Annotated in this window: 43 protein-coding genes and 1 riboswitch; of the genes, 20 read left to right on the plus strand and 23 right to left on the minus strand. The window is 70.3% G+C overall.

The annotated features are described in order from the left end of the window. Positions 1-139: 139 nt before the first annotated feature. The 3 genes from ACFC0D_RS27695 to hisN form a co-directional block, all read right to left on the minus strand. A complete protein-coding gene (locus tag ACFC0D_RS27695; protein WP_376441350.1) occupies positions 140-559 on the minus strand; it encodes a Fur family transcriptional regulator in 420 nt (139 codons plus the stop codon). Between the two features lie 236 nt (positions 560-795). After that, positions 796-1,197: a cyclic nucleotide-binding/CBS domain-containing protein gene (locus ACFC0D_RS27700; RefSeq protein ID WP_376441353.1), complete on the minus strand. Its 402-nt coding sequence runs from the start codon at positions 1,195-1,197 to the stop codon at positions 796-798. A gap of 168 nt (positions 1,198-1,365) precedes the next feature. Further along, the gene (gene hisN, locus ACFC0D_RS27705; RefSeq protein ID WP_376441356.1) at positions 1,366-2,166 is read right to left on the minus strand and encodes a histidinol-phosphatase; all 801 of its coding nucleotides are present in this window, start codon (positions 2,164-2,166) and stop codon (positions 1,366-1,368) included. A gap of 106 nt (positions 2,167-2,272) precedes the next feature. On the opposite strand from hisN, the gene ACFC0D_RS27710 reads away from it, so the two are divergent. Further along, on the plus strand, positions 2,273-2,935 hold the full coding sequence (locus ACFC0D_RS27710) for a TetR/AcrR family transcriptional regulator (RefSeq protein WP_376441359.1): 663 nt from the start codon (positions 2,273-2,275) through the stop codon (positions 2,933-2,935). Here the strand turns inward: ACFC0D_RS27710 and ACFC0D_RS27715 are convergent. The 4 genes from ACFC0D_RS27715 to ACFC0D_RS27730 all read right to left on the minus strand — a co-directional run bounded on the left by ACFC0D_RS27715 (position 2,827) and on the right by ACFC0D_RS27730 (position 6,303). Next, positions 2,827-3,150: a DMT family transporter gene (locus ACFC0D_RS27715; protein ID WP_376441362.1), complete on the minus strand. Its 324-nt coding sequence runs from the start codon at positions 3,148-3,150 to the stop codon at positions 2,827-2,829. The two genes, ACFC0D_RS27710 and ACFC0D_RS27715, sit on opposite strands and share 109 nt — an antisense overlap. Positions 3,151-3,242: 92 nt before the next feature. After that, positions 3,243-4,256, minus strand: coding sequence for a ribosome small subunit-dependent GTPase A (rsgA, locus tag ACFC0D_RS27720; protein WP_376441366.1), 1,014 nt, complete (start codon positions 4,254-4,256; stop codon positions 3,243-3,245). 3 nt (positions 4,257-4,259) lie between these two features. Further along, on the minus strand, positions 4,260-5,588 hold the full coding sequence (gene aroA, locus ACFC0D_RS27725) for a 3-phosphoshikimate 1-carboxyvinyltransferase (RefSeq protein ID WP_376441369.1): 1,329 nt from the start codon (positions 5,586-5,588) through the stop codon (positions 4,260-4,262). 28 nt (positions 5,589-5,616) lie between these two features. Beyond that, positions 5,617-6,303 (minus strand): M50 family metallopeptidase, encoded by a 687-nt coding sequence (locus ACFC0D_RS27730; protein ID WP_376441372.1) that lies wholly within the window; start codon positions 6,301-6,303, stop codon positions 5,617-5,619. A 103-nt stretch (positions 6,304-6,406) separates the two neighbouring features. On the opposite strand from ACFC0D_RS27730, the gene ACFC0D_RS27735 reads away from it, so the two are divergent. From ACFC0D_RS27735 to def, 8 genes are all read left to right on the plus strand, one after another. Further along, complete coding sequence (locus ACFC0D_RS27735; RefSeq protein WP_376441375.1) at positions 6,407-7,222, plus strand: SOS response-associated peptidase; 816 nt, start codon at positions 6,407-6,409, stop codon at positions 7,220-7,222. A 38-nt stretch (positions 7,223-7,260) separates the two neighbouring features. After that, positions 7,261-7,899 (plus strand): alpha/beta family hydrolase, encoded by a 639-nt coding sequence (locus tag ACFC0D_RS27740; RefSeq protein ID WP_376441378.1) that lies wholly within the window; start codon positions 7,261-7,263, stop codon positions 7,897-7,899. Between the two features lie 225 nt (positions 7,900-8,124). After that, positions 8,125-8,781: a sigma-70 family RNA polymerase sigma factor gene (locus ACFC0D_RS27745; RefSeq protein WP_055641410.1), complete on the plus strand. Its 657-nt coding sequence runs from the start codon at positions 8,125-8,127 to the stop codon at positions 8,779-8,781. Further along, complete coding sequence (gene rsrA / locus ACFC0D_RS27750; RefSeq protein ID WP_376441382.1) at positions 8,778-9,083, plus strand: mycothiol system anti-sigma-R factor; 306 nt, start codon at positions 8,778-8,780, stop codon at positions 9,081-9,083. The genes ACFC0D_RS27745 and rsrA overlap by 4 nt, the downstream gene beginning before the upstream one ends. A gap of 144 nt (positions 9,084-9,227) precedes the next feature. Then, positions 9,228-10,805: an HD-GYP domain-containing protein gene (locus ACFC0D_RS27755; RefSeq protein WP_376441455.1), complete on the plus strand. Its 1,578-nt coding sequence runs from the start codon at positions 9,228-9,230 to the stop codon at positions 10,803-10,805. Next, entirely contained in the window at positions 10,802-12,100 is a 1,299-nt protein-coding gene (locus ACFC0D_RS27760; protein ID WP_376441385.1) for an HD-GYP domain-containing protein, read from the plus strand. The genes ACFC0D_RS27755 and ACFC0D_RS27760 overlap by 4 nt, the downstream gene beginning before the upstream one ends. Before the next feature lie 79 nt (positions 12,101-12,179). Then, positions 12,180-13,160, plus strand: coding sequence for a tetratricopeptide repeat protein (locus ACFC0D_RS27765; RefSeq protein ID WP_376441388.1), 981 nt, complete (start codon positions 12,180-12,182; stop codon positions 13,158-13,160). Between the two features lie 69 nt (positions 13,161-13,229). Further along, positions 13,230-13,859 carry a peptide deformylase gene (gene def, locus ACFC0D_RS27770; RefSeq protein WP_376441391.1) on the plus strand — a complete coding sequence of 210 codons (630 nt, stop codon included), beginning with the start codon at positions 13,230-13,232 and terminating at the stop codon, positions 13,857-13,859. Here the strand turns inward: def and ACFC0D_RS27775 are convergent. Further along, positions 13,835-14,218, minus strand: a complete 384-nt coding sequence (locus ACFC0D_RS27775; protein ID WP_376441458.1) for a DUF2809 domain-containing protein — start codon at positions 14,216-14,218, stop codon at positions 13,835-13,837. The genes def and ACFC0D_RS27775 overlap by 25 nt on opposite strands. A gap of 88 nt (positions 14,219-14,306) precedes the next feature. Here ACFC0D_RS27775 and ACFC0D_RS27780 point away from each other — a divergent pair, with 88 nt between their 5' ends. Continuing rightward, a complete protein-coding gene (locus ACFC0D_RS27780) occupies positions 14,307-15,473 on the plus strand; it encodes a pentapeptide repeat-containing protein (RefSeq protein WP_376441394.1) in 1,167 nt (388 codons plus the stop codon). Positions 15,474-15,614: 141 nt separating this feature from the next. Next, positions 15,615-16,544 (plus strand): recombinase family protein, encoded by a 930-nt coding sequence (locus ACFC0D_RS27785; RefSeq protein WP_376441396.1) that lies wholly within the window; start codon positions 15,615-15,617, stop codon positions 16,542-16,544. A 55-nt stretch (positions 16,545-16,599) separates the two neighbouring features. Here ACFC0D_RS27785 and ACFC0D_RS27790 read toward each other — a convergent pair whose 3' ends face one another. From ACFC0D_RS27790 to ACFC0D_RS27815, 6 genes are all read right to left on the minus strand, one after another. Further along, positions 16,600-17,616 (minus strand): ribonucleotide-diphosphate reductase subunit beta, encoded by a 1,017-nt coding sequence (locus ACFC0D_RS27790; RefSeq protein WP_376441399.1) that lies wholly within the window; start codon positions 17,614-17,616, stop codon positions 16,600-16,602. Continuing rightward, positions 17,616-19,979, minus strand: coding sequence for a ribonucleoside-diphosphate reductase subunit alpha (locus ACFC0D_RS27795; RefSeq protein WP_376441401.1), 2,364 nt, complete (start codon positions 19,977-19,979; stop codon positions 17,616-17,618). The genes ACFC0D_RS27790 and ACFC0D_RS27795 overlap by 1 nt, the downstream gene beginning before the upstream one ends. 149 nt (positions 19,980-20,128) lie before the next feature. Continuing rightward, a riboswitch (cobalamin riboswitch) is annotated at positions 20,129-20,207 on the minus strand. A 78-nt stretch (positions 20,208-20,285) separates the two neighbouring features. Further along, complete coding sequence (locus tag ACFC0D_RS27800; protein ID WP_376441404.1) at positions 20,286-20,789, minus strand: GNAT family N-acetyltransferase; 504 nt, start codon at positions 20,787-20,789, stop codon at positions 20,286-20,288. Positions 20,790-20,871: 82 nt separating this feature from the next. Continuing rightward, entirely contained in the window at positions 20,872-22,491 is a 1,620-nt protein-coding gene (mctP, locus tag ACFC0D_RS27805; protein WP_376441407.1) for a monocarboxylate uptake permease MctP, read from the minus strand. Continuing rightward, entirely contained in the window at positions 22,488-22,742 is a 255-nt protein-coding gene (locus ACFC0D_RS27810; RefSeq protein ID WP_361436479.1) for a DUF3311 domain-containing protein, read from the minus strand. Before ACFC0D_RS27810 ends, mctP begins: the two co-directional genes overlap by 4 nt. A gap of 211 nt (positions 22,743-22,953) precedes the next feature. Then, the gene (locus tag ACFC0D_RS27815; protein WP_362368576.1) at positions 22,954-23,718 is read right to left on the minus strand and encodes a GntR family transcriptional regulator; all 765 of its coding nucleotides are present in this window, start codon (positions 23,716-23,718) and stop codon (positions 22,954-22,956) included. Positions 23,719-24,001: 283 nt separating this feature from the next. Between ACFC0D_RS27815 and ACFC0D_RS27820 the strand changes: the two genes are divergently transcribed. The 4 genes from ACFC0D_RS27820 to ACFC0D_RS27835 all read left to right on the plus strand — a co-directional run bounded on the left by ACFC0D_RS27820 (position 24,002) and on the right by ACFC0D_RS27835 (position 28,729). Further along, positions 24,002-25,282, plus strand: a complete 1,281-nt coding sequence (locus tag ACFC0D_RS27820) for an extracellular solute-binding protein (RefSeq protein WP_376441411.1) — start codon at positions 24,002-24,004, stop codon at positions 25,280-25,282. Between the two features lie 79 nt (positions 25,283-25,361). After that, complete coding sequence (locus tag ACFC0D_RS27825; RefSeq protein WP_376441413.1) at positions 25,362-26,354, plus strand: carbohydrate ABC transporter permease; 993 nt, start codon at positions 25,362-25,364, stop codon at positions 26,352-26,354. Then, a complete protein-coding gene (locus ACFC0D_RS27830) occupies positions 26,351-27,205 on the plus strand; it encodes a carbohydrate ABC transporter permease (RefSeq protein ID WP_376441416.1) in 855 nt (284 codons plus the stop codon). Before ACFC0D_RS27825 ends, ACFC0D_RS27830 begins: the two co-directional genes overlap by 4 nt. Positions 27,206-27,214: 9 nt before the next feature. Continuing rightward, entirely contained in the window at positions 27,215-28,729 is a 1,515-nt protein-coding gene (locus ACFC0D_RS27835) for a glycoside hydrolase family 3 protein (RefSeq protein WP_376441419.1), read from the plus strand. Positions 28,730-28,855: 126 nt separating this feature from the next. Here the strand turns inward: ACFC0D_RS27835 and nagB are convergent, their stop codons facing one another. Both nagB and ACFC0D_RS27845 read right to left on the minus strand, forming a co-directional pair. Then, positions 28,856-29,641: a glucosamine-6-phosphate deaminase gene (gene nagB / locus ACFC0D_RS27840; RefSeq protein ID WP_376441422.1), complete on the minus strand. Its 786-nt coding sequence runs from the start codon at positions 29,639-29,641 to the stop codon at positions 28,856-28,858. Positions 29,642-29,811: 170 nt separating this feature from the next. Next, complete coding sequence (locus tag ACFC0D_RS27845) at positions 29,812-30,564, minus strand: SDR family oxidoreductase (protein WP_376441425.1); 753 nt, start codon at positions 30,562-30,564, stop codon at positions 29,812-29,814. 83 nt (positions 30,565-30,647) lie between these two features. Here ACFC0D_RS27845 and ACFC0D_RS27850 point away from each other — a divergent pair, with 83 nt between their 5' ends. Together ACFC0D_RS27850 and ACFC0D_RS27855 are read left to right on the plus strand one after the other, a co-directional pair. Then, complete coding sequence (locus ACFC0D_RS27850; RefSeq protein ID WP_376441428.1) at positions 30,648-31,253, plus strand: TetR/AcrR family transcriptional regulator; 606 nt, start codon at positions 30,648-30,650, stop codon at positions 31,251-31,253. 352 nt (positions 31,254-31,605) lie between these two features. Continuing rightward, positions 31,606-33,072, plus strand: a complete 1,467-nt coding sequence (locus tag ACFC0D_RS27855; protein ID WP_376441461.1) for a sensor histidine kinase — start codon at positions 31,606-31,608, stop codon at positions 33,070-33,072. Between the two features lie 161 nt (positions 33,073-33,233). Here the strand turns inward: ACFC0D_RS27855 and ACFC0D_RS27860 are convergent, their stop codons facing one another. Together ACFC0D_RS27860 and ACFC0D_RS27865 are read right to left on the minus strand one after the other, a co-directional pair. Then, entirely contained in the window at positions 33,234-33,491 is a 258-nt protein-coding gene (locus ACFC0D_RS27860) for a WhiB family transcriptional regulator (RefSeq protein ID WP_003953983.1), read from the minus strand. A gap of 318 nt (positions 33,492-33,809) precedes the next feature. Then, positions 33,810-34,778, minus strand: coding sequence for a diacylglycerol/lipid kinase family protein (locus ACFC0D_RS27865; RefSeq protein ID WP_376441430.1), 969 nt, complete (start codon positions 34,776-34,778; stop codon positions 33,810-33,812). 90 nt (positions 34,779-34,868) lie between these two features. Here ACFC0D_RS27865 and ACFC0D_RS27870 point away from each other — a divergent pair, with 90 nt between their 5' ends. Then, on the plus strand, positions 34,869-35,282 hold the full coding sequence (locus ACFC0D_RS27870; protein ID WP_376441433.1) for a hypothetical protein: 414 nt from the start codon (positions 34,869-34,871) through the stop codon (positions 35,280-35,282). A gap of 49 nt (positions 35,283-35,331) precedes the next feature. Here the strand turns inward: ACFC0D_RS27870 and ACFC0D_RS27875 are convergent, their stop codons facing one another. From ACFC0D_RS27875 to ACFC0D_RS27885, 3 genes are all read right to left on the minus strand, one after another. Further along, a complete protein-coding gene (locus ACFC0D_RS27875; protein WP_376441436.1) occupies positions 35,332-36,321 on the minus strand; it encodes an RNA polymerase sigma factor SigF in 990 nt (329 codons plus the stop codon). Beyond that, positions 36,318-36,731: an anti-sigma regulatory factor gene (locus ACFC0D_RS27880; protein ID WP_015036094.1), complete on the minus strand. Its 414-nt coding sequence runs from the start codon at positions 36,729-36,731 to the stop codon at positions 36,318-36,320. The genes ACFC0D_RS27875 and ACFC0D_RS27880 overlap by 4 nt, the downstream gene beginning before the upstream one ends. Positions 36,732-36,989: 258 nt before the next feature. Beyond that, positions 36,990-37,250: a UBP-type zinc finger domain-containing protein gene (locus tag ACFC0D_RS27885; RefSeq protein WP_376441440.1), complete on the minus strand. Its 261-nt coding sequence runs from the start codon at positions 37,248-37,250 to the stop codon at positions 36,990-36,992. A gap of 47 nt (positions 37,251-37,297) precedes the next feature. Between ACFC0D_RS27885 and ACFC0D_RS27890 the strand changes: the two genes are divergently transcribed. Beyond that, positions 37,298-38,893 (plus strand): Na+/H+ antiporter, encoded by a 1,596-nt coding sequence (locus ACFC0D_RS27890; protein ID WP_376441443.1) that lies wholly within the window; start codon positions 37,298-37,300, stop codon positions 38,891-38,893. Between the two features lie 2 nt (positions 38,894-38,895). On the opposite strand, the gene ACFC0D_RS27895 is transcribed toward ACFC0D_RS27890, so the two are convergent. Next, entirely contained in the window at positions 38,896-39,819 is a 924-nt protein-coding gene (locus ACFC0D_RS27895; protein WP_376441446.1) for a 1-aminocyclopropane-1-carboxylate deaminase/D-cysteine desulfhydrase, read from the minus strand. Between the two features lie 11 nt (positions 39,820-39,830). Next, complete coding sequence (locus ACFC0D_RS27900) at positions 39,831-40,421, minus strand: N-acetylmuramoyl-L-alanine amidase (RefSeq protein WP_376441448.1); 591 nt, start codon at positions 40,419-40,421, stop codon at positions 39,831-39,833. Between the two features lie 264 nt (positions 40,422-40,685). Between ACFC0D_RS27900 and ACFC0D_RS27905 the strand changes: the two genes are divergently transcribed. Next, positions 40,686-42,101: a family 2B encapsulin nanocompartment shell protein gene (locus ACFC0D_RS27905; RefSeq protein WP_376441451.1), complete on the plus strand. Its 1,416-nt coding sequence runs from the start codon at positions 40,686-40,688 to the stop codon at positions 42,099-42,101. The last annotated feature ends 72 nt before the right edge of the window (positions 42,102-42,173 follow it).

Consider the following 42,173-nt stretch of genomic DNA (forward strand, 5'->3'; position numbering starts at 1 on the left):
GACTCAGTAGCGAACGAAGGCCCGGATCCAGTCACTGGATCCGGGCCTTCGTCGTGCGTGCCCACGCGGAGGGGTACGGAAGAAGCCCCCACCGTCCGGTGGGGGCTTCGTCGTCCGAGGCCGTCGTCCGGCCGTCGTCTCAGGCCGTGGTGGCGCAGTTCGGGCAGAGGCCGCGGTACGTGACCTCGACGCCGGAGATCGTGAAGCCGAAGCGCTCCGTGTCCGGCAGGTCGGCCAGCGGGTTGCCGGAGGGGTGGACGTCGCGGATGGCACCGCAACGCCCGCAGACCAGGTGCTGGTGCGGGCGGTGGGCGTTCGGGTCGTACCGCTTGGCGCGGCCGTCCGTCGCCACTTCCATGACCTCACCGAGGGTGACCATCTCGCCCAGTGTGTTGTAGACGGTCGCCCGGGAGATCTCGGGCAGTCGCTCCACGGCACGGGCATGGACCTCGTCGGCGGTCAGATGCACATGATCCCCGTCGAGGACCTCGGCCACGACGCGCCGCTGCGCGGTCATTCGCCAGCCGCGGCCGCGCAGTCGTTCCAACAGGTCACTCATGAGAACCAGACTAACAGTGGCTGAATCGGGGTCCCGAACGGGTGTTACCTTGGATGTGTACTTGACTTGGACATTGTCCATCGTAGGATCGAAGACGGCATTGGCCAAGGCTGAAGGCCATCGGTGACTTCGGCAAGCGGCTCGACGCCGCCGTCCAGGCCCTGCGCGGCCGAGGGCGCTTGTCGTGGCGAAGGAGCGGGCCGGACTTCCGTACGGAGGTCCGGCCCGCTCCGGTGTCAGCTCGCCATGGGCGCCGCGTGCCGGTGTGCCGGGGTCCAGCAGCGGATGATGTCGCGTACCGAGACGATGCCCACGGGTCCGTGTCCGTCCAGGACGACGAGATGGCGGAATCCGCCGTGGGTCATGGCGGCGGCCGCCTCCTCCAGGGTCCAGGTGGGTGCGGCGAAGACGACGTCGGTGGTGGTGTGGGAGCTCGCGGTCTCGTGGTCGGGGTTCTGGTCGGCGCCGATCGAGTTGAGGATGTCGCGCTCGGTGAGGATTCCGAACCCGCCGGCGTCGCTGTCGTGGACGACGGCCGCGCCGACGCGGCGCGCCGACATCAGTCTTGCGGCCTGACGGAGGGTGTGGGCGGGGCCGATGGTGAGGACCACCGTGCTCATGGCGTCACGGACGAGCATGAAGGGAGCCACCTCCTTCGTGAACCGTTCCCGCCTTCAACGAGAACGGTTTCACAAGTTCACAAGTGGGGGGACTCTCAGCGTGGCATCGGTCGAGGGGGTCGACAAGAGGGCGCGACCAAGTACGCGGGGCGCGGGGGGCGTGCGAGACGCCCCCGCGCGCGGGGGTCAGCTCTTCTGGTTCAGATAGCTCAGCAGTTCGCCGTGGAGCAGGCCGTTCGACGCCGCCGCGTTGCCGCTGTGCGGGCCGTGCCGACCGTCGAGGCCGGTGAACGTGCCGCCCGCCTCCTGGACGACGATCGCCGTGGCCGCCATGTCCCAGAGGGACAGCTCGGGCTCGGCGCAGATGTCCACCGCGCCCTCGGCGACCATCATGTACGGCCAGAAGTCGCCGTACGCCCGCGTCCGCCAGCACGCGCGCGTGAGGTCGAGGAAGCCGTCCAGGCGGTCCCGCTCCTCCCAGCCGCTCAACGAGGAGTACGCGAAGGAGGCGTCACCGAGCTCCGAGACCTTCGAGACCTGGATCCGCGTCGCCGACGTCAGGCTGCGGCCCGTGTACGCGCCCGCCCCCTTCGCCGCCCACCAGCGGCGGCCGAGCGCCGGCGCCGAGACCACGCCCACCACCGGCTGGAAGCCGGTGTCACCGGCCTCCATCAGCGCGATCAGCGTCGCCCAGACCGGCACGCCGCGCACGTAGTTCTTGGTGCCGTCGATCGGGTCGATCACCCAGCGGCGCGGGCCCGTGCCCTCCACGCCGTACTCCTCGCCCAGGATCGCGTCGCGCGGCCGGGCGCGCTGGAGCTGACCACGGATCAGCTCCTCCGCGGCCTTGTCCGCCTCGCTGACCGGCGTCATGTCCGGCTTGGTCTCGACCTTCAGGTCGAGCGCCTTGAACCGGTCCATGGTGGCCGCGTCGGCGGCATCCGCGAGGACATGGGCGAGGCGGAGATCGTCGTGGTAATCGGCCATGGTCGAAACTCTATCCCTCGAAGGGACGTGGCCATACGGGAGCCCTTGACAGTGCGTGGCCACCCGTCAACTCTGTGCGCAGAACCGTTCTGGCCGGGAGGCGACGATGCCTACTGCCCGTGAGGCCCTGCTGAACGCCGCGCTGGCGGCGCTCGGGGGGCTGCCCTGGTCCGCGGTCCGGATGGTCGACGTGGCCTCCGCCGCGGGAGTCTCCCGGCAGACCCTCTACAACGAGTTCGGCAGCAAGGAGGGACTGGCGCGCGCGCTGGTACGGCGCGAGGCGGACGTCTACCTCCAGGGCGTGGACCAGGTCCTCGCCCGGCCCGTCCCGCCCGTGCGCAACCTCGCCGCCGTCGCCGAGTGGACCGTCGCCGCGGCCGGCGCGCGCCCGGTGCTGCGCGCGCTGCTCACCGGCTCCTGGGGGGAGCGGCTCCCGACGCCCCGCCCGGCAAGGGCCGGTGCCCGCGCCTCCGCCGTACCCGCCCAGCGGCGCGCCGACGCCGGGGTGCCCTCGCCCGCGGACCTGCTCGGACTCGCCCGGGACCGGGCCGCGACGGCGCTCGCCGGGAGCGGACGTGAGGACGTGCTGCGGTCGTGCGAGATCGCCCTGCGCCTCGCGCTGTCGTACGTCGTCGCCCCCGGGCCGTCCGCGGCGGACGGTCAGTGGGCCGAACCCGAGAGCTGGAGGCCGACGACGCCGACGATCACCAGTGTGATCGAGACGATCTTCAGGGTGGACACGACGTCACCCAGGAAGACCATGCCGTAGATCGCGGTCCCGGCCGCGCCGATGCCGGTCCACACCGCGTACGCGGGGCCCACGTCCAGTTTGCGCAGGGCGAGGGTCAGCAGTCCGAAGCTCCCGAGGGCGAAGCAGGCGAAGGCGACGGTCGGCCAGAACCGGGTGAACCCGTGCGAGAGCTTCAGGCAGACGGCGAAGCCCGTTTCCAGCAGCCCCGCGACCACCACCAGCAGCCACGCCATCGTCAGTGCCTCCCACGCCGTCGCTGACTGCTTCGTCTCACTTGGTGCGATTATGCACTTACCAACAGCAGCCGACCGCAAACGTGCACGACTCAGTCGCCTTCGCGTCTCTCCCTGGTCGAGAGCAGTCGCCGCAGTGAATACAGCCGTGCCGGATCGGCGTGCCCCTCGGCCACCCATGTGTCCAGCGCGCAGTCCGGCTCGTCGTGGCTGCAGGCCCGCGGACAGTTCTCCGTACCCGGTACGAGATCGGGGAAGGCGAGGATCACCCGGGACGGGTCGACGTGGTTCAGGCCGAAGGAGCGCACACCCGGGGTGTCGATGACCCAGCCGCCCTCCTTGTCGTTGAGCGGCAGGGCGAGCGCCGAGGTGGTGGTGTGCCTGCCGCGGCCCGTCACCGCGTTGACGACACCCGTGGTCCGCCGTCGGTCCGCCGGGACCAGCGCGTTGACCAGGGTCGTCTTGCCGACACCGGAGTGCCCGACGAACGCGGTGGTCCGCCCCTTGAGGTGCTCGTGCACCCGCTCGGCGGCGACCCCGTCCACGAACTCGTCGCGGGTGGTGACCACATGCGGCACACCGAGCGCGCCGTACATCTCCAGGAGCTCGTCCGGCTTGGCCAGGTCCGACTTCGTCAGGACCAGGAGCGGGGTCAGTCCACCGTCGTACGCGGCGACCAGACAGCGGTCGATGAGCCGCGGGCGGGGCTCGGGGTCGGCGAGCGCGGTGACGATCGCCAGCTGGTCGGCGTTGGCCACGACCACCCGCTCGAACGGATCGTCGTCGTCGGCCGTGCGGCGGAGCACGGAGCTGCGCTCACCGATCCGTACGATCCGGGCCAGCGTGTCCTTCTCGCCGGACAGATCACCCACGAGGGAGACCCGGTCGCCGACGACCGCGGCCTTGCGGCCCAGCTCGCGGGCCTTCATCGCCATGACGACCCGGTCGTCGACGAGACACGTGAGTCGGCCACGGTCCACGGTGAGGACCATGCCCTCGACCGCGTCCTCGTGCTTGGGACGGATGCTGGTACGGGGACGGTTGCCCTTGCGGTTGGGCCGCTGGCGGATGTCGTCCTCGTCGGTGTGCTTGCCGTAGCGCCGCATGGATCAGACTCCGAGCATTTCGGTCCACATCCTGGGGAAGTCGGGCAAGGTCTTGGCGGTCGTCGCCACGTTCTCGATCTCCACGCCCTCGACCGCGAGGCCGATGATCGCGCCCGCCGTCGCCATGCGGTGGTCGTGGTACGTGTGGAACACACCGCCGTGCAGCGGGCGCGGGCGGATGTGCAGACCGTCCTCGGTCTCCGTCACAGCGCCGCCCAGCTCGTTGATCTCCTTGGTCAGGGCCGCCAGACGGTCCGTCTCGTGGAGCCGCAGATGGGCGACGCCGCGCAGGGTGGAGGGGGAGTCGGCCAGCGCCGCGACCGCCGCGATGCCGGGTGTCAGCTCGCCGACCTCGCTCAGGTCGACGTCGATGCCGTGGATCCGGCCGGTGCCGGTGAAGGTGAGACCCGCCTCGGTCAGCTCGCAGGAGCCACCCATCTCGGTGAAGATCTCGCGCAGCGCGTCACCGGGCTGAGTGGTTCGCGCCGGCCAGTCCGGAACGGTGACCCGGCCACCGGTGACCAGGGCCGCGGCCAGGAACGGCTGGGCGTTGGACAGATCGGGCTCGACGGTCAGGTCCCGGCCGAGCAGCGCCGAGGGGGAGACCCGCCAGACGTTCTGCTCGCCACCGGTCTCCGGCTCGTCGACCTGGGCGCCGACCACGCGCAGCATGTCGACGGTCATCCGGATGTGCGGCATGGAGGGCAGGTTCGCGCCGACGTGGCGTACCTCCACGCCCTGGTTGAAGCGCGGCGCGGAGAGCAGCAGCGCGCTGACGAACTGCGAGGACGAGGAGGCGTCGATCTCCACCGGGCCACCGTCCAGCGCTCCGCCGCCGTGCACGGTCATCGGCAGCGCGCCGCGCCCGTCGTCGTCGATCCGCGCGCCGAGCACACGCAGCGCGTCGATCACGCCGTTGAGCGGCCGCTCGTGGGAACGGGCGTCGCCGTCGAAGTGCACCGGGCCGTCGGCGAGGGCCGCGACCGGCGGCAGGAAGCGCATGACCGTACCGGCGTTGCCGACGTCCACCGTCGCCGGGCCGCGCAGCGCGGCCGGGATGATCCGCCATGCCTCGCCCGTACCGTCCGGACCCACGCCCTCCTCGATCCGCACACCCAGCGTGCGCAGCGCCTCGGCCATCAGCAGCGTGTCGCGGGAGCGCAGCGGGCGGCGCAGCCAGCCCGGCTCGGCGGCGAGCGCGGCGAGGACCAGGCCGCGGTTGGTGACCGACTTCGATCCGGGCACGGTGACGGTCGCGTCGACAGCACCGCTCGCGTGCGGGGCGGGCCAGGGGTCTGTCTGCAGGTCGGTGTGCGAGGAGGTTTCGGTCATGCCCTCACTTTAGTGGGGCCCGCACCGACTACAGCCCCAGCAACCAGCGGCCTCCGCCGATCAGGGAACAGATCGAGACGGCGTGGAAGAAGAACAGCCAGAGCGCCGGGTGGACATGGGTGAGACGGGCGAGCTGGTCGGCGTCCGAGTCCGGCGCGCCGCCGTGGCGCCGCTTGCCCTGGAGCTCGAAGACCGGCCGGACGCCGCCGAGGAGCAGGAACCAGACGACGGAGTACGCGAACGCCGACTGGACGTCCGGGCCGGTCAGCCAGGAGACCAGGAGGAACGCGGCGCCCGTGAGGAGCACGGTGAAGATCCCGTACGCGTTGCGGACCATCACCAGCATGGCCAGCAGGAGCGCGGTGGCCAGCCAGAGCAGCAGCGTGACCCGGTGGTCGGCCAGCAGCCAGGCGCCGCCGAGGCCGAGCAGCGGGGCGGCGGTGTAACCGGCGGCGGCGGTGAGGATCATGCCGATGCCGGTCGGGCGGCCGCGGGAGACCGTGAGGCCGCTGGTGTCCGAGTGGAGCCGGATGGACTGCAGCCGACGGCCGGTGAGGAGGGCGATCAGACCGTGGCCGCCCTCGTGGGCGATGGTGATGGCGTTGCGGGACAGCCGCCATATCGCGCGGGGGACCGTGACGAGCAGCGCGGCCACGCCGGTGACGATCACCAGCCACTCTTCCGGGGCGGGCTGGGTGCCGAGGACTTCGGTCATTTTCGGATCGGCTCCTCGGGAGGGGTGGGAACGGTGCCGGTGCGCAGCGCCGTCGTTGAGGGGTGGTGGTCGGGCGACGGGAGGGAGTGGCAGTGTGGCACGTATGTGCGGACGGTATGCAGCGAGTCGTCGGCCCGAGGACCTGGTGGGTGTCTTCGAGGTCGAGAAGTGGGAGCCCGAGGAGACCCTGGCTCCCGACTGGAACGTGGCCCCGACCAAGGAGGTCTACGCGGTCCTGGAACGCCCCCTGAAAGACGCGGATTCACCACGCCCGGTTCGCCAGCTGCGGACATTGAAGTGGGGTCTGGTGCCGTCCTGGTCGAAGTCGCCGGAGGGCGCGGCCAGGATGATCAACGCACGGGCGGAGACGATCGCCGAGAAGCCGTCGTTCAAGCGGGCCTTCTCCGCGCGGCGGTGCATCCTCCCCGCCGACGGCTACTACGAGTGGGTGACCGGCTCGGGGGAGCGGGAGCTGGAGGTCGAGGGGAAGAAGAAGCGGCCGCGGAAACAGCCCTACTTCGTGACCCCGGCGGACGGCTCGGTCTTCGCGATGGCCGGACTCTACGAGTTCTGGCGCGACCGCACGCTGCCCGACGACCACCCGTCGGCGTGGTGGGTGACGTGCTCCGTGATCACGACGGAGGCGGAGAAGGGACCGCTGGGCGTCGCCCCGGAGGAGGGTCCCCACTCGCTCGCGGACATCCACCCCCGGATGCCGCTGATGCTGACCCCGGACCGCTGGGACGCCTGGCTGGACCCGCGGCACACGGACGTGGAGGACCTGCGCGGGATGCTCGCGGCCCCGCCGGAGGGGCTGATGCGGGCCTACCCGGTTGCCACGACGGTCAGCAACGTCCGCAACAACGGCCCGGAGCTCCTGACCGAGCTGGAGGGACCGGAGGTCGGCACGCTGTTCTGAGCGCCGCCCCGGACGGTCCCGCGCGGCAGGATGGGCGCGTGACCAAGAGCGAGAACGTGACGACCGACGCCGGGGACGCCCGGATTACCTGGCACCCCGGCAAGAAGCCGTGGACGGTCCTGGCCCTCAGCCATGGGGCCGGCGGCGGGATCGAGGCGCGGGACCTCCAGGCCCTCGCCGGGACGCTGCCGGCGCGGGGGGTGACGGTGGCGCTCGTCGAGCAGCCGTGGCGGGTCGCCGGGAAGAAGGTGGCGCCCGCGCCGAAGACCCTGGACGTCGGATGGCGCGGGATCTGGCCCGCGCTCACGAAGCCCGGCCTCCCGGTGATCGCCGGGGGCCGCAGCGCCGGCGCCCGGGTCGCCTGCCGGACCGGGAAGGAGCTCGGGGCCGCCGCCGTGCTCGCCCTGAGCTTCCCGCTGCACCCGCCGGGCCGGCCGGAGAGCTCCCGGGCCGACGAACTGCTCGGGACGGGCCTGCCCACTCTGGTCGTCCAGGGCGGCAACGACGCCTTCGGAAAGCCCGAGGAGTTCCCCGAAGGGCCGTACCGACTCGTCGAGGTGCCGTACGGCGATCACAGCTTCGCCGTCGCCAAACGCGCCCCTGTCACACCGGAGGGGACCCTCGAACTCATCGTCGAAGAAGTCACCTCGTGGGTCGCGTCACTCCGGGAATGTTGAGCGTGCGACCACGGTTGTCACGCATGTCGGTGTGAGAGCAAGGAAGAGGGAGTCCGTCGCATGGGTTCGACCATCTGCCCCGAGCGCGCGCAGGCCGCTGACCTCGACTGGACAGTGCTGCCCGCTCCCAAGGCCGCCCCTATTCGGGCGGCGGGCGGAGCGGTTCCTCGTCTATCCTCCGAATCGAGCGGGTCCGCATTCGGATTCGCCGCAGCGCTGGAGGAGGTGGGTCCGGTCACTGGGACCGACACAGGGACCGACGACGGCCCCGAGGAGACGACCGCGGAGCGCAACGCGCGCTTCGAGCGGGACGCCCTCGGATTCCTCGACCAGATGTACTCCGCCGCGCTGCGTATGACGCGCAATCCCGCGGACGCCGAGGACCTGGTGCAGGAGACGTATGCCAAGGCGTACGGCTCGTTCCACCAGTTCCGCGAGGGTACGAATCTGAAGGCGTGGCTGTACCGCATCCTGACCAACACCTTCATCAACTCGTACCGCAAGAAGCAGCGTGAGCCCCAGCGCAGCGCCGCCGAGGAGATCGAGGACTGGCAGCTCGCCCGCGCCGAGTCGCACATGTCGACCGGTCTGCGCTCCGCCGAGTCCCAGGCCCTCGACCACCTGCCGGACTCCGACGTGAAGGAAGCGCTCCAGGCGATCCCCGAGGAATTCCGCATCGCCGTCTATCTCGCGGATGTCGAGGGCTTTGCGTACAAGGAGATCGCGGACATCATGGGTACACCCATCGGTACGGTGATGTCCCGACTGCACCGGGGCCGCCGCCAGTTGCGCGGCATGCTCGAGGACTACGCCCGTGATCGCGGGCTCGTTCCCGCGGGCGCCGGAGAGTCGTCGAACGATCTGAAAGGCTCGGGCTCATGAGCTGCGGAGAGCCGCACGAGACGGATTGCTCAGAGGTCCTGGATCATCTCTACGAGTTCCTCGACCATGAGATGCCCGACAGTGACTGCACCAAGTTCGAGGTGCACTTCGAGGAGTGCTCCCCGTGCCTGGAGAAGTACGGCCTGGAGCAGGCGGTGAAGAAGCTCGTCAAGCGGTGCTGCGGCAGTGACGACGTGCCCACCGATCTGCGGGCCAAGGTGATGGGCCGCATCGACCTCATCCGCTCCGGCCAACTGGTGCCCGAGCAGGACATGGACATCACGGCGACCGCCCAGGAGTGACCGCCGATCCCGCCTGAAGGGCCGTCGCGAGGTGATCGCGACGGCCCTCATGCGTTCATCAGCTTGTATCACCCGATGGTGCGAATCGTTCGCCGACCGCCCTCACGCGCCGTCCAACTCGCTAGCGTGACAGGCGTGATGGGCGTGATGGCGATTCCGCGAGCGGCACGGGTGTACATCGGCTGCGCCCTCCTCGGCGCCGCCGGGTGCGTCCTGCCCGCCCTGCACCCCGGTGCGCAGACCCCCTGGGGCACCGTCGCGCTGCTCGCCGCCCTCTACGCCGCGTGCGAGCTGCCCGGCCGCTGCCCGCTGCTCGGCCGGGCGCTGGGCGGCTCGGTGCCCTTGGGAGCCGGATCGTTCTTTCCGGTCCTGCTCGCCTCGGCGCTGCTCCTGCCGCCCTCCGCCGCCGCGCTGACGGCGCTGCCCGGAGCGCTGCTCTCCCGCGTCCGGCAGCGGCCGGCCGGCGTACGCCGACTGTGGCGGGCCGGTCAGCTCGTGCTCGCCGTCTGGACCGCCTCCCTGGTCGCCGCCGTCCTGAGCTGCGAGGACGTCCTCGGCCACGGGAAGCACACCCCCGACTTCCCGTACGTCCTGCTGCCGGCCGGGGCCTCCGCGCTCACCTTCTGCCTGGTCCTGACCGCTCTCGACGGCGGAATCCGGACGACGGCCGAGGGTCTCGCCCCGGGCACCGCCTGGCGCGGCCTTTTCGTCCGCGCCCTCGCCCCGCACGCCGTGCACGGACTCGCCGGGCTGATGATGGCGGTGCTGTGGCGCAGTACGTACGGCCCCGTCGCCGCGCTCTTCGTCCTGCTGCCGATGTACATCTCGTGCTGGATCTTCGCCCAGTACCACCGCGAACGCGCCGCGCACCAGGCGACGATCCGCGCCCTGGTCCAGGCCGTCGACATCAAGGACAAGTACACCCGGGGACACAGCGAACGGGTCGGCCGGGCCTCCGTGCTGATCGCCCGTGAGCTGGGCATGGCGGAGGAGCGCCTGGAGATCCTCCGCTTCGCGGGGATCCTCCACGACGTGGGCAAGCTCGGCGTACCGACCCGGGTGCTCACGAAGGACGGGCCGCTGACACCCGAGGAGCGCCGGATCATCGAACTGCACCCGGAGTACGGACACGAGATGGTCCGGGGCATCGGCTTCCTGGGCGAGGCCCGGGCGGCGATCCTGCACCACCACGAGAAGATGGACGGGACCGGCTACCCGTACGGGCTCAGGGGCGCCCAGATCCCGGAGTTCGCCCGGGTGGTCGCGGTCGCCGACGCCTTCGACGCGATGACGTCGACCCGGTGCTACAGCAGGGCGCGGCCGGTGGGGACGGCGGTGGCGGAACTGGAGCGGTGCGCGGGCACACATTTCGACCCGCGGATGGTGCGGGCCCTGGTCCGGGCGCTCGACCTCCACGGCTGGCAGACGGCCGTCACCGCCGACGAGCCGGCGCTCCCGGGCGCGGGCGTTCCGCCGACGAGGAACTCCGGCGCGGGCGACCCGCCGGACCCCGTACGGAGCTCCGGTGCCGGCGACCCGTCCGATCCCGTGCGGAGCTCCGGCGCGGGCGCCCCGTCCGCCCCCGCCCCGGCTCCTCCCCAGGTCCGGGCGCCCCGCGCGGACGCCGTCCCGTCCGCGGCCGCTCGCGCCCGCGGCGCCGAGGCCCGCCGCGCGGGCCCCTCTGCGCCGAAGGCCCACGTCCCGCCCGGTCGGCGCGCATGAGGCCCGGGGCGGTCATCGTCGGCGCGGTCCACGGGACCGCGCTCGTCCTCACCGTCGCCGGACTCGCCTCCACGCTCTGGTACGGGATCGACGAGCCCGGTCACGCCCTCGCGTTCGGCGTGCTCATCGCGCTCGGCGAGCTCGCCCGCTGGGGTGCCCCGCCCGTGCTCGGCGAGCTCCGGGGCAGGGAGTCCGCGCCGATCGCCGCCGCCGGAGCCCTCGCCTACGCCCTGCTCGGCGAGAGCGGGGGCCGCACCACCACCCACGGCGTGCTCCAGGTCATCGCCGTCGTCGTCGCGGCCGGCCTCGCCGGGATCGTTCCGCACGTCGCCCGCGGCAAGGGCCCCGGCCTCGACCACCTGGAGCGGCGCATTCTCACCGTCGCCTTCGCCGCCCTCTGCTTCCAGCCGCTCTACAACTCGGGCGAGCTCACCCACTACCTCGGCCAGGGCCCCTCCTACGCCCTCTACCTGCTGCTTCTGCTCGTCCTCACCGCCCTGTGCGACGCCGTCCTCGCCGCCCTGATGCTCCGGGCCCGCACCCTCCCCCGTCGCGCCCTGCGGCGCACGGGAGGTACCCCCATCCCGTACGGCCCCCTCCTGCGCGACGAGCTGCGCGCCCTCCTCGGCATCGGCTCCGCGGTCTGCGCCACCGGCACCGTGATGGCCCTCGGAGTGGCCGCCGCGGGGCTCTGGGCGCTGCCCGTCTTCTGCGTACCGCTGCTGCTCACCCAGGTCTCCTTCCGGCGCTACGCGGCCGTGCGCACCACCAACCGGCAGACCATCGCCTCCCTCGCCCGCGCCACCGAGATCGCCGGCTACACCGCGCCCGGCCACGCCCACCGCGTCGCCGCCCTCAGCGGCGCCGTCGGGCGCGAGCTGGGGCTCTCCGGGTCCGAGCTGACCGTCCTGGAGTACGCGGCGCTCATGCACGACATCGGGCAGCTCTCCCTCGTCGACCCGGTCCCGGAGGGCGCCACGGCTCTCCTCCCGGCCGAGGAACAGCGCCGGATCGCCCTCCTCGGCGGCGCGGTCGTCCGCCAGACCGGGGTCCCCGCGGCCGTGGCCGTCGTCGTGGAACGGCAGGCCGATCCGTACCGCGACCAACCCCTGCCCGCCCGGATCGTCCGTACCGTCAACGCCTACGACGACCTCGCGGGCCACAGTGCCGGCGGGGCGCTCGCCGCCCTCGAAAGGCTCCGCCTGTCCACGGCCCGCGACCACCAGCCGAAGGTCGTGGAATCCCTCGCCAGAGTCCTGGCAAGGGGCGGCGTCACCCCTGTCCCTCCTGGGTAACCCATGGGTAATGAGCGCGCGTCCAACCGGGCATGGTTGGATGCGAACAAGAGGGTGAAGCGACCGGCAGGCGGGAATCGTGAGGATCTTCGGGAAGGTACGGCATCGGCCCTCCGCCTCGTGGCGGCAGGCCACCGACCGCGCGTTCACGCTGATCGGCGACGGCCGGTACGAGGACGCGGGTGCGCTGCTCACGCGCGCGGCGGATCTGGAGCCCTGGCTCTCGGAGTCCTGGTTCAACCTGGCGCTGCTGCACAAGTTCCGGCACGACTGGGAGCAGGCGCGGGCCGCCGGGCTGCGCGCCGTCGCGCTCCTCGACAAGGAGACCGGCGCCCCGGACTGGTGGAACGTCGGCATCGCCGCCACCGCGCTCCAGGACTGGCCGCTGGCCCGCCGCGCCTGGCAGGCGTACGGGCTGAAGGTGCCCGGGGCCTCCGCCGGGACCGGTGAGCCCGCCGGCATGGAGCTCGGCAGCGCCGCCGTCCGGCTCTCGCCCGAGGGCGAGGCCGAGGTCGTGTGGGGCCGCAGGCTCGACCCGGCCCGTATCGAGGTGCTGTCCATCCCGCTGCCGTCCTCCGGCCGGCGCTGGGGCGAGGTCGTCCTCCACGACGGCGTGCCCAATGGCGAGCGCACCACCACCGCGGGCCCCTCCTACCCCGTCTTCGACGAGATCGAGCTGTGGGCCCCCTCGCCCGTCCCCACCTGGGTGGTCCTCCTGGAGGCCGCCACCGAGGCCGACCGCGACGCCCTGGAGCAGCTCGCCGCGGACGCCGGATTCGCCGCCGAGGACTGGTCCTCGTCGGTCCGGCTGCTCTGTCGCGCCTGCTCCGAGTCGACGATGCCCAGCGCCGAGGGCGAGGGCGAGCATCTCGACCCCCACGACCACAGCGAACCGGGACACCCCGGCCCCCTCGGTCACCGCTCGCCCGGCGAGCTCTGGGTCCCCGAACGGGAGTGCGGGATCGCCGCGCCCGTCGGCCTGGTCCGCGGGCTTCTCGACGGCTGGGTGGCGGACAGCCCCGACAACCGCGAGTGGCGGGATCTCGAAGAGGTCTGCTGAACTGCCCGGATCCTGCCCTTAGGCTGTACGGGACCATCGACTGGGGTTCTGAGGAAGGCGTGCGGCGGAATGGCGCAGCAGGAGACTGACGAGCAGATCAACGACGGTTTCGTCGTCGACACGGAGGACTGCGAGGCGCGTGAGCTCGCGTACCGCGAGCGCGGCACGGCGCGCCCGATCACGGTCGTCGGCAACCCGGTGCTCCACAAGGAGTGCAAGGAGGTCACCGAGTTCGGCGACGAGCTCGCCGCGCTGATCGACGACATGTTCGCCAGCCAGAAGGCGGCCGAGGGCGTGGGCCTGGCCGCGAACCAGATCGGTGTGGACCTCAAGGTCTTCGTCTACGACTGCCCCGACGACGAGGGCGTGCGGCACACCGGTGTCGTCGTCAACCCGGTGCTCCAGGACCTGCCGGCCGACCGCCGCGTTCTGGACGACTCCAACGAGGGCTGCCTGTCGGTCCCGACCGCGTACGCCTCGCTGGCCCGCCCGGACTACGCCGAGGTCCACGGCCAGGACGCCCAGGGCAACCCGATCAAGGTCCGCGGAACCGGCTACTTCGCCCGCTGCCTCCAGCACGAGACGGACCACCTGTACGGCTACCTGTACATCGACCGCCTCTCCAAGCGCGACCGCAAGGACGCGCTGCGGCAGATGGAAGAGGGCACCCCGCGCTACGAGACCGTCCCGAACGACTGACCCTCGCCGCTTCGCGTCCGTACGGCGCGGTGGACGGCCCAGCCGACCGCCGCGCCGATCGCGTACCAGAACAGGTCCGGCGCGTTGAACGACGTACCGAGCATGAGGCGCGCGAGCGTGCTGCGCAGAGCCATCTCGGCCGGTACGCCGCTCAGTTGGAACAGCTCCACCGCGCAGCTGAACCCGAGCGCGATCCCCGCCGCCACCGCGGGCCTGACCCGCGGCGCGAGCAGCACAACCAGGGCCAGGACCAGCACGGTGTAGAGCGCGTCCCCCGCGTACTTGGCGACGCTGCCCGACGCCGCGTATCGGATCCCGAGGCCGGCCGCGACGATGAACAGGGCGGCGGCGCCCGCCATGAGGCGTGTGCGTACGAGATCGTCCACGTTGCCGCTCCCTGTCGTGTGTCTTGATCGTTTTCCGGGCGGCGCCTAGGCTCCCATACCAATGAACATGGGGGAACCGGACCGCGGCCGGCGCGCGTGGCGCGACCGGCTGGCCAGGCATCGCCGCACAGCCGCGGTTCTGACGGCCGCCGTGGCGGGGCCGGCCGTTCTGGGCGTGGTGTTCGTCGTACTGCCGGGGGTCGTGGTCGACCACGATCTCGCCGGAGCGAGCGTCGCCGCGCAGGATCGGCTGAAGGCGGTGAACGATGTCCGGGCGACGCTTCTCCAGGTGATCGGCGGACTGGTCGTGCTCTTCGGCGCGTACGCCACGTGGCGGCAACTGAGGGTGAGCCAGGACGGTCTGCGCGCCACCCAGGAGGGCTACGTCACCGACCGGTTCAGCCGGGCGGTCGACCAGCTCGGCAGCGACAAACTGGATGTGCGCATCGGCGGCCTGCACGCGCTGTGGCGGATCGCGGAGCAGTCCGCCCGCGACCGGGAGGCCGTCATCTCGATCCAGGCCGCGTATCTGCGTACCCACCTGCCCTGGCCGCCCACCGGCCAGGAATCGCCGACGGCGGACGTTCCCATCAACCAGATCGCCCCGCTGGAGACCCGCGCCGCCGACGCCCAGGTGGCGCTGACCGCGCTCGGTGTGCTGTGCCAGAACCGGGAAGAGTCCTGGGTCAATCTCAGCGTCACCGACCTGCGCCGGGCCGACTGCGACGGGCTGTGGTTCATCGAGGTCAACCTCGACCGCGCCTGCATGGAGGCGGCGGGGCTGTATCACGCCAACCTGACCCAGGCCTCCCTGGTCTCGGTCAACCTGCGGCACGCCGACCTGACGACGGCGATCCTCCGCCGGGCACGGTGCGTTCTGGCCGACCTGCGGGGCGCGAAGATGGTCGAAACCGACGTGCGTGACGCCGACTTCACCGAGGCCGATCTGCGCGAGGCGAACCTCCGCAAGGCCGATGCCGACGGCGCGGTCTTCCACCGCGCGGACCTTCGCATGGCCGACCTGCGCGGCACCGACCTGAGCAACGCGGACCTCGCGGAAGCCCGCCTGAGCGGTGCCCTGGCCAGCGCTCGCACCCGCTGGCCCACCGGCTTCGACCACGCGGCAGCCGGGGTCATCGACACCGACGACCCCGGTCCCGAGCCCTCGCCCCTGCTTCAGCCCCCGGGCATGACATGGCAAGCCCCGCCGCTGCGGTCCACCCCGTGACCAAGGAAGCGATGCCGACTGCGTTGAAGCGCAAAGGTATGGAAAGCACCCTGGATGGAACACTGGCTATGCTCCGCGGTAGGCGTGGCGATGCATCAGCGACCCTCACTCTTCAGCCCAGCCCAGCCTGGCAGCCGCTCGATGTACCTGCGTGCCGCCATCGACATGGCGCTTGTCGGAGCATCGTGGACGGCGATCACCGACTGGCTCACGGAGGAGTCGGTTCCCACGGTCCGCGGCAGTCGATGGGCCGTGGACACGGTGCAGTCGATGGTCACGAACCCGGCCATCTGCGGGTATCGCATTGTGGCGGGAGAGCTGGTCCGGGACAGGGCGTCAGGGCGGCCCGTCGTCGGCGCATGGCAGACGGTGGCGACGCCGGAAGAATGGCTGAAGCTGGTGGAGCGCTGTGATCGCTGGCATTCACCTCACGGCAAGCGGCCCACCTACAAGCAAGCGCATCTGTCCCGGGTGATGGAGCTGGGTACGGCGCGGAGCGCACGAGAGCGCAGGGAGCAGGCTGATCTCGGGCGTAAGTATCTGCTCTCAGGGTTTCTGCACTGCGGCTACCCAGGCGACGCGGGTTCGATGTGCGGCTGCAAGATGGGAGGGCAACCTCCGCGTGGGACGAACAGGCACCCGTCGTATAGATGCGTGGCAGCGAAGTGTCGGAAGGTCGGGCGTCGTGCTGACCTCGTGGACGCGCGCGTCGAGGCGGTGGCCCTGCGCGCACTCGAAGCGAGGTACGGAGGTACAGAGCCCGACAGGTCTGTCTTTCCGGCGGAGGAGCAGCTGACCAAGCTGCGAGCGGCGGAGGATCCCACGGATCTGACCCGTATGCAGCTACGTGATCTCGAAGAGGACCGGACAGACTTCTACGCTCGGCAGGAGGACAGGAATCTGCTCGCCCGATTCACACGTGAACGCTGGACCTCATACGACATCAGACAGAAGCGCCTGGCCCTGGCTGCGGTAGTCGAGTCAGTCGTGATTCGCCCGATCCCGAGGAACCGGACCAGGAACGCCCCATTCGACCCTGGCCTCATCGAGGTCACGCTGAAGGAGCCGTGACGACTCAGGGCTGCCTCCGGCGCGCAGCCGGGGGCAGCCCTTGTCCGTGCAGGTGCTAGAAGTCCTCGTCCAGGTCCACCGAACCCTCGACCGCCACCTGGTAGGCGGACGGGCGGCGCTCGAAGAAGTTCGTCAGTTCCTGGACGCCCTGGAGCTCCATGAAGGAGAAGGGGTTGCCGGAGCCGTAGACCGGCGTGAGGCCGAGGCGTACGAGGCGCTGGTCGGCGACGCACTGGAGGTACTCGCGCATCGACTCGGTGTTCATGCCCGGCAGTCCGTCGCCGCACAGGTCGCGGCCGAACTGCAGCTCCGCTTCGACGGCTTCCTTGATCATGTCGGTGATCTGTCGGCCGAGCTCGTCGTCGAAGAGGTCGGGCTCTTCTTCTCGTACGGTGTCGACGAACGCGAAAGCGGCATCCATGTGGCAACTCTCGTCGCGGAACACCCAGTTGGTGCCGGTCGCGAGCCCGTGCAGCAGACCGCGGGACCGGAACCAGTACACGTAGGCGAAGGCGCCGTAGAAGAACAGGCCCTCGATGCACGCGGCGAAGCAGATCAGGTTCAGCAGGAAGCGACGGCGGTCGGCCTGCGTCTCCAGCCGGTCGATCTTCTCGACCGAGTCCATCCACTTGAAGCAGAACTGCGCCTTCTCGCGGATGGAGGGGATGTTCTCGACGGCGGCGAACGCGGCGGCGCGGTCCTCCGGGTTGGGCAGGTAGGTGTCGAGCAGCGTCAGATAGAACTGGACGTGCACGGCCTCCTCGAACAGCTGGCGCGAGAGGTACAGCCGCGCCTCGGGGGAGTTGATGTGCTTGTACAGCGTCAGCACGAGGTTGTTGGCGACGATCGAGTCACCGGTCGCGAAGAACGCGACCAGACGGCCGATCATGTGCTGCTCACCCGGCGTCAGCTTGGCGAGGTCGGCGACGTCCGAGTGGAGGTCGACCTCCTCCACCGTCCACGTGTTCTTGATCGCGTCCCGGTAGCGCTCGTAGAAGTCCGGGTAGCGCATGGGGCGGAGAGTCAGCTCGAAGCCCGGGTCGAGGAGGTTCTTCTGATCGTTGGCGCTCATTACTGGCAGGCCTCGCAGGACTCGGGGTTCTCAAGGGAGCAGGCGACGGCGTCGGGGTCGGCGACCTGCTGGACGGGGATGGTGGCGGCGGTGGGCGTCGCGGCCTGGGCCGCGCGGGCGATCCGCGTCGCCGGGCGGGAGCGCAGGTAGTACGTCGTCTTCAGGCCCTGCTTCCAGGCGTACGCGTACATCGACGACAGCTTGCCGATCGTCGGCGTCTCCAGGAACAGGTTCAGGGACTGCGACTGGTCCAGGAACGGCGTACGGGCCGCCGCCATGTCGATCAGGCCGCGCTGCGGGATCTCCCACGCCGTGCGGTACAGCTCGCGGACCTCGGCCGGGACCCAGGTGAAGCCGGCCACCGAGCCGTTGGACTCGCGCAGCGCCTCACGGGTCTGCGCGTCCCACACGCCGAGCTTCTTCAGCTCGTCGACCAGGTACGAGTTGACCTGGAGGAACTCGCCGGAGAGCGTCTCGCGCTTGAACAGGTTGGAGACCTGCGGCTCGATGCACTCGTACACGCCCGCGATCGAGGCGATGGTCGCCGTCGGCGCGATGGCGAGGAGGAGGCTGTTGCGCATCCCGACGGTGGCGATGCGCTCGCGCAGCGCGGCCCAGCGCTCGGGCCAGTTGAGCTCGACGTCGTAGTGGTCGGGGTGCAGGACACCGCGGGCCGTGCGGGTCTTGTCCCAGGCCGGCAGCGGCCCGTTGCGCTCGGCGAGGTCGGCGGACGCCTCGTACGCGGCGAGCATGATCCGCTCGGCGATACGGGTGGACAGCGCGCGTGCCTTGGGGGAGTCGAAGGGCAGCTTCAGCTGGAAGAAGACGTCCTGGAGACCCATCGCGCCCAGGCCCACCGGGCGCCAGCGGGAGTTGGAGTTGCCGGCCTGCTCGGTCGGGTAGAAGTTGATGTCCACGACGCGGTCGAGGAACGTGACGGCCGTACGGACGGTCGCGTCGAGCCGCTCCCAGTCGATGGAGCCGTTCAGGACGAAGGCGCCGAGGTTGACCGAGCCCAGGTTGCAGACGGCCGTCTCGCCGTCGTTCGTGACCTCCAGGATCTCCGTGCAGAGGTTGGAGGAGTGGACCGTGTGGCCCGGCTCGGCCGTCTGGTTGGCCGTACGGTTCGAGGCGTCCTTGAACGTCATCCAGCCGTTGCCGGTCTGGGCCAGGGTCCGCATCATCCGGCCGTACAGGTCACGGGCCGGCATGGTCTTGCGGGCCAGGCCCTTCGCCTCGGCGGCCCGGTACGCGGCGTCGAACTCCTCGCCCCACAGGTCGACGAGCTCGGGCACGTCCGCCGGGGAGAACAGCGACCAGTCGGCGTCCGCGTTGACCCGGCGCATGAACTCGTCGGGGATCCAGTGCGCGAGGTTCAGGTTGTGCGTACGCCGGGCGTCCTCACCGGTGTTGTCGCGCAGCTCCAGGAACTCCTCGATGTCCGCGTGCCAGGTCTCCAGGTAGACGGCGGCCGCGCCCTTGCGCCGGCCGCCCTGGTTCACGGCGGCGACGGAGGCGTCGAGCGTCTTCAGGAACGGCACGATGCCGTTGGAGTGCCCGTTGGTGCCGCGGATCAGCGAACCGCGGGCGCGGATGCGGGAGTACGAGAGCCCGATGCCGCCGGCGTGCTTCGACAGACGCGCGACCTGGTGGTAGCGGTCGTAGATCGAGTCCAGCTCGTCCAGCGGGGAGTCCAGCAGATAGCAGGAGGACATCTGCGGGTGGCGGGTGCCGGAGTTGAAGAGCGTGGGGGAGGAGGGCAGGTAGTCGAGCCGACTCATCAGCCCGTACAGCGCCGCGACCTCGTCCAGCGCGCGGGTGGAGTCGTCCTCGGCCAGGCCGCAGGCGACGCGAAGCATGAAGTGCTGCGGGGTCTCGATCACCTTGCGGGTGATCGGGTGGCGCAGCAGGTAGCGGGAGAAGAGGGTGCGCAGACCGAAGTAGCCGAAGCGGTCGTCCGCGTCCGCGTCGATGAGCGTGTCGAGCCGCTCGGCGTGCAGCCGGACGAACTCGGCGGTGCGGTCGGCGATCAGGCCCTCGTGGTGACCGACGGCGACCGAGGCGGAGAAGGAGTACGCGCCCTGTCCGGCCGCCTCGTCGGCGATGGTGATCGTCAGGAGCCGGGCGGCGAGCCGGGAGTACGCGGGGTCCTCGGCGATCAGACCGGCGGCCGCCTCCGTGGCCAGCTCGCGCAGCTCGGCCTCGTCCGAACCGGCGTTGCGGCCACGCAGCGCGGCGGCGGCGACCTTGCCGGGGTCGGTGTCGGGGAGATCGGCGGTGAGATCGGTCAGGGTCCGCAGAAGTACGGTCCCGGGTCCGTCGCTCTCGATCGCTGCGGCCGGATCGGCGGGCGCGATGGTCACGTGGGGGCTCTCCCTCGCTCGGCTCGGGGCCGGCGGGGGAAGGCGGGCGGCGGCGCGCCCGTACGCAGGGCAGCGCCGCGCCGCGGCCCACTCCGCGAGGCCCGGACGTCTGTGCACCCGGAACGGAAGGACCGGGCGCGCTGTCCACAGGTCTTCGGACTCGGCCGGCGTGCAAGCACACAGAAACCACACCGTTGCGGGACAGTTCCGGATTTGCACCGGATTCCCCTGCGAGGACAGCGAGCATGAGCATACATGTGGGGGGCGCTCCTCGAAGCACCCCCCACATGTTGTGTCGTTGGTGGCTCAGAGCTCCAGGCCGTACGTGTACAGGGGATCCATGTCGGCGAGCGGCTTCCAGTCCCGTTGGGGGGTGCGGACGAAGCCCATCCGCTCGTAGATCCGGTGCGCGGAGGCCATGTTCGGCTGGGTGGAGAGCACCAGCCGCCGGCATCCCGGGGTCTCCCTGGCCCGCTCCACACAGAACCGTACGAGTGCCTCGCCGACACCCCCGCCCCGCGCGCCCTTCGCCACGGCGAGCATCCGGAACTCGGCCTCGCCCTCGCCCGCGATGTCGGCCCACTCCCCGCCGCCCATGGCGAAGGTCACCCCGCCGAGGACCGTCCCGGCGCGGTCCACCGCCACCAGTACCTCCGCCTCGGCGTCCCGCCTGGCCACGTCCCGCAGCACGTGCAGATAGGAGTCGTCCTCGCCGAAGTCGAGGTGTCCGTCGTCGAGAAACGCGCGCGCGGTGACCTCGCCGAGGGCCTCGTACTCCTCGGGCCGTACCGCCCTGATGGTGAAGTCCATGGGTGAAGTCTGCCTCGGGGACACGGCGAAGGGCCCGGGGTTTCCTCTCGGAGACCCCGGGCCCTCGCGCGGACCGGAACGGTCAGTGACCGGCGCCGACCTTGGGGAGCGTCTTGACGCCCGCGTCGCCCGCGTCCGCCGTGTAGTCCGACGGAGACGTCTCGTCGACGCCCTCGGGGGCCTTGACGGCCTTCAGGACGAAGGTGAGGACGACGGTGACGATCACGTTGATCACGAAGGCGGTGAGACCGATGTAGCCGATCTCGCCGATGCCCGGGATCTCGGCGGACGAGCCGCCGAAGTGCTTCTGGGTCGGGCTGGCCACGCCGTACGCCGCCGCCGTGCCGTAGACCATGCCGACGGCCCAGCCGGCGAGCAGCGCCCAGCGGTGGAACCAGCGGGTGAACAGACCGCCGACCAGCGCCGGAAGGGTCTGCAGGATCCAGATGCCGCCGAGCAGCTGGAAGTTGATCGCCACCGTCTTGTCCATGGTGAGGACGAAGGCCAGCGCGCCGACCTTCACCAGGAGCGACACCAGCTTGGACACCTTGGTCTCCTGCTCCGGCGTGGCGTCCGGCTTCAGGAAGTCCTTGTAGATGTTGCGGGTGAAGAGGTTGGCGGCGGCGATCGACATGATCGCGGCCGGCACCAGCGCGCCGATGCCGATGGCGGCGAAGGCCACGCCCGCGAACCAGTCGGGGAACATGTTCTCGAACAGCTGCGGGATCGCGAGCTGACCGTTGGTCACCTTCACACCGGCGGCGATCGCCATGAAGCCGAGCAGCGCCAGCAGGCCCAGCATCAGCGAGTACAGCGGCAGGATCGTCGTGTTGCGGCGGATCACGTCACGGCTGCGCGAGGAGAGCGTCGCCGTGATCGAGTGCGGGTACATGAAGAGCGCGAGCGCGGAGCCGAGCGCGAGCGTCGCGTAGCCCCACTGGCCCATCTCGCCCGGCACCAGCGCACCGCGCGGCTTCTCGGTGGCGGGGTTGATCGTCGCGTACGCCTCGCCGGCCTTGGCGAAGATCTCGTCGAAGCCGCCCAGCTTGATCGGGATGTAGATGATCGCCACCGCGATGACGATGTAGATCAGCGTGTCCTTGACGAAGGCGATGAGCGCCGGAGCGCGCAGACCCGAGGAGTACGTGTACGCCGCGAGGACACCGAAGGCGATGAGCAGCGGCAGGTCCTTGATGAACCAGTGCGTGTTCTCGCCGCCGCCCACGCCCATCACGTCCAGGACGGCCTGGATGCCGACCAGCTGGAGCGCGATGTACGGCATGGTGGCGAGGATGCCGGTGACGGCGACCGCGAGCGACAGGCCCTTGGAGCCGAAGCGGCCGCGGACGAAGTCGGAGGTGGTGACGTAGCCGTGCTTGTGCGACACCGACCAGAGGCGGGGCAGGAAGGTGAAGATGAGCGGGTACACGAGGATCGTGTACGGGACGGCGAAGAAGCCGGCCGCGCCCGCCGCGTAGATGGCCGCCGGGACGGCGACGAAGGTGTACGCGGTGTAGAGGTCGCCGCCGAGCAGGAACCAGGTCACCCAGGTGCCGAACGAGCGGCCGCCCAGACCCCATTCGTCGAGGCTGTTCTCGTTCTCGGCTCTGCGCCAGCGCGAGGCGAGGAATCCCATGACCGTGACGGCCAGGAAGAAGAAGATGAAGACGGCGAGTGCGACGCCGTTCACGCCGTCCTTCACTTCGACGCACCTTCCTTGCGGGCGCGCTGGTCACGCTGCCACAGCTTGTAAGCGATCATGGTCAGCACGGTCGAGATGACGACCCAGGCCATCTGGTACCAGTAGAAGAACGGGATGCCGGCGAAGGTCGGTTCGACCTTCGCGTACGAGCTCACCCAGAGCATCGCCACGAATGGCGCGATCAGACAGAGCGCGACCACCACGCGGACCGGTGTGACGACCGGTTGTTTCCCTTGTGTCACTTCAGACATACGGCGACTCCGTCCCCTCGCTGAACACCATGGATCGCATGGATCACCTGCGTAATGCGCGTGAAATCTAGGGGACTGTTTCGCTCCATGGAACCCCCGTCCGAATAACGGACGGGTGTCGATCTGTGCGGCTCAGTGGAAGACGACAATGCCCCGACACTCCTCACGGATGTGCCGGGGCATCGGTTCACGCCGAAGTGGCGTGTTCTGCTCAGCCGTTGGGTCGCTGAAGCCTGGCCACGAACTTGTACCGGTCGCCGCGGTAGACCGACCGCACCCACTCGACCGGCTCGCCCTGCGCGTCCAGCGAGTGGCGGGAGAGCATCAGCATCGGCAGGCCCACGTCCGTACCGAGCAGGCCGGCCTCGCGCGGGGTGGCGAGGGAGGTCTCGATGGTCTCCTCCGCCTCGGCCAGATGAACGTCGTACACCTCGGCGAGCGCCGTGTAGAGCGAGGTGTACTTCACCAGCGACCGTCGCAGCGCCGGGAAGCGCTTGGCCGACAGGTGTGTGGTCTCGATCGCCATCGGCTCGCCGCTCGCGAGGCGCAGCCGCTCGATCCGCAGCACGCGTCCGCCCGGCGAGATGTCGAGCAGCCCGGCGAGTGTGTCGTCGGCGGTGACGTACCCGATGTCGAGCAGCTGCGAGGTGGGCTCCAGGCCCTGGGCGCGCATGTCCTCGGTGTACGAGGTGAGCTGGAGCGCCTGCGAGACCTTGGGCTTGGCCACGAAGGTGCCCTTGCCCTGGATGCGTTCCAGCCGGCCCTCGACGACCAGCTCCTGCAAGGCCTGGCGCACGGTGGTGCGCGAGGTGTCGAACTCGGCGGCAAGAGTGCGCTCCGGCGGGACCGGTGTGCCGGGCGGCAGGGTCTCCGTCATGTCGAGCAAGTGCCGCTTCAGTCGGTAGTACTTGGGTACGCGCGCGGTGCGGGTGGTGACTCCGCTGTCTTTCTCCGTATTGCCCGCGTCCGTGGCCATGGCCTGCCTTCCCGACTCCTGTGCTGCTGCCGTCACCGGCTCCTCCGTCTGTCGCGGCTCACATGGTGGCACGGACCGGTCACGGGTCGTCGCCCTCCCTCAGGTGTCGGTCCGATAACGGACGCGACTGCCCTTCTTATACACCCTTGACACCCCTAAAGGTCTAGGCCAAGCTCCGGGTACTGGTCTAAACCATTAAAGACCAGGTCCCAGCCCCACGAGCACTACTCGACGTATGTCTTCGCGCGGTGGGGGGGTTGCAGGCATCCCTGAGGAGGGTGGCGTGAAGCGCAAGCTCATCGCGGCGATCGGCGTCGCGGGCATCATGGTCGGCGTCGCGGCGTGTGGCGGTACCGACAAGAGCGGGGACAACGCCGGCGGAGACGCCAAGGAGCTGACCGTCTGGCTGACGGTCGACGCCCAGAACAACTGGCCCGATCTGGTCAAGGCCGCCGACGACGCGGTCACCAAGAAGCACCCGGGCATCAAGATCAAGCACGAGTACTACGGCTGGCCGGACAAGAACACCAAGCTCGACGCGGTGCTCGCCACGGACAAGGCCCCGGACGTTGTCGAGATGGGCAACTCCGAGATGATCAGCTACATGGCCAAGGGCGCCTTCGCCGAGGTCGACGCGTCGAAGTTCGAGAACTCGGACAAGTGGCTCGACGCCCTCAAGGACTCGGTCACCTACAACGGCAAGACCTACGGTGTCCCCTACTACGCCGGTGGCCGTGTGGGCACCTGGCGCAAGGACATCGCCGCCGAGGTCGGCGTGAAGGCCGCCCCGAAGACCTGGGCCGAACTGACCGCCGCGCTCGACGCCATCCAGAAGAAGAAGGGCGACAAGTTCAGCGCCTGGTACCAGCCGTCGCCCGACTGGTACGCCGCGATGTCCTTCGTCTTCGAGGCCGGCGGCTCCATCGCCAAGCAGGACGGCGAGACCTGGAAGTCGAACCTGTCCTCGGCGGAGTCCCTCAAGGGCCTCAACGAGTACAAGGCCATCCTCGACAAGTACATGCACGGCGACAAGACCAAGGACGAGGCCGACCGCCCGGTCGTCTTCGGTCAGGGCAACGCCGCCGCGATGTTCGCCGCCGGCTGGGAGGGCGCCACCGCGGCCGACCCGAAGACCGACAAGGTCGGCGGACTGGCCGACAAGCTCGAGAACTTCGTGATGCCCGGCCCGTCCGGCAAGAACCTCCCGGTCTTCCTCGGCGGCTCCGACCTGGCCATCCCGGTCAAGTCCAAGGCGCAGGGCGTCGCGGCCGAGTGGATCAACGCCTTCACCGGCGCCGAGGGCCAGAAGGGCCTCGTCGCCAAGGGCAACCTGCCCAACAACAAGGCGGACCTCGCCCCGCTGAAGAACGACCCGGCCACCACGGTCGCCGCCACGGCCGCCGAGTCCAGCTGGTTCGTCCCGACCGCTCCGGGCTGGGGTCAGGTCGAGAAGGCCCAGATCCTCAAGACGATGCTGATCGACATCGCGAACGGCAAGAAGTCGGTCGAGGCCGCCGCCAAGGACGCGGACGCCGCGATCGACAAGGTCATCAACACCAAGTGACCTATGAGCAGGGCCCCGTCGGTCACGACGACGGGGCCCTGCTTCCCGTACCACGAGAGGGATCGCTGAGGAGCACGGGATGAGTGCCGCAGACACAACCACCGCGAAGGTGCCGCCGGTGCGGCAATCGCCACCATCCGGCCCGCGGGCCGGTGCCCCGAAGCCGGGGAAGAAGCCCACCAACGGCGGAGGTGGAGTCCCCTGGCTCCTGCTCGCGCCATGCCTGCTCGTCCTGCTCCTGGTGCTCGGCTATCCGATCGTGCGCCTGGTCACCCTCTCCTTCCAGCACTTCGGACAGCCGCAGCTCTGGGGCTTCCAGGAGGCGGAATCGGCCGGCTTCTCCAACTTCGCCAAGATCCTCGGCGACAGCGAGTTCTGGACCGTCGTCCTGCGCACCGTGATCTTCACGGTCGGCGCGGTCGTCCTCACCATGGTCCTCGGCATGATGATCGCGCTGCTGCTGCAGAAGGTCTCCGGCTGGGTCAAGGCCCTCATCAACATCGTGCTCGTGGCGAGCTGGGGCATGCCCATCATCGTCGCCACCGCCATCTTCAAGTGGCTCTTCGACGCCGACTACGGCGTGCTCAACTGGCTGCTGAGCAGGCTGCCGGGCGTCGACATGATCGGCCACAACTGGTTCGCCAGCGGGCCGCAGGGCCTCGCCGTGATCATGCTGCTCGTGGTCTGGGGCGCCGTGCCCTTCGTCGTGATCACCCTGAGCGCCGGCCTCACCCAGGTCCCCAAGGAGCTCGAAGAGGCCGCCCGCCTCGACGGCGCCGGAGCCTGGGGCGTCTTCCGCTTCGTCACCCTGCCCATCCTCAAGCCGATCATCGTCATGCTGACGACCCTCTCGGTGATCTGGGACATGGGTGTCTTCCCGCAGGTCTACGTGATGCGCAACGGCCACCCCGAGGCGGAGTTCCAGCTGCTCACCACGTACTCGTTCGACAAGGCGTTCGTCGTCAACGACTACGGCACCGGCTCCGCGATCGCGCTCGTCACGGTCGTCCTGCTGCTCGGAGTGGTCGCCGTGTACATGCGTCAGATGCTCAAGATCGGAGAGGTGGAGTGACCACGACCACCGCGGCCCCCGCCGTCACCCGCCGCCGCAAGTCCAAGCTCGGCTGGAACCTCATCGGGCTCTTCGTCGTCGCGACGATCGGCTTCCCGGTCTACTGGATGCTGAACACGGCGTTCAAGCCGGCCAAGGACGCCATCGACCCCGACCCGCACTTCTTCCCCACGACCTTCACGCTCGAGAACTTCAAGCGCGCGCTGGAGATCGCGGACTTCTGGGGACCCGTCGGACGCAGCCTGATCGTCTCGTCCGCCGTCGTCCTGATCGGCATCGTCGTCGGCATGCTGGCCGCCCTGGCCATCTCCCGGTTCGCCTTCCGCGGCCGCAAGATCGTGATCGTCGGCATCCTGGCCGTCCAGATGGTCCCGCTGGTCGCGATGATCATCCCGGTCTTCCTCATGCTCAACGACCTCGGCCAGTACGACCGGCTCACCGGCCTGATCATCACCTACCTGACCTTCATCCTCCCCTTCACGGTGTGGACGCTGCGCGGCTTCATCGTCAACATCCCCAAGGAGCTGGAGGAGGCGGCCCAGGTCGACGGCTGCACCCGCACCGGCGCCTTCATCCGGGTCGTCTTCCCGCTGCTCGCCCCGGGCATGGTCGCCACCTCCGTCTACGGCTTCATCCAGGCGTGGAACGAGTACCTGTACGCGCTGATGCTGATGAGCCAGCAGAACCAGACGGCCACCGTCTGGCTCTCCAACTTCATCACGAAGAACGGCACGGAGTACGCCCCGATGATGGCGGGCTCCACCATGATGGCCGTCCCCATCGTGATCCTCTTCCTCCTCGTCCAGCGCAAGATGGCCGCCGGCCTGACGGCCGGCGCGGTGAAGGGATAACGCCGCCCCATGACCACACTCGTACGCGCCTCGGACACCCTGACCCGCGACGCGCTCACCGTCCTCCAGCCCGGCTTCTTGGGCACCACGGCGCCCGACTGGCTGCTCCGCAGGATCGGCGAGGGGCTCTCCTCCGTCGGCCTGTTCGGCCGGAACATCGCCTCCCCCGAGCAGCTCGCCCGGCTCACCGCGCAGCTGCGGGCCGAGCGTGACGACGTCCTCGTCGCCATCGACGAGGAGGGCGGGGACGTCACCCGCCTGGAGGTGCGGAACGGCTCCTCCTTCCCCGGCAACTACGCCCTGGGCTCCGTCGACGACGTGGACCTCACCCGCGCCGTGGCCGAGGAGCTCGGCCGCCGGCTCGCCGCGTGCGGGGTCGACCTCAACTGGGCGCCCTCGGCCGACGTGAACTCCAACGCCGACAACCCGGTCATCGGCGTCCGGTCCTTCGGCCCCGGCCCCGAACTGGTCGCCCGGCACACCGTGGCGTACGTCGAGGGCCTCCAGGCCGTCGGCGTGGCCGCCTGCACCAAGCACTTCCCCGGGCATGGCGACACCAACGTGGACTCCCACCACGCGATGCCCCGGATCGATGTGGATCTGGACACACTGCACGCCCGTGAGCTGGTACCTTTCCGCGCCGCGATCGCGGCGGGTACCAAAGCGGTGATGAGCGCGCATATCCTGCTCTCCGCGCTCGACCCGGACCGTCCGGCGACCTTGAGCCCGCAGATCCTGACCGGTCTGCTGCGCAAGGAGCTGGGCTTCGACGGGCTGATCGTCACCGATGGCATGGAGATGCAGGCCATCGCGTCGACGTACGGCATCGAGCGTGGATCCGTCCTCGCGATCGCCGCGGGCGCCGACGCCATCTGCGTCGGCGGCGGGCTGGCCGACGAGGACACCGTACTGCGACTGCGCGACGCGCTGGTCGACGCGGTACGGACCGGTGAACTGCCCGAGGAGCGGCTGGCCGACGCCGCGGCGCGTGTACGCGCCCTGGCGGCCTGGACCCAGGCGCACCGGGCCAGGGGGGCTGTATCGGGGCCGGGCGCGGCAGTGCAGGAGGGGACCGCGCCCGGCACCGAGATCGGACTGGTCGCCGCCCGCCGGGCCGTGAGGACGACGGGGGAGCGGCCGTACACCCCGGTCACCCGCGCTCCCTATGTCGCCGCCTTCACTCCGGTCGCCAACATCGCGGTCGGTGACGAAACACCGTGGGGTGTCGCGGCGGAGCTGGAGCGGTTGCTGCCCGGCACCGAGACGGGCGCCTACGACCGGCCCGCGGTGGACGAGGTCCTCGGCGCCGCGGGGGAGCGACGGATCGTCGCGGTCGTACGGGACGCCCATCGGCACCCTTGGATGACCGAGGCCCTGGACGCCCTTCTCGCGGTCCGGCCGGACACGGTCGTGGTGGAGATGGGCCTGAACGAGGCGGAGCCCCGCGGAGCCCTCCACATTGCCACGCACGGCGCGGCCAGGGTCTGCGGCCGGGCGGCGGCGGAGGTCATCGCCGGATTCTGAGACCGGCACGAGAGGGGCCCGGCACCTCAACCCGGTGCCGGGCCCCTCGTCGTGCGGGCGAAGCCCGAGCCAGGGGGTGGCTTGCCGATCAGGCCGGGCTCGCGGCGCTGATCGGCAGGACGCCTCCTAGATGCCCTGCCAGGAGGGCTTGTTGGCGAAGGTGTGGCGGAAGTAGTCCGCGAGCTTCAGCTTGGACGCTGCGGCCTCGTCCACGACGACCGTGGCGTGCGGGTGCAGCTGCAGCGCGGAGGCCGGTACGAGCGCGGCGACCGGGCCCTCGACGGTCTGGGCCACGGCGTCGGCCTTGCCCTCGCCGGTGGCCAGGAGGACCAGGTGGCGGGCCTCCAGGATGGTGCCGATGCCCTGGGTGATGACGTGGTGCGGCACCTGCTCGATGTCGTTGTCGAAGAAGCGCGCGTTGTCGACCCGGGTCTGCTCGGTGAGCGTCTTGATCCGCGTCCGGGAGGCGAGCGAGGAGCACGGCTCGTTGAAGCCGATGTGCCCGTCGGTTCCGATGCCGAGGATCTGCAGGTCCACACCGCCGGCGTCGCGCAGCGCCTGGTCGTAGGCCTCGCAGGCCGCCTGGACGTCCTCCGCCGCGCCGTCGGGCCCCATGAAGGCCTCCGGGGAGAGCCCGAGCGGCTCCACGACCTGGCGCAGCACGGTGGAGCGGTACGACTCCGGGTGCCCGGTGGGCAGTCCGACGTACTCGTCCAGCTGAGCGATCCGGGCGCGCGAGGCGTCCACGGAACCGGCCTTGACCTGGGCGATCAGGGCCTCGTAGATGGGCAGCGGAGTCGAACCCGTGGCGACGCCGAGCACGGCGTCGGGCTTGCGGCGCAGAAGACCGGCGATGCCGTCCGCGATGAGCTCTCCGCCTGCCGTGGCGTCCGGGACGATGACAACTTCCACGCTTTGCCTGCCGATCTGGTGAGGGGCTGGTGAGGGGCCTGGTGGTATAGACCAATCAAAGCTCAATCTAGCAGAGCCGAGGCCATCCGCTCAGGCCCTTCCAGTCGACGGACGGGACCCTCCTCATCGTCGAACGGCGGGGCCCGAGCAGCCACCGGAGCCCGCCCCGGTCAGGCGATCGAGCCTCCCGTGGCGTCGATCCACTGACCCGTCACCCAGCGTCCGTCGTGCGAGGCCAGGAAGGCCACCACGTCGGCTATGTCCGCGGGTGTGCCGACCTTCCCGAGCGCGGACAACGCCGCCGCGCCCGCCCACGCCTCTTCGTTCCCCCGCAGCCAGTCCGCGTTGACGTCCGTGTCCACGATCCCCGGCGCCACCGCGTTCACCGTGATGCCCCGTGCGCCCAGCACCTTGGAGAGGTAGCGGGTGAAGGTGTCCAGGGCGCTCTTGGACATCGCGTACGCGATCAGTTCCGGCATCATCGCGGCGTGGCTCAGCCCGGTGGAGATGTTGACGATCCGACCCCCGTCGCGCAGCCGCTCGGCGCCCTGCTGCGCCAGGAAGAACGGGGCCTTCGTGTTCACCGCGAAGAGCCGGTCGTACTCCGCCTCGTCGATCGTCGCGAACGGACGCGAGGCCCCGATCCCCGCATTGTTGACGAGGATGTCGAGCCCGTCCGCGTGGGCGTCGAACCGCTCCCAGAGCGCCGTCGCGTCCCCCGGCGGTCCCAGCTCCTGACCGATCGCGAACGCCTCGCCGCCGGCCGCCTCGATCGCCGCGACCGTCTCCTTCGCCGCCGTCTCGTTGGCTCCGTAGTGCACCGCCACTCGCGCGCCGTCCCGCCCGAGCCGCTCCGCGATACCCCGCCCGATGCCCCGGCTGCCGCCCGTGACCAGTGCCGTCTTCCCCTTGAGCGCACCCATCGGACGCCCCCCTTATTTCCATAGTGGTCGTTACAGAAAGAACCGTAGCACCGTTCCGTAACGGCCGCTATAGAATCCGTCCCATGACGACCAAGCAGCGCGGCCGCCCCCGCTCCTTCGACCGCCTCACGGCGCTGGAGCAGGCCACGATGGCGTTCTGGGAGCACGGGTACGAGACCACCTCCGTCTCCGACCTCACGCGCGCCATGGGCATCAGCGCGCCCAGCCTCTACGCGGCTTTCGGAGACAAGAAGGCGCTGTTCGAGGAGGTCGTGCAGGCATACGCCGTCAGTTACGGCGCGTACGGCGGCCTGGCGTTCGAGGAGGAGCCGACGGCGCGCGGTGCGTTCGGCCGGATGCTCGTGGAGGCGGCGGACGTCTTCACCGACCCGTCCCATCCGCGCGGCTGCCTGATGATCTCCGCGGCGATCAACTGCTCGACCCCGGAGGTCGAGGAGGCGCTGCGCGAGCGGCGCAACAGCAATCTGGCGTCGTTCGAGGCCCGGATCCGGCAGGGCGTCGACGCGGACGAGCTCCCGGCGGACACCGACGCGGGCGCGCTGGCGCGGCTGTACGGGGCCGTCATCCAGGGCATGTCCCAGCAGTCCAGGGACGGTGCGACCAAGGCGGAGCTGGAGGCCGTGGCGGCGGCGGCGATGCTGGCGTGGCCGGCGCCGGCGCGGAACTGAAGCGAGGGGCGACGGCCCCGGAAACACCCGCGGGCTACGGCGCCCGACGGGACCCTCAACCCGTCCGGCACCGCAGCCCGGAGTTGCCCGGCCGGGGGTGTGCGGTCCCTCGGCCGTATGGGAGGTCTCGGCGCAGTCAGGGCAGAGAGCGCCGGGTACCTCGTCCACCCTCCTGTGCGGGGAGGGCGGAGGTCTTCATGGAAACTGGTGCACCGTCATTGTGGACTAGACCATTCTCGTCTGTCCATCCACATGCACACGGTGTTTCCCGGCCCATCCTCCAACACGAACGCCGGGAGATCCAGGTTCATCGTGTCTCAATTCCGCAGGTACGCTCGCACCTGTGCCCTCCATGAACGACCTCGTCCGCCAGCACACCGCTCTGAGTGAGTCCGACCTCGAGTGGCTCCACCTGCTGGTCTCGGAGTGGCAGCTGCTCTCCGACCTCTCCTTCGCGGACCTCGTGCTCTGGGTTCCCACCCTCGACGGCACGCGGTACGTCTCCGTGGCCCAGATGCGGCCCAACACCGGCCCCACCTCCTACCAGGACGACATGGTCGGCCACCTCGTCCCGCGCGGCCGCCGCCCGCTCCTGGACGCCGCCCTCGACGAGGGCCGGATCGTGCGCGAGGGCGACCCCGAGTGGCGCGAGGAGGTCCCGGTACGGGTCGAGTCCATCCCCGTACGCCGCGAGGGCCGGGTCCTCGGCGTCATCGCCCGCAACACCAATCTGCTCACCGTGCGGACCCCGTCCCGGCTGGAGCTCACGTACCTCCAGTCCGCCTCGGACCTGGCCCAGATGATCGCCGCCGGCAGCTTCCCCTTCCCCGGCGAAGCGGTCGACATGGACGCCTCACCGCGCGCCGGCGACGGCCTGATCCGGCTCGACGCCGACGGCATCGTCCAGTACGCCTCGCCCAACGCCCTCTCCGCGTACCACCGGCTCGGCCTCGCCGCCGACCTCGTCGGTCAGCACCTCGGCCAGATCACCGCCGAACTCGCCCCCTCCCGTGGCCCCGTCGACGAGGCCCTGGTCAAACTGGCCTCCGGCTACGCCCCCCGCGAGGCCGAGGTCGAGGGCAACGGCGGTGTGATCCAGCTGCGGGCGATCCCGCTCAAGCCCAAGGGCACCCGCATCGGTTCGCTCGTGCTGCTCCGGGACGTCACCGAACTGCGACGCCGCGAGCGAGAGTTGATCACCAAGGACGCGACCATCCGGGAGATCCACCACCGGGTGAAGAACAACCTCCAGACGGTGGCCGCGCTGCTGCGCCTCCAGGCGCGCCGGATGGACTCCGACCGTGGGCGCGAGGCCCTCAACGAGGCCGTGCGCAGGGTCGGTTCGATCGCCATCGTGCACGAGACGCTCTCCCAGAACCTGGACGAGCGGGTGGAGTTCGACGAGATCGCCGACCGGGTGATCGCGATGGTCGCCGAGATCTCGCCGGGCAAGGTGACCTGCCGGCGCAACGGCCGCTTCGGCATCCTCGACGCCGAGGTGGCCACCCCGCTGTCCATGGTTCTCACCGAAGTGCTGCAGAACGCCCTGGAGCACGCCTTCGCGCAGGGGGAGCAGGGCACGGTCGAGGTCACGGCCGTCCGCGGCGAACCCCGCGCCGACGCCCGACTGCTGATCACCGTCCGGGACGACGGCCGCGGTCTGCCCGAGGGCTTCGACCCGCAGCGCGCCGGCAACCTCGGCCTGCAGATCGTGCGGACCCTGGTCGAGGGGGAGTTGGGTGGCACGTTCGACATGCAGCCGGGCGCGGAGCGCGGGACCAAGGTCGTGCTCGACATCCCCGTACAGCCGCAGAAGTAGGCACGCGCGCGGGGTCGGAAGGTGTGAACACAGCAGCGAGCCCCGGACCGAAGAGATCGGTCCGGGGCTCGAATGCTTTGGGTTACTGCTGCGCGCTGCGGCTCGTGGGCGGTGATTGCGTACGCGATGTACGCGCCGCTTGCCTCAGGCTTTCAGGGTGTTCAGGCGCTGGCGTTGCGCGCCCGGTTGCGAGCGGCACGGCGCTTCATCGCGCGGCGCTCGTCCTCGCTGAGGCCACCCCAGACGCCGGAGTCCTGGCCGGACTCGAGCGCCCACTGCAGGCACTGCTCCATGACGGGGCAGCGGCGGCAGACGGCCTTGGCTTCCTCGATCTGCAGCAGCGCAGGACCGGTGTTGCCGATGGGGAAGAACAGCTCGGGGTCTTCCTCACGACAAACGGCGTTGTGACGCCAGTCCATGGCTGCTACCTCTCTAGGGTGTTACAAGCTGGTTGCTTGTGAATGTGAACGCTTTCACGAATCCCCCCGTAAGTGAAGGGCCGACTGCCAGATGAACTGGTGTGGTCCTTGGACTGAGGAGGGGTTCTGGCTCTCAGTGGAGGCCGGTGTTGCGGGCCGTCCCGATCGCCAAGAAGAGACTCGCAAACCTCGGCAGCGGATACAACCCCTTCCGGAAAGTTTTTTTTGATTCCTCGGTGTCGACTAGGTCACAGCCGTACTTCTAAGGGGTGGATGACAGCCTAAACGTTCGAGTGAAAGGACTTTGGGCCCTTCCACTCACACAATCACACGCAGTGCACGGCGAACGCCTGTGAACGTCACGCTCGTACGCAGTCCGAGGTGGTCTCCGTCCATCTGCAGAGGGAGCGGAACCTTCGAATGCAAGGTGAAGTCGGTCAGGTCGTGCAGAGACAGGGCGTGCTTGCCGTGGGGGCCCCGCTCGGGGGACGAAGTGAGCAGCTGGGTGGCGTACCGGGCCACCGCCGGGGTCGAGAGCCGGCTCAGTCCGAGGACGTCCAGGGCGGTCTCGAAGGATGCCTCCGGGGACGCGTACACCGGGCGATTGCCCAGGTAGGTCCAGGGGGAGGTGTTGCAGATTATCGACAGGACCAGACCCTCGACCGGGTCGTGTCCGGGGCGGTCCAGGGTGATCGTGCCGTGCCGCCGGTTCGACTCCCCCAGGAACTGGCGGACCACCTGGCGCAGGTACAGCGCATGGGTCGAACGCTTCCCGCGCTCCCGCTGCTGTTCGACTCGCCCGATGACACTGGCGTCGAATCCGAAGCCGGCGCAGAAGGTGAACCAGCGGGCCGGCACCCCCTCGTCGTCCGTTCCCGGGGTCCCGGACGCGAGCCCGAGGCTCACTGTGCGTGCTCGGCGCTCACGAAGCGCGTCGAGCAGCGCGCCGGTCGCCTCGACGGCGTCGTTGGGCAGACCCAGCGCGCGGGCGAAGACATTGGTGGACCCGCCGGGCACCACCGCGAGACCGGGGAGCCGGTCCGGGTCCGGCCCGTCGTGCAGCAGCCCGTTCACGACCTCGTTCACCGTGCCGTCGCCACCCAGGGCGACGACCATGTCGATGTCGGCGGAGTCCGCGGCCCGGCGGCCGAGGTCGCGGGCATGGCCGCGGTACTCGGTGGTGACGGCCTCCAGCTTCATCTCGCTCGCGAGCGCGTGGATGAGAACGTCACGCGTGCGCGCACTGGTGGTGGTGGCTGCCGGATTGACCACGAGAAGTGCGCGCATGGCCGCCAGCGTACCTACCCGGCGGTACCGATCCCAGTCGCGGCCACCTGCCGGACAGCTGCGCAGCGGGCCCCGGCTACCCTGCCAGGTATGAGCAGTACGGAGCAGACTCCCCGCCCTGTCCGGTTGACCGCCGCCGCGGCGGTGGCCGGTGTCGAGGCCCTCGCGCTGGTGATCGGGGGCGTGTACGTGCTCGTGACCGGGCTCACCGGCAACCCCGACAGCCTGACCCAGGCGGTCACCGGCGGGGCGACGCTGATCGCGCTCGGTCTGATCCCGGGAGCGGCGGCACGCGGTCTGCTGCTGCGCCGGGGATGGAGCCGCGGCCCCGCGATCATCACCCAGATCCTGGCGCTGCCGGTCGCCTGGCAGCTCCTCCAGGCGAACAGCGCCATGATCCCGGCCGGCATCGCCCTCGCGGTCCTCGCCGTGACCGGCCTCGTGCTCCTGGTGAACCCGGCGACGACCGAGGCCCTGGGCATCGGCCGTCGCGGCGAGGCGTAACGCCCGCGTCGGGCTCTGCCGGCGGGCCCTCGGCCCGCCGGTGTGGTGACTACTCCTCCACGAGGAGCTTCTCCCGGAGCTGCGCCAGCGTGCGGGCCAGCAATCGGGAGACGTGCATCTGCGAGATGCCGACCTCCTGCGCGATCTGCGACTGCGTCATGTTGCCGAAGAAGCGCAGCAGCAGGATCCGCTTCTCCCGGGGCGGCAGGTCCTCCAGGAGCGGCTTGAGCGACTCGCGGTACTCGACGCCCTCCAGGGCCTCGTCCTCCGCGCCCAGCGTGTCCGCGACCGCCGGCGACTCGTCGTCCGTGTCCGGGACGTCCAGCGAGAGCGTCGAGTAGGCGTTCGCCGACTCCAGGCCCTCCAGGACCTCCTCCTCCGAGATCCCGAGCCGCTCCGCCAGCTCGTGCACCGTCGGCGAGCGGCCGTGCAGCTGGGAGAGCTCCGCCGTCGCCGTCGTCAGCGAGAGACGCAGCTCCTGCAGACGGCGCGGCACCCGGACCGCCCAGCCCTTGTCCCGGAAGTGGCGCTTGATCTCACCGACGACCGTCGGAGTCGCGTACGTCGAGAACTCGACGCCCCGCTCCGGGTCGAACCGGTCCACCGACTTGATCAGGCCGATCGTCGCCACCTGCGTCAGGTCGTCGAGCGGCTCACCCCGGTTGCGGAAGCGCCGGGCCAGGTGCTCGACCAGCGGCAGATGCATCCGTACCAGCTGATTGCGCAGCTCCGCCTTCTCGGCAGAGCCTTCCGGGAGCTTGCGCAACTCGATGAAGAGCGCGCGCGCCCCGCTCCGGTCGTGCGGATCCGGAGCCTCGCGCGGCTCGGGCGTCTCCAGAACCTCCCGGACACCCTGATGCGCCTCCGGAGCCTTCTGGGACTCGTGCGCCTCCGGCGCCTCCCGCGGCTCGGAAACCTCGTTGTGCTGCTGGTGCTCGCTCATGTGGACCGCCTGCTCCGTAGCGACCTCGACCTCGACCTCCGGATGCGGCCGCGCCTGCTGCTCAGGGATGCCGGCCGTCGCGTCCCCGCTCCTCACGCCGGGCCTGGCCCCGCGCCGCGCTGTTTGTACAGGCTGATGGAGACGGTGCGGTCCTCCGCCACGGACGACTCGACCTTCCCGGCCAGTGCGGAGAGCACGGTCCACGCGAAGGTGTCCCGCTCCGGCGCCCGTCCGTCGGTCGTCGGGGCCGACACCGTCACGTCGAGCGAGTCGTCGACCAGGCGGAAGACGCAACTCAGTACGGACCCCGGTACGGCCTGCTGGAGCAGGATGGCGCACGCCTCGTCGACCGCGATCCGCAAGTCCTCGATCTCGTCGAGGGTGAAGTCCAAGCGCGCCGCGAGACCGGCCGTGGCCGTACGCAGCACGGACAGGTAGGCACCCGCAGCGGGCAGCCGGACTTCCACGAAGTCCTGGGTCCCGGGCTCGCCTGCGATCTGGGACACCCTCACCTCCAAGGTGGCACAAGCTCATTCGGGGCCCGAGGGGAGAAAGCCCCCCGAACCGGGCGGTGCGCAGTCGGTTGCACAATCCGCCGTGACGCTATCGCGATCCATCCTGCCGTGTCGCCGTGGGTCCTTGGCGGGACCCCGTCCCCGTCTGTCACTCATGGTAAGGCCACGAGTACGGACAGTGGCTAGGGGTCTGCGGGGCCCAATTGCGCGGCGACCGGCAGTCGATCGCCGGGGTGTCGTACCCAGCCCTCAGACGATCGAACCGTCCACGAAGCACCAGCGCCAGCGTTCGTTCGGTTCGAAGGTCCGCATCACGGGGTGCCCGGTGGTCGAGAAGTGCCCGGTGGCGTGCCGCCCCGACGAGGAATCGCAGCATCCCACGTGCCCGCAGCTGAGGCAGAGCCGCAGCTGGACGGGGTGCGTGCCGTCCGCCAGGCACTCGGGACAGGTGTCGGTCAGCGGCACCGGTTCGGGGCGCGGCATTGCGGCAACGTGCGGGCACTCGCTCATGATGGCCAGGTTACGTGGTGGAACGAAGACGGGGACGGGGCCGAGGGATGGACGCACTGCAGCTGGTGGGACTCGTCGCGGCGAGCGCCGTGGTGGCGGGCCTGGCCCGCCGGACACCCGTACCGGCGCCACTGCTTCTGGTGGCCGCCGGTCTCGCCGCGTCGTACGTCCCCGGGGTCCCGGACTACACCCTCGACCCGCACATCATCCTTCCGCTCATCCTGCCCCCGCTCCTCTACACGGCGGCGGTGGACTCCTCGTACCTCGATCTGCGGGCCAACATCCGGCCCGTCGCCCTGCTCTCGGTCGGGTACGTCCTCTTCGCCACCGTGGCCGTCGGCTGGCTCGCGTACGTCCTCGTCCCGGACCTGCCGCTGACCGCCGCGCTCGTGCTGGGCGCGGTCGTCGCGCCGCCGGACGCGGTCGCGGCGACCGCGATCGCCCGCAAGCTGGGGCTGCCGAACCGGATCACCACCATCCTCCAGGGCGAGTCCCTGGTGAACGACGCCACCGCCATCACCGCCTTCAAGGTCGCGCTCGCCGCGGCGGTCGGGGAGGGCATCAGCTGGGCGGGCGGCATCGGCGAGTTCGCGCTGGCGGCGATCGGCGGGATCGGCGTCGGTCTCGTCCTGATGGTCCCCATCCACTGGCTCCGCTGCCGGCTCGGCGAGGCCCTGCTGCAGAACACCCTCTCGCTGCTGATCCCCTTCATCGCCTACGCGGCGGCCGAGGAGGTCGGCGCCTCCGGAGTCCTCGCGGTGGTCGTCGTCGGCCTCTTCCTCGGACACCGCAACTGGCAGGTGGACTTCGCGACCCGCCTCCAGGAGGAGGCCGTGTGGAAGATGGTCGCCTTCATCCTGGAGTCCGCCGTCTTCGCCCTGATCGGGCTGCAGTTGCCGTACGTCGTCCAGGGCCTCGGGCGCTACGGGATCGCCGAGGCGATCTGGTACGCCGTGGGCGTGTTCGTCGCGGTGGTCGTGGTCAGGTTCGTCTGGGTCTACCCGGCCACCTTCCTGCCCCGATGGCTGTCCGAGCGCATCAGGGAGCGCGAACCGGGGGTGGACTGGAGGGCGCCGCTGATCGTCGGCTGGGCCGGGATGCGGGGTGTCGTCTCCCTCGCCATCGCCTTCTCGATCCCGGTGGCGACGGACGGCGTGGAGTTCCCCGCACGCAACCTCGTCCTCTTCCTCACCTTCACGACCGTGATCGGGACGCTCGTCGTCCAGGGCCTCACACTGCCGCCGCTCATCAGGATCCTGAAGCTGCCGGGCCGCGACACGTACCAGGAGACCCTGGCGGAGGCCCAGGCCCAGAGCGAGGCGTCCCGCGCCGCGGAGGAGCGTCTCGACGCCCTGCTGAGCGACGAGCGCAACGCCCTGCCCCAGCCGCTGGCCGAACGGCTCCGCACCGTCCTGGAACGGCGCCGCAACGCGGTGTGGGAACGCCTCGGCGCGGTCAACGAGGTCACCGGGGAGACGGTGGACGACACCTACCGGCGGCTGGCGCGGGAGATGATCGACGCCGAGCGCGAGGTCTTCGTGCAGCTCCGGGACGAGCGCCGCATCGACGACGAGATGATGCGCACCCTGCTGCGCCGACTGGACCTGGAGGAGGCGGCGGCCTACCGCGAGGAGGCCGGCTGAGGTCAGGACGGGCTGCCCGTGACCACCGCCGCGACGGTCACGCCCGGGGCGAACGCGCCCTCCTCGGCCAGGGTGACGAGTCCGTGGAGCATTTTGGCCACATACAGCCGCTCGATGGCGAGTCCATGCCGCGCTTCGAAGTCGTGCGCGAACGCGTCCAGGGCGGGGGTCGTACGGGCGTAGCCGCCGCCGTGGAAGCGCTCGTCGAGGCTCCAGTCGCCGCGGGGGCCCCCGAAGGCGGCGTGTTGGAGGGCGCGTATCTCGTCGCCGAGGAAGCCGCCTCTGAGGACCGGGACGCCGAGGGCCTTCTGCCCGGGGCCCAGGCCGGCCGCCAGGCCCGCCAGCGTGCCTCCTGTGCCGCAGGCGACGGCGACCAGGTCGGCGGCCCCGCGCAGTTCGCGTCCGAGCTCCACGCAGCCCCGCACGGCGAGGGCGTTGCTGCCGCCCTCGGGGACGACGTACGGGGCGTCCATGGCGGCCCCCGCGGCCCGGTTCGCCTCGGCCGCGAGCCCCAGGATGCGCGCCAGCACCGCCGGATCCGTCTTGGCCCGGTACGTGGACCGGTCCACGAACACCAGCCGCATCCCGTCCGCCGCGCACCGCGCCAGCGAGGGGTTCAGCGGGCGGCCGGCCAGCTCGTCCCCCCGTACGACCCCGATCGTGCCGAAGCCGAGCAGTCGCCCGGCGGCCGCCGTGGCACGCAGATGGTTCGAGTACGCGCCGCCGAAGGTGAGCACGGGGCGGCCGTCGGCCTCGCGCAGATTGAGCGCCAGCTTGCGCCACTTGTTGCCCGGCAGGTCCGGGTGGATCAGATCGTCGCGCTTGAGCAGCAGCCGCAGGCCCCGGCGGGTGAACCGCTCGTCCTCGACCGCCTCCAAGGGGGACGGGAGCCGGGGCCGCAGCCGGGAGAGGTCGAACGCGTTCACCCGGCCATTGTCTACCGAAGGCGTTCCGCGATCCGCTCCCGCATCGAGGCCATGGTGAAGCCGCGCGGATCCACCTTGCCCGGCTGCCACTCCAGGTGGCCGATGACCGAGCGGTGGGTCCATCCGTGCACCCGGCACACGGCCGCCGCGGCCTTCTCGATCGCCTCCAGCTGGACCTTCGGCCACGGGTCCTTGCCGTCCCCGAGGTTCTCGCACTCGAAGCCGTAGAAGTGGCGGTTGCCGTCCGTCGTGGCCTCGTTGTCCGGTGGGAGGCGCTGCTCGGCGATGACCGCGCGCAGGACGTCGTCGTCACCGGCCCCGGCGTGATTGGCGCGGCCGTAGCCGACCAGGTGGACCCTGCCGTCCTTGGCGATCACGCCGTGGCAGAGCGGCCCGGGCAGCGTGCTGTGGCCGTCCCTGCAGAGCCGGACGGTGTTCGCGGTGCCCCGGGTGACGGTGTGGTGGGTCATCACGCCGTGGACGGGGCCCCAGGGGCCCTTGTGGTTGCGGTTGTGTGTGCGCCAGTCGCCGACCTGGACGACCGTCAGGCCCTCGTCGCGCAGCGCGTCGAGGAACCTGCTCGCGGACATGGGTGGGGCCATGACCGACTCCTTCGGATAAGCGGAACGGGACGGAACCGAATACCGGAGTACCGGAGTACTCGGCTCCGGGCCACCCGTTCGGGCTGTGTGCGAGCCGATCCGGACACTGCGCCACGAGGGGTACGGAGGCGTGCTGTTCGAGTGGAAACCGGGTGACATGCCCAGCCCGAGGTGATCCACTCCCACTCATTTGTGTAATGGCGCGGGCACTCTCCGTGCTGAAAGGCTTCCTCTCGCAGCTCAGTCATATCGAGAGGGAGTTCCATGTCCGTTGGTTCGGTTGGCGACGAGGTCCGCGCGGAACAGGCAAGCCCGCAGCAGAGTCTCGGTACCGCCGCCGCGCGGAACCTGGCGACCACCACCAAGTCGGCCCCGCAGATGCAGGAGATCACCTCCCGGTGGCTGCTGCGTGCGCTGCCGTGGGTGCAGGTCCAGGGCGGTACGTACCGGGTGAACCGGAGGCTCAGCTACTCCGTGGGTGACGGCCGCGTCACCTTCGTGCAGACCGGAGAGCGTGTCGCGGTGATCCCCGCCGAACTCGGCGAACTCCCGGCGCTGCGCGGCTACGAGGACGAGGAGGCGCTCACCGAGCTCGCGTCGCGGTGCCGCCAGCGCCAGTACGCGCCGGGAGAGGTGATCGCCACCGCCGGCGAGCCCACCGACCGCGTGCACCTCCTCGCGCACGGCAAGATCGAGCAGATCGGCGAGGGGCCGTACGGCGACGAGGCGATCCTCGGAGTCCTCGCCGACGGCGCCTACTTCGGCGACAGCTCGCTGACCCACGAGGACGCCACCTGGGAGTGGACCGCCCGCGCGGCCACCACCTGCACGGTTCTCGAGCTGACTCGCGACGACGTCCGCAACCTCGCCGAGCGGGCCGGGTCGCTCGCCGCCCACCTCGCGGGCGTGGCCGCTCTGCCCCACCAGCGCACCAACAGGTACGGCGAGGCCGAGATCGACCTCTCCGCCGGCCACGTCGGCGAGGCGGTCGTCCCGCACACGTACGTGGACTACGACGCCTCCCCGCGCGAGTACGAACTGTCCGTCGCGCAGACCGTGCTGAAGGTCCACAGCCGCGTCGCCGACCTGTACAACCAGCCGATGAACCAGACCGAGCAGCAGTTGCGGCTCACGGTCGAGGCGCTGCGTGAGCGCCAGGAGCACGAGCTCGTCAACAACCGGGAGTTCGGTCTCCTCTCCAACTGCGACTACGGACAGCGGCTCCAGCCGCACGACGGCGTGCCCAGCCCGGACGACATGGACGAACTCCTCTCGCGCCGACGGGGCTCCAAGATGTTCCTCGCCCACCCGCGCGCCATCGCGGCCTTCGGGCGCGAGTGCAACCGGCGGGGCCTCGTCCCCGAGTCCATCGAGATCAACGGCAACCGGATCCCGACCTGGCGCGGGGTGCCGATCTACCCGTGCAACAAGATCCCGGTCTCGGACGCCCGGACCACGTCGATCATCTGTATGCGTACGGGCGAGTCCGACCAGGGCGTGATCGGCCTCCACCAGACGGGCATCCCGGACGAGATCGAGCCGAGCCTGTCCGTCCGCTTCATGGGGATCGACGAGCAGGCGATCATCTCCTACCTGGTCACGGCCTACTACTCGGCGGCGATCCTCGTGCCCGACGCGCTGGGAGTCCTGGAGAACGTGGAGGTCAGCCGCTGGCGCTGACCTCGCCGATCCGGAGAACCAGAGAACCGGAGAACCGGAGAACCGGAGAATCGCCGATCCGGGGCGGGGGGC

Origin of the sequence: Streptomyces sp. NPDC056222 (assembly GCF_042264065.1) — a bacterium.
Lineage (GTDB): Bacteria > Actinomycetota > Actinomycetes > Streptomycetales > Streptomycetaceae > Streptomyces.

Bases quoted from the DNA above. Each gene is read 5' to 3' on its own strand.
- ACFC0D_RS27695 (WP_376441350.1), bottom strand. From the start codon at position 559: ATGAGTGACCTGTTGGAACGACTGCGCGGCCGCGGCTGGCGAATGACC.
- ACFC0D_RS27700 (WP_376441353.1), bottom strand. From the start codon at position 1,197: ATGCTCGTCCGTGACGCCATGAGCACGGTGGTCCTCACCATCGGCCCC.
- hisN (WP_376441356.1), bottom strand. From the start codon at position 2,166: ATGGCCGATTACCACGACGATCTCCGCCTCGCCCATGTCCTCGCGGAT.
- ACFC0D_RS27710 (WP_376441359.1), top strand. From the start codon at position 2,273: ATGCCTACTGCCCGTGAGGCCCTGCTGAACGCCGCGCTGGCGGCGCTC.
- ACFC0D_RS27715 (WP_376441362.1), bottom strand. From the start codon at position 3,150: ATGGCGTGGCTGCTGGTGGTGGTCGCGGGGCTGCTGGAAACGGGCTTC.
- rsgA (WP_376441366.1), bottom strand. From the start codon at position 4,256: ATGCGGCGCTACGGCAAGCACACCGACGAGGACGACATCCGCCAGCGG.
- aroA (WP_376441369.1), bottom strand. From the start codon at position 5,588: ATGACCGAAACCTCCTCGCACACCGACCTGCAGACAGACCCCTGGCCC.
- ACFC0D_RS27730 (WP_376441372.1), bottom strand. From the start codon at position 6,303: ATGACCGAAGTCCTCGGCACCCAGCCCGCCCCGGAAGAGTGGCTGGTG.
- ACFC0D_RS27735 (WP_376441375.1), top strand. From the start codon at position 6,407: ATGTGCGGACGGTATGCAGCGAGTCGTCGGCCCGAGGACCTGGTGGGT.
- rsrA (WP_376441382.1), top strand. From the start codon at position 8,778: ATGAGCTGCGGAGAGCCGCACGAGACGGATTGCTCAGAGGTCCTGGAT.
- ACFC0D_RS27760 (WP_376441385.1), top strand. From the start codon at position 10,802: ATGAGGCCCGGGGCGGTCATCGTCGGCGCGGTCCACGGGACCGCGCTC.
- def (WP_376441391.1), top strand. From the start codon at position 13,230: ATGGCGCAGCAGGAGACTGACGAGCAGATCAACGACGGTTTCGTCGTC.
- ACFC0D_RS27775 (WP_376441458.1), bottom strand. From the start codon at position 14,218: ATGGCGGGCGCCGCCGCCCTGTTCATCGTCGCGGCCGGCCTCGGGATC.
- ACFC0D_RS27780 (WP_376441394.1), top strand. From the start codon at position 14,307: ATGAACATGGGGGAACCGGACCGCGGCCGGCGCGCGTGGCGCGACCGG.
- ACFC0D_RS27785 (WP_376441396.1), top strand. From the start codon at position 15,615: ATGTACCTGCGTGCCGCCATCGACATGGCGCTTGTCGGAGCATCGTGG.
- ACFC0D_RS27790 (WP_376441399.1), bottom strand. From the start codon at position 17,616: ATGAGCGCCAACGATCAGAAGAACCTCCTCGACCCGGGCTTCGAGCTG.
- ACFC0D_RS27800 (WP_376441404.1), bottom strand. From the start codon at position 20,789: ATGGACTTCACCATCAGGGCGGTACGGCCCGAGGAGTACGAGGCCCTC.
- ACFC0D_RS27810 (WP_361436479.1), bottom strand. From the start codon at position 22,742: ATGTCTGAAGTGACACAAGGGAAACAACCGGTCGTCACACCGGTCCGC.
- ACFC0D_RS27815 (WP_362368576.1), bottom strand. From the start codon at position 23,718: ATGGCCACGGACGCGGGCAATACGGAGAAAGACAGCGGAGTCACCACC.
- ACFC0D_RS27825 (WP_376441413.1), top strand. From the start codon at position 25,362: ATGAGTGCCGCAGACACAACCACCGCGAAGGTGCCGCCGGTGCGGCAA.
- ACFC0D_RS27835 (WP_376441419.1), top strand. From the start codon at position 27,215: ATGACCACACTCGTACGCGCCTCGGACACCCTGACCCGCGACGCGCTC.
- ACFC0D_RS27845 (WP_376441425.1), bottom strand. From the start codon at position 30,564: ATGGGTGCGCTCAAGGGGAAGACGGCACTGGTCACGGGCGGCAGCCGG.
- ACFC0D_RS27850 (WP_376441428.1), top strand. From the start codon at position 30,648: ATGACGACCAAGCAGCGCGGCCGCCCCCGCTCCTTCGACCGCCTCACG.
- ACFC0D_RS27855 (WP_376441461.1), top strand. From the start codon at position 31,606: ATGAACGACCTCGTCCGCCAGCACACCGCTCTGAGTGAGTCCGACCTC.
- ACFC0D_RS27860 (WP_003953983.1), bottom strand. From the start codon at position 33,491: ATGGACTGGCGTCACAACGCCGTTTGTCGTGAGGAAGACCCCGAGCTG.
- ACFC0D_RS27865 (WP_376441430.1), bottom strand. From the start codon at position 34,778: ATGCGCGCACTTCTCGTGGTCAATCCGGCAGCCACCACCACCAGTGCG.
- ACFC0D_RS27870 (WP_376441433.1), top strand. From the start codon at position 34,869: ATGAGCAGTACGGAGCAGACTCCCCGCCCTGTCCGGTTGACCGCCGCC.
- ACFC0D_RS27885 (WP_376441440.1), bottom strand. From the start codon at position 37,250: ATGAGCGAGTGCCCGCACGTTGCCGCAATGCCGCGCCCCGAACCGGTG.
- ACFC0D_RS27890 (WP_376441443.1), top strand. From the start codon at position 37,298: ATGGACGCACTGCAGCTGGTGGGACTCGTCGCGGCGAGCGCCGTGGTG.
- ACFC0D_RS27900 (WP_376441448.1), bottom strand. From the start codon at position 40,421: ATGGCCCCACCCATGTCCGCGAGCAGGTTCCTCGACGCGCTGCGCGAC.
- ACFC0D_RS27905 (WP_376441451.1), top strand. From the start codon at position 40,686: ATGTCCGTTGGTTCGGTTGGCGACGAGGTCCGCGCGGAACAGGCAAGC.